The sequence below is a fragment of the Aquabacterium sp. genome, from assembly GCF_036273115.1.
Lineage (GTDB): Bacteria > Pseudomonadota > Gammaproteobacteria > Burkholderiales > Burkholderiaceae_C > Aquabacterium.
The window spans coordinates 57,672-115,342 of sequence record NZ_DASUIN010000022.1; the positions used below are offsets into that span (position 1 = coordinate 57,672).

At 61.4% G+C, this 57,671-nt stretch carries 50 protein-coding genes, 1 pseudogene and 1 riboswitch (2 of these 52 cut by a window edge); of the genes and pseudogenes, 23 read left to right on the forward strand and 28 right to left on the reverse strand.

Features of this window, described 5'->3' with window-relative positions; all coding sequences use genetic code 11:
- Positions 1-620, forward strand: partial view of a glutathione S-transferase N-terminal domain-containing protein gene (locus VFW72_RS08340; RefSeq protein ID WP_329673828.1) — the 3' portion only. 7 nt of this gene lie to the left of the window's left edge; only the last 620 of its 627 coding nucleotides appear in the window; the start codon falls outside the window, past its left edge; its stop codon occupies positions 618-620.
- Between the two features lie 12 nt (positions 621-632).
- On the opposite strand, the gene VFW72_RS08345 is transcribed toward VFW72_RS08340, so the two are convergent.
- Positions 633-2,276, reverse strand: a complete 1,644-nt coding sequence (locus VFW72_RS08345; RefSeq protein WP_329673829.1) for an FMN-binding glutamate synthase family protein — start codon at positions 2,274-2,276, stop codon at positions 633-635.
- A 181-nt stretch (positions 2,277-2,457) separates the two neighbouring features.
- Positions 2,458-2,534, forward strand: a riboswitch (SAM riboswitch).
- Between the two features lie 46 nt (positions 2,535-2,580).
- Between VFW72_RS08345 and metX the strand changes: the two genes are divergently transcribed.
- Entirely contained in the window at positions 2,581-3,747 is a 1,167-nt protein-coding gene (gene metX / locus VFW72_RS08350; RefSeq protein WP_329673830.1) for a homoserine O-succinyltransferase MetX, read from the forward strand.
- Entirely contained in the window at positions 3,744-4,328 is a 585-nt protein-coding gene (gene metW / locus VFW72_RS08355; protein ID WP_329673831.1) for a methionine biosynthesis protein MetW, read from the forward strand. The genes metX and metW overlap by 4 nt, the downstream gene beginning before the upstream one ends.
- 49 nt (positions 4,329-4,377) lie before the next feature.
- Here metW and VFW72_RS08360 read toward each other — a convergent pair whose 3' ends face one another.
- The 3 genes from VFW72_RS08360 to VFW72_RS08370 all read right to left on the reverse strand — a co-directional run bounded on the left by VFW72_RS08360 (position 4,378) and on the right by VFW72_RS08370 (position 8,596).
- Positions 4,378-5,409 (reverse strand): porin, encoded by a 1,032-nt coding sequence (locus VFW72_RS08360; protein WP_329673832.1) that lies wholly within the window; start codon positions 5,407-5,409, stop codon positions 4,378-4,380.
- 276 nt (positions 5,410-5,685) lie between these two features.
- Positions 5,686-7,554 (reverse strand): DNA helicase RecQ, encoded by a 1,869-nt coding sequence (gene recQ, locus VFW72_RS08365; protein ID WP_414638787.1) that lies wholly within the window; start codon positions 7,552-7,554, stop codon positions 5,686-5,688.
- A gap of 109 nt (positions 7,555-7,663) precedes the next feature.
- A complete protein-coding gene (locus VFW72_RS08370; protein ID WP_329673833.1) occupies positions 7,664-8,596 on the reverse strand; it encodes a porin in 933 nt (310 codons plus the stop codon).
- A gap of 260 nt (positions 8,597-8,856) precedes the next feature.
- On the opposite strand from VFW72_RS08370, the gene VFW72_RS08375 reads away from it, so the two are divergent.
- The 8 genes from VFW72_RS08375 (at position 8,857) to VFW72_RS08410 (ending at position 18,326) form a co-directional block, all read left to right on the forward strand.
- Complete coding sequence (locus VFW72_RS08375) at positions 8,857-9,627, forward strand: SDR family NAD(P)-dependent oxidoreductase (RefSeq protein ID WP_329673834.1); 771 nt, start codon at positions 8,857-8,859, stop codon at positions 9,625-9,627.
- Positions 9,628-9,683: 56 nt separating this feature from the next.
- Positions 9,684-10,877, forward strand: coding sequence for an acetyl-CoA C-acyltransferase (locus tag VFW72_RS08380; RefSeq protein WP_329673835.1), 1,194 nt, complete (start codon positions 9,684-9,686; stop codon positions 10,875-10,877).
- A 103-nt stretch (positions 10,878-10,980) separates the two neighbouring features.
- Positions 10,981-11,697 (forward strand): TetR/AcrR family transcriptional regulator, encoded by a 717-nt coding sequence (locus VFW72_RS08385; RefSeq protein ID WP_329673836.1) that lies wholly within the window; start codon positions 10,981-10,983, stop codon positions 11,695-11,697.
- Between the two features lie 23 nt (positions 11,698-11,720).
- Positions 11,721-13,328, forward strand: coding sequence for a carboxyl transferase domain-containing protein (locus VFW72_RS08390; protein ID WP_329673837.1), 1,608 nt, complete (start codon positions 11,721-11,723; stop codon positions 13,326-13,328).
- A gap of 11 nt (positions 13,329-13,339) precedes the next feature.
- The gene (locus VFW72_RS08395) at positions 13,340-14,143 is read left to right on the forward strand and encodes an enoyl-CoA hydratase/isomerase family protein (RefSeq protein ID WP_329673838.1); all 804 of its coding nucleotides are present in this window, start codon (positions 13,340-13,342) and stop codon (positions 14,141-14,143) included.
- 10 nt (positions 14,144-14,153) lie between these two features.
- On the forward strand, positions 14,154-16,178 hold the full coding sequence (locus VFW72_RS08400; protein WP_329673839.1) for an acetyl/propionyl/methylcrotonyl-CoA carboxylase subunit alpha: 2,025 nt from the start codon (positions 14,154-14,156) through the stop codon (positions 16,176-16,178).
- Positions 16,178-17,089, forward strand: coding sequence for a hydroxymethylglutaryl-CoA lyase (locus tag VFW72_RS08405; protein WP_329673840.1), 912 nt, complete (start codon positions 16,178-16,180; stop codon positions 17,087-17,089). Before VFW72_RS08400 ends, VFW72_RS08405 begins: the two co-directional genes overlap by 1 nt.
- 55 nt (positions 17,090-17,144) lie before the next feature.
- Positions 17,145-18,326, forward strand: coding sequence for an isovaleryl-CoA dehydrogenase (locus tag VFW72_RS08410; protein ID WP_329673841.1), 1,182 nt, complete (start codon positions 17,145-17,147; stop codon positions 18,324-18,326).
- A 42-nt stretch (positions 18,327-18,368) separates the two neighbouring features.
- Here the strand turns inward: VFW72_RS08410 and VFW72_RS08415 are convergent, their stop codons facing one another.
- The 9 genes from VFW72_RS08415 to VFW72_RS08455 form a co-directional block, all read right to left on the reverse strand.
- Entirely contained in the window at positions 18,369-19,124 is a 756-nt protein-coding gene (locus tag VFW72_RS08415) for a class II glutamine amidotransferase (RefSeq protein WP_329673842.1), read from the reverse strand.
- Between the two features lie 54 nt (positions 19,125-19,178).
- Positions 19,179-20,237 carry an AgmX/PglI C-terminal domain-containing protein gene (locus tag VFW72_RS08420; RefSeq protein ID WP_329673843.1) on the reverse strand — a complete coding sequence of 353 codons (1,059 nt, stop codon included), beginning with the start codon at positions 20,235-20,237 and terminating at the stop codon, positions 19,179-19,181.
- On the reverse strand, positions 20,234-20,728 hold the full coding sequence (locus VFW72_RS08425) for a biopolymer transporter ExbD (protein ID WP_329673844.1): 495 nt from the start codon (positions 20,726-20,728) through the stop codon (positions 20,234-20,236). The genes VFW72_RS08420 and VFW72_RS08425 overlap by 4 nt, the downstream gene beginning before the upstream one ends.
- Positions 20,729-20,741: 13 nt before the next feature.
- Complete coding sequence (locus VFW72_RS08430) at positions 20,742-21,242, reverse strand: biopolymer transporter ExbD (RefSeq protein WP_329673845.1); 501 nt, start codon at positions 21,240-21,242, stop codon at positions 20,742-20,744.
- A gap of 1 nt (position 21,243) precedes the next feature.
- Positions 21,244-21,900, reverse strand: coding sequence for a MotA/TolQ/ExbB proton channel family protein (locus VFW72_RS08435; RefSeq protein ID WP_329673846.1), 657 nt, complete (start codon positions 21,898-21,900; stop codon positions 21,244-21,246).
- Positions 21,901-21,979: 79 nt separating this feature from the next.
- A complete protein-coding gene (locus VFW72_RS08440; RefSeq protein ID WP_329673847.1) occupies positions 21,980-22,288 on the reverse strand; it encodes a hypothetical protein in 309 nt (102 codons plus the stop codon).
- Positions 22,285-25,455: a tetratricopeptide repeat protein gene (locus VFW72_RS08445; RefSeq protein WP_329673848.1), complete on the reverse strand. Its 3,171-nt coding sequence runs from the start codon at positions 25,453-25,455 to the stop codon at positions 22,285-22,287. Before VFW72_RS08445 ends, VFW72_RS08440 begins: the two co-directional genes overlap by 4 nt.
- Positions 25,439-27,310, reverse strand: coding sequence for a hypothetical protein (locus tag VFW72_RS08450; protein WP_329673849.1), 1,872 nt, complete (start codon positions 27,308-27,310; stop codon positions 25,439-25,441). Before VFW72_RS08450 ends, VFW72_RS08445 begins: the two co-directional genes overlap by 17 nt.
- Before the next feature lie 6 nt (positions 27,311-27,316).
- Complete coding sequence (locus VFW72_RS08455; RefSeq protein ID WP_329673850.1) at positions 27,317-27,889, reverse strand: AraC family transcriptional regulator; 573 nt, start codon at positions 27,887-27,889, stop codon at positions 27,317-27,319.
- A gap of 233 nt (positions 27,890-28,122) precedes the next feature.
- On the opposite strand from VFW72_RS08455, the gene ssb reads away from it, so the two are divergent.
- Together ssb and VFW72_RS08465 are read left to right on the forward strand one after the other, a co-directional pair.
- Positions 28,123-28,632 (forward strand): single-stranded DNA-binding protein, encoded by a 510-nt coding sequence (ssb, locus tag VFW72_RS08460; protein WP_329673851.1) that lies wholly within the window; start codon positions 28,123-28,125, stop codon positions 28,630-28,632.
- Positions 28,633-28,783: 151 nt separating this feature from the next.
- Positions 28,784-29,953, forward strand: coding sequence for a GGDEF domain-containing protein (locus tag VFW72_RS08465; protein WP_329673852.1), 1,170 nt, complete (start codon positions 28,784-28,786; stop codon positions 29,951-29,953).
- A gap of 49 nt (positions 29,954-30,002) precedes the next feature.
- Here VFW72_RS08465 and VFW72_RS08470 read toward each other — a convergent pair whose 3' ends face one another.
- The gene (locus VFW72_RS08470; protein ID WP_329673853.1) at positions 30,003-30,455 is read right to left on the reverse strand and encodes an HPP family protein; all 453 of its coding nucleotides are present in this window, start codon (positions 30,453-30,455) and stop codon (positions 30,003-30,005) included.
- A 125-nt stretch (positions 30,456-30,580) separates the two neighbouring features.
- On the opposite strand from VFW72_RS08470, the gene VFW72_RS08475 reads away from it, so the two are divergent.
- Positions 30,581-31,153: a helix-turn-helix domain-containing protein gene (locus tag VFW72_RS08475; RefSeq protein ID WP_329673854.1), complete on the forward strand. Its 573-nt coding sequence runs from the start codon at positions 30,581-30,583 to the stop codon at positions 31,151-31,153.
- A 13-nt stretch (positions 31,154-31,166) separates the two neighbouring features.
- Here the strand turns inward: VFW72_RS08475 and VFW72_RS08480 are convergent, their stop codons facing one another.
- A complete protein-coding gene (locus VFW72_RS08480; protein WP_329673855.1) occupies positions 31,167-32,093 on the reverse strand; it encodes a LysR family transcriptional regulator in 927 nt (308 codons plus the stop codon).
- A gap of 68 nt (positions 32,094-32,161) precedes the next feature.
- Here VFW72_RS08480 and VFW72_RS08485 point away from each other — a divergent pair, with 68 nt between their 5' ends.
- The 4 genes from VFW72_RS08485 to VFW72_RS08500 all read left to right on the forward strand — a co-directional run bounded on the left by VFW72_RS08485 (position 32,162) and on the right by VFW72_RS08500 (position 35,518).
- Positions 32,162-33,169, forward strand: a complete 1,008-nt coding sequence (locus VFW72_RS08485; protein WP_329673856.1) for a quinone oxidoreductase — start codon at positions 32,162-32,164, stop codon at positions 33,167-33,169.
- 21 nt (positions 33,170-33,190) lie between these two features.
- Positions 33,191-33,526 (forward strand): YciI family protein, encoded by a 336-nt coding sequence (locus VFW72_RS08490; RefSeq protein WP_329673857.1) that lies wholly within the window; start codon positions 33,191-33,193, stop codon positions 33,524-33,526.
- A gap of 2 nt (positions 33,527-33,528) precedes the next feature.
- Positions 33,529-34,272: an SDR family oxidoreductase gene (locus tag VFW72_RS08495; protein WP_329673858.1), complete on the forward strand. Its 744-nt coding sequence runs from the start codon at positions 33,529-33,531 to the stop codon at positions 34,270-34,272.
- 205 nt (positions 34,273-34,477) lie between these two features.
- On the forward strand, positions 34,478-35,518 hold the full coding sequence (locus VFW72_RS08500; protein WP_329673859.1) for an AraC family transcriptional regulator: 1,041 nt from the start codon (positions 34,478-34,480) through the stop codon (positions 35,516-35,518).
- Between the two features lies 1 nt (position 35,519).
- On the opposite strand, the gene VFW72_RS08505 is transcribed toward VFW72_RS08500, so the two are convergent.
- The 3 genes and pseudogenes from VFW72_RS08505 to VFW72_RS08515 form a co-directional block, all read right to left on the reverse strand.
- The gene (locus tag VFW72_RS08505) at positions 35,520-36,428 is read right to left on the reverse strand and encodes an alpha/beta hydrolase (protein ID WP_329673860.1); all 909 of its coding nucleotides are present in this window, start codon (positions 36,426-36,428) and stop codon (positions 35,520-35,522) included.
- A 358-nt stretch (positions 36,429-36,786) separates the two neighbouring features.
- A pseudogene (locus VFW72_RS08510) lies at positions 36,787-37,092 on the reverse strand (tyrosine-type recombinase/integrase); the annotation flags it as partial.
- A 69-nt stretch (positions 37,093-37,161) separates the two neighbouring features.
- Positions 37,162-41,736 (reverse strand): NACHT domain-containing protein, encoded by a 4,575-nt coding sequence (locus VFW72_RS08515; protein WP_329673861.1) that lies wholly within the window; start codon positions 41,734-41,736, stop codon positions 37,162-37,164.
- Between the two features lie 684 nt (positions 41,737-42,420).
- Here VFW72_RS08515 and VFW72_RS08520 point away from each other — a divergent pair.
- From VFW72_RS08520 to VFW72_RS08530, 3 genes are all read left to right on the forward strand, one after another.
- A complete protein-coding gene (locus tag VFW72_RS08520; protein ID WP_329673862.1) occupies positions 42,421-44,688 on the forward strand; it encodes a hypothetical protein in 2,268 nt (755 codons plus the stop codon).
- A gap of 15 nt (positions 44,689-44,703) precedes the next feature.
- Positions 44,704-45,186 carry a GreA/GreB family elongation factor gene (locus VFW72_RS08525; protein WP_329673863.1) on the forward strand — a complete coding sequence of 161 codons (483 nt, stop codon included), beginning with the start codon at positions 44,704-44,706 and terminating at the stop codon, positions 45,184-45,186.
- A gap of 69 nt (positions 45,187-45,255) precedes the next feature.
- Entirely contained in the window at positions 45,256-46,998 is a 1,743-nt protein-coding gene (locus VFW72_RS08530) for an ATP-binding protein (RefSeq protein WP_329673864.1), read from the forward strand.
- 28 nt (positions 46,999-47,026) lie between these two features.
- On the opposite strand, the gene VFW72_RS08535 is transcribed toward VFW72_RS08530, so the two are convergent.
- The 4 genes from VFW72_RS08535 to VFW72_RS08550 form a co-directional block, all read right to left on the reverse strand.
- On the reverse strand, positions 47,027-47,581 hold the full coding sequence (locus tag VFW72_RS08535) for a hypothetical protein (RefSeq protein ID WP_329673865.1): 555 nt from the start codon (positions 47,579-47,581) through the stop codon (positions 47,027-47,029).
- A complete protein-coding gene (locus VFW72_RS08540; protein WP_329673866.1) occupies positions 47,578-48,177 on the reverse strand; it encodes an MBL fold metallo-hydrolase in 600 nt (199 codons plus the stop codon). Before VFW72_RS08540 ends, VFW72_RS08535 begins: the two co-directional genes overlap by 4 nt.
- A 56-nt stretch (positions 48,178-48,233) precedes the next feature.
- Positions 48,234-49,436: a hypothetical protein gene (locus VFW72_RS08545; protein WP_329673867.1), complete on the reverse strand. Its 1,203-nt coding sequence runs from the start codon at positions 49,434-49,436 to the stop codon at positions 48,234-48,236.
- Between the two features lie 198 nt (positions 49,437-49,634).
- Complete coding sequence (locus tag VFW72_RS08550; RefSeq protein ID WP_329673944.1) at positions 49,635-50,384, reverse strand: Crp/Fnr family transcriptional regulator; 750 nt, start codon at positions 50,382-50,384, stop codon at positions 49,635-49,637.
- A gap of 138 nt (positions 50,385-50,522) precedes the next feature.
- Between VFW72_RS08550 and VFW72_RS08555 the strand changes: the two genes are divergently transcribed.
- The gene (locus tag VFW72_RS08555; RefSeq protein WP_329673868.1) at positions 50,523-51,191 is read left to right on the forward strand and encodes a cupin domain-containing protein; all 669 of its coding nucleotides are present in this window, start codon (positions 50,523-50,525) and stop codon (positions 51,189-51,191) included.
- The gene (locus VFW72_RS08560; RefSeq protein WP_329673869.1) at positions 51,188-52,306 is read left to right on the forward strand and encodes a flavin monoamine oxidase family protein; all 1,119 of its coding nucleotides are present in this window, start codon (positions 51,188-51,190) and stop codon (positions 52,304-52,306) included. The genes VFW72_RS08555 and VFW72_RS08560 overlap by 4 nt, the downstream gene beginning before the upstream one ends.
- On the opposite strand, the gene VFW72_RS08565 is transcribed toward VFW72_RS08560, so the two are convergent.
- The 6 genes from VFW72_RS08565 to VFW72_RS08590 form a co-directional block, all read right to left on the reverse strand.
- Positions 52,303-53,103: a class I SAM-dependent methyltransferase gene (locus tag VFW72_RS08565; RefSeq protein WP_329673870.1), complete on the reverse strand. Its 801-nt coding sequence runs from the start codon at positions 53,101-53,103 to the stop codon at positions 52,303-52,305. The genes VFW72_RS08560 and VFW72_RS08565 overlap by 4 nt on opposite strands.
- Before the next feature lie 19 nt (positions 53,104-53,122).
- Entirely contained in the window at positions 53,123-53,983 is an 861-nt protein-coding gene (locus VFW72_RS08570) for a TOBE domain-containing protein (RefSeq protein WP_329673871.1), read from the reverse strand.
- Between the two features lie 23 nt (positions 53,984-54,006).
- Positions 54,007-54,690 (reverse strand): ATP-binding cassette domain-containing protein, encoded by a 684-nt coding sequence (locus tag VFW72_RS08575; RefSeq protein WP_329673872.1) that lies wholly within the window; start codon positions 54,688-54,690, stop codon positions 54,007-54,009.
- Positions 54,687-55,370, reverse strand: coding sequence for a molybdate ABC transporter permease subunit (gene modB, locus VFW72_RS08580; RefSeq protein WP_329673945.1), 684 nt, complete (start codon positions 55,368-55,370; stop codon positions 54,687-54,689). Before modB ends, VFW72_RS08575 begins: the two co-directional genes overlap by 4 nt.
- Before the next feature lie 28 nt (positions 55,371-55,398).
- Positions 55,399-56,160 (reverse strand): molybdate ABC transporter substrate-binding protein, encoded by a 762-nt coding sequence (gene modA / locus VFW72_RS08585; RefSeq protein WP_329673873.1) that lies wholly within the window; start codon positions 56,158-56,160, stop codon positions 55,399-55,401.
- A gap of 88 nt (positions 56,161-56,248) precedes the next feature.
- Positions 56,249-57,671, reverse strand: partial view of a hypothetical protein gene (locus tag VFW72_RS08590; RefSeq protein ID WP_329673874.1) — the 3' portion only. The gene runs 146 nt beyond the window's last position; the window shows 1,423 of its 1,569 coding nt (coding positions 147-1,569); its start codon lies off the right edge, out of view — the gene reads right to left on this strand; the stop codon is at positions 56,249-56,251.

Consider the following 57,671-nt stretch of genomic DNA (forward strand, 5'->3'; position numbering starts at 1 on the left):
TCATCGGATCGCTGACCAGCCCCTTCGTTCGCAAAGTACGGGTGGTGCTGGCAGAAAAAAAACTGGACTACAAGTTCGAAGTGGAGGACGTCTGGGCCGCGGACACCCGGATCATGGATGCCAACCCCCTGGGGAAGGTGCCCTGTCTGGTCATGGAAGGCGGCGAGGCGATTTTTGACTCACGGGTCATCGTCGAATACGTCGACACCCTGTCGCCTGTGGGCAAGCTCATTCCTCTGGGTGGACGCGAGCGCGTGGAAATTCGCACCTGGGAAGCCCTGGCGGACGGCTTGCTCGATGCCGCCGTGCTGGCGCGCATGGAACAAACCTGGCCAGGCCGCACCGATGCCCAGCGCTGTCCGGCCTGGATCGACCGGCAACTGGAGAAGGTGCACGCCAGCCTGAAGGCCATGAGCCTGGGCTTGGGCGATCGTCCCTGGTGTGCCGCCGGCAACAACCACCACACTCTGGCGGACATCGCCGTCGGTTGCGCCCTGGGCTACCTCGACTTCCGCTTTCCGCAAATCGACTGGCGAGAAGACTATCCCAATCTGGGCAAGCTGTTTGAGAAGCTCTCGCAGCGCCAGAGCTTCATCGACACCGCGCCACCCAAGGCCTGAAGTCTTCCAGATCTAGAGCGAGAAGGAATCGGCTCGGGCCCGGTTCCAATATTGCTCAAACGCTGGCTGCAACCAGGGTCCCTGCCCCTGTTCAGCCAACAACAATTCGCCCGGCTTGGCGTACCGCATCAAGTTTGACAGCCGGCGGGTATCGCAGCCCGACACGCGCCTCAAGATGTGGTCGGCCGTGATTTCGTTGGGGTGATGCAGCCCTGCGGCCTGCACCAACTCCTTGAGCGCAAACATCGTGTTGTGGTGGTAGCGGTACACCCGCTCGGTCTTGTCAGGCACCACCAGGGCACGCATGCGCGCCGGGTCTTGCGTCGTCACCCCCGTTGGGCAGTGGCCCGTGTGGCAGCTTTGCGCCTGGATGCAACCCAGCGCAAACATGAACCCGCGCGCCGAGTTGCACCAGTCGGCCCCCAGGGCCATCATGCGCGCGATGTCGAACGCGCTGATCACCTTGCCCGCGCAACCCAGTTTGACGCGGTGACGCTCATTGAGACCCACCAAGGTGTTGTGCACCATCAGCAAACCTTCCTGCAGTGGGGCACCCACGTGGTCCGTGAACTCCAGCGGTGCCGCCCCGGTGCCGCCTTCAGCCCCATCGACCACGATGAAGTCAGGCCAGATGCCGGTTTCGCGCATGGCCTTGACCATGGCAAACCACTCCCACACATGGCCCATGCAGAACTTGAAGCCCACCGGCTTGCCGCCCGAGAGTTGTCGCAACTGCTCAATGAAGCGCATCATTTCCACGGGGGTGGAAAACGCACTGTGCGTGGCCGGCGACACGCAATCTTGCCCCACCGTCACGCCACGCGCTTCGGCAATTTCCGGCGTCACCTTGGGGCCTGGCAACACGCCGCCATGGCCTGGTTTGGCGCCCTGGCTCAACTTCAACTCGATCATCTTGACCTGAGGGTCTAGCGCATTGCGGCTGAACTGCTCGGGGTCAAACTGGCCTTGGGCGTTGCGGCAACCAAAATAGCCCGAGCCAATTTCCCAGATCAGGTCGCCCCCTTGCTGGCGGTGGTAACGACTGATCGAGCCCTCTCCCGTGTCATGGGCAAAGCCCCCCTTCTTGGCCCCGCCGTTGAGCGCCAGAATGGCATTCGCACTCAGGGCACCAAAGCTCATGGCCGACACATTGAACAGACTGGCGCTATACGGTTGGGTGCAGGAACTGCCCCCGGCCCCGATGAGGATACGGAAGTCCTGCGAGGCAATGTGCGTGGGCGCAATGGAATGGCTGATCCACTCGTATCCGGTGGCGTTAACGTCTTTCTGGGTCCCGAACGGACGCTTGTCTGGCTCGCCCTTGGCTCGCTGGTAGACCAGTGAACGCTGCTGCCGAGAAAAGGGGGCCGCCTCGCCGTCGCTTTCAATGAAGTACTGGCGCAACTCCGGGCGGACAAATTCCAGCAGATAGCGCAAGTGCCCGATAACCGGATAGTTGCGCAGAACCGCCCGGGACGATTGGGTCATGTCACTCACACCCAGGCCGACCAGTCCCGCCGTCAGGCCGACAACCCACCAGGCTTGATCGGTCAGCGCCGAGTAAGACAGCGCGGCAGCAAAGCCCACGACCGCAAAAAACCAGGCACCGTATCGAATCGGCACATGCTCATTGAGTCGAATCAACCAGCGTGGCATGGAACACTCCTTGCGGTTTACTCGCGAGACGCGTCACCCCTACTAGGCCAGCACCCGCGAGTGTCCATCCTAAGAGCACACCCCCTGATCCATTCACATCATGAAAGGGATCATTCACAGCTTGATCACCCTCATATTGGCACAAGGCTTTGGTGCGCATGCGGAACTTTGCCGCTACACTGTCGACCACAGCGCCGATTTGTCCGGCTTGCGGGCGCTTTAAAAAAATACCGCTAAAGAGGGCGCTGCTGACCGGCCCCTGCTTCCATGCGCGGCCGGTTTTTTGTTTTGAGTTTCAAGCGTCATGTCCTCTCTCGGAGTTGTCACGCCAGCGTCCATGCACTTTGGTACGCCGCTTTGCTTGCAAAGCGGTGCGGTACTGAACGACTACACGCTGGTCTATGAAACCTACGGTCGCCTCAATGCCGACCGCAGCAACGCCGTGCTCGTGTGCCACGCCCTGAACGCCTCGCACCACGTTGCCGGCTTGCATGCCGACGAAAACGGCCACCCCAAGCCCAAGAGCGAAGGCTGGTGGGACAACATGATCGGCCCCGGCAAGCCATTGGACACCGACAAGTTCTTCGTCATCGGCATCAACAACCCGGGCTCGTGCTTTGGCTCGACCGGCCCCATGCATACCAACCCGGACACCGGCAAACTCTACGGTGCAGACTTCCCCGTGGTCACGGTCGAAGACTGGGTGAACGCGCAGGCCCGGGTGCTCGATCGACTCGGTATCGACAAGCTGGCGGCCGTGCTCGGCGGCAGCCTCGGCGGCATGCAAGCCCTGAGCTGGACCTTGCAATACCCAGACCGCGTCGGCCATTGCGTGGCCGTGGCCACCGCCCCCAACCTCTCGGCGCAAAACATCGCATTCAACGAGGTGGCCCGCCGCGCCATCATCACCGACCCCGACTTCCACCAGGGCCATTTCTACGAACATGGCGTGGTGCCCCGCCGCGGGCTGCGCGTCGCGCGCATGATCGGCCACATCACCTACCTGTCTGACGACGTGATGGAAGAGAAGTTCGGCCGCGAGATGGTCGGGCGCGAACCCGGCCAGGAGCCTCGCTACAGCACGCAAGACATCGAATTCCAGGTGGAAAGCTACCTGCGCTACCAAGGCGACAAGTTCAGCGACTACTTCGATGCCAACACCTACCTGCTGATCACCCGCGCCCTCGACTACTTCGACCCCGCCCGCGCGCATGGCGGCAGCCTGTCGGCCGCCCTGGCACGTGCGCTGGCCAAGTTCCTGGTCATCAGCTTCACCACCGACTGGCGCTTCTCGCCTGCTCGTTCACGCGAAATCGTCAAGGCCCTGGTCGACAACCGCCATGACGTCAGCTACGCCGAAATCGATGCCCCCCATGGACACGATGCCTTCCTGCTCGACGACCCGCGTTACCACGCTGTGGTACGCGCCTACTTCGAACGCATCCACCAGGAACTGGGAGGGGCAGCATGAGTGACCGCTTCCTGCACAACGTGGTGGCGCAAATGGTGCCACCGGGCTCTCGCGTGCTTGACCTGGGTTGCGGCAATGGCGAGCTGCTGGCGCGCCTGCGCGACGAACGCCAATGCACCGGTTACGGCATCGAGCTGGATGACAGCAAGGTGCTGGAATGCGTCAAGCGCGGTGTGAACGTGATCCAGCGCAACCTGGAAGAAGGTCTGAGCCTGTTCGAGGACAACAGCTTCGACGTGGTGCTGCAACTCGACACCCTGCAACACCTGCGCAACACCGAAGCCATGCTGCGCGAGACCGCCCGAGTCGGCCGCACCGGCATCGTCAGCTTCCCCAATTTTGCGCACTGGCCGCACCGCCTGGCGGTGCTGCGTGGACACATGCCCGTCACCAAGTCACTGCCCTATCAGTGGTACGACACCCCGAACATCCGGGTGGCCACCTTCAGGGACTTCGAAGTGCTGGCGCGCAAGAATGGTTTGAACATCACCGACTCATTCGGCTTGCATGGCGCCAAAACGGTGCGACAGTGGCCCAACTTGATGGCCAGCTCAGCCGTATTCCTGTTCGAGCGGCAATGAAAAAAGCGCCCCGAGGGGCGCTTTGTGCTTCAGTCTGAGGAAACTCAGATCAGAAGTTGTGCTTGATACCGGCAGCGATGGTTTGACCGGAAGTCAGGCCAGTTTGCGTGTTGTTGACAAAAGCCACGTACACGTCGGTGCGCTTGGACAGCAGGTAGTCGGCACCCACAGAGAACACACGGTCGGTACCAGACTCGTCGGTATCGTTGTCGGTGGCCTTGTTGGAACCGAACGAAGCCATCACCGACAGCTTGTCATTCAGAGGCACGCTCACGCCGACCTGATAGATCACGTTCTTGACATCCACGTCGCCTGCGGCAACCTTGGAGGTCTTCAGGTTGGTGTACTGACCAAACAGCTTGGCCACGCCCAGGTCATAGCTGGCGCCCAGGTTCAGAACCTTCTGGTCAGCCAGGTAAGCCTTGCTGCCATCAACCAAGCCAGCCTTTTCATAGGTCAGCATGGCGCTGATCGGGCCATTGTTGTAGCCACCTGCGACGGTGTAGCTGTCGCTGCTACCGGTTGCCTTTTCCTTGGGGGCAAACTGCAGCACGGCATTGAAGCCTTGAACCACAGGCGACTCATAGGTGACCGAGTTCACCCAACCGGTGTCAAAGCCCAGCGAAGCGGTCTTGCTGTAGAAGTGGCGCATGGTGGGCGACACCAGCATGGAGCTACCGAAGGGGTTGTAGGTGTAGCCGGAGGTGAACAGTGGGTTGTCATATTGACCCAGAGCCACGCGACCGAAATTGCCGGACAGACCCACCCACGAGCCACGGCCCCAGAAGCCGCCAGCCATGTTTGTCAGGGTGGCCCCGGTGTCGGGAGCCATGAAGGTTTCCAGAGCAAATTCGGCCTTCAAACCGCTGCCCAGGTCTTCGCTGCCAGCAAAGCCCAGGTAGCTGGTCATCATGCCACCACTGGTCACCTGGGTGGTGCGAGTCTTGTCGTCCTTGGCATGGGCGTCTTCAACCGAGCCCATACCCACGTCCAGCGTGCCATACACCTTCACGTCAGCCTGGGCTGCGCCAGCGATCGCCAACAGGGCGGCCGCAGCCACCAGGTTCTTCTTTGCAAACATCGAGTTCTCCTAGCAATAAGTGAACAGATTCCGATCCATGTCAGGCACATGAAAACTGCCTTCCGTCTCGAAACCAATACGGGACGGTGTGTCCACGTTAACAGCTCAGCAAAAAGCGGGCCAACCCTTTTCCATGCCTGAGCAAACAGCTCGTCGTTACCTCACAACAGAGCACCAGATGCGTGCCAGACAGGCACCACAAGCGCTCCGCTTTCCGGCTCCAAGCACTCTTATTGCGCACAAACCGGCGGCGCCATGCACCAGTTTGGTTACCGTTCAGGCAGCCAGAACGGACAGGATTTGCGCACCATAAGCTTGCAATTTCTTGCTGCCCACACCGCTGATGGTGCCCAGCTCGGCCAGGCTCTGCGGCCCGAGTCGCGCCATGTCAGCCAAAGTGGCGTCGTGAAACACCACATAGGCCGGCAAGTTGTGCTCGCGCGCCACCTCGGCACGCCAGGCCTTCAGGGCCTGATATCGCTCAAGCGCCATGGGGTCGAGGTCCTGAGGCGCGGCCGCTTTTCCGCCAGCTCGCGTTGAACGCGTTCGCTTGACCGCATCAGGCGCCTCACGCAAGGTCAAGGTCACTTCGCCGCGCAACACGGCGCGTGCGGTATCGGCCAAGGTCAGCGTATTGAACTCGCCTTCGGCAAACACATAGCCCAAGGCAACCAACTGCCTGAGCACCGCTCGCCACTGGTTTTCCGACAGATCCGCCCCCACGCCAAAGGTCGACAGCGTCTGGTGGCCATACTGTCGAACCTTGTCGGTGTCTTTGCCCCGCAAGACATCAATGAGGTGCCCTGCACCAAAGCGCTGCTGACCATGTTGCCAGAAACGATAGATGCAGCTGAGCAGCTTGCGCGCGGCTTCGGTGCCATCCCAGGTCGCCGGGGGGTTAAGGCAATTGTCGCAATTGCCGCAGGGCTGGCTGCTTTCACCGAAATAAGCCAGCAAGCGCACCCGCCTGCAATCGCAGGCCTCAGCCAAGGCCAGCAGGGCATCAAGCTTGGCCCGTTGAATGCGCTTGAACTCTTCGTGGGCGGGGCTTTCGTCGATCATGCGCCGCTGGTTCACCACATCGGCCAGACCATAAGTCAACCAGGCGTCAGCCTCACGACCATCGCGACCGGCGCGCCCTGTCTCCTGGTAATAGCTTTCGATGTTCTTGGGCAAATCGAGGTGTGCCACGAAGCGCACGTCCGGCTTGTCGATGCCCATGCCAAAGGCAATGGTGGCCACCATCACCAAGCCCTCTTCGCGCAAGAAGCGATCTTGATGTCGCTGCCGCACCGACGCATCCAGACCCGCGTGGTAGGGCAAGGCCTCGATGCCCTGCTCTGATAGCCACTGCGCGGTGTCTTCCACTTTGCGGCGACTTTGGCAGTAGACGATGCCCGCATCGCCCTCATGCTCATCGCGAATGAAGCGCAGCAACTGAGCCCGGGGGTTGTCTTTTTCAACCAGGGTGTAGCGAATATTGGGACGATCGAAGCTGCTGATGAAGACACGCGCGTCTTGCAACTGCAGGCGCTCGATCATGTCCGCGCGGGTGTGGTCATCGGCCGTAGCCGTCAAAGCCAGGCGCGGCACGTCGGGGAAGCGTTCGTGCAGCATGTTGAGCTGCAGATACTCTTCACGGAAATCATGCCCCCACTGACTGACGCAGTGGGCTTCGTCAATCGCAAACAAGCTCAGCAAGCCACGCTCGTACAAGCTCAGCAACTGCGCCTGAAAACGCGGGTGGGTGATGCGCTCGGGCGCCGCGTAGAGCAACACCAGCTTGCCCGACATCATGTCGCGTTCGACCTGCTGTGCCTCTTCTGAAGACAGCGAGCTATTCAAATAGGCAGCGTGAACGCCGACCTCTTCCAGTGCCCCCACCTGGTCGTGCATCAAGGCGATCAGGGGTGACACCACAATCGTGACGCCCCGGCCGGCACGGTGTCGCGCAATGGCTGGCACCTGATAGCACAGGCTTTTTCCCCCGCCAGTGGGCATCAGCACCAAGGCATCGCCACCCTCGATGACGTGCTCCACGATGGCTTGCTGCTGACCGCGAAAGGCCGCATAGCCAAAAACGTCTTGCAGGATGGGGAGAGCAGAAACAGGCAGCACGGCGCAGATTGTGGCACTTGCCAGCACGGTGGCCAGCCCCTCCCACAGGGGAGCAACAAATAAAAAACCCGCAGGCTTGCGCCAGCGGGTTTTGGGGTTCAAGGCGGTCAGACCGCCTTGATAGATCGCGTCAGGATCAGAAAGCGTGACGCAGACCCACAGCAGCGCTCAGGCCGGACTTGCTGTCGCCGCCTTCAGGCTTGATTTGGGTGTACATCAGGCCAGCGTAAGCACCAGTGCGCTTGCTCAGAGCGTAGTCATAAGCCACGTTCAGCTGATCAGCCTTCCAGGTGTTTTCTTCGGTGGTGTGAGTCCACGAAGCCAGAGCGGTGCCATTGGCGCCCACAGGAGCCGACACGCCCAAGTGGAAGCTGTTCACGTCATCCTTGGTGGTGTAGTCGTTGGCTTGAGCGTACTGAGCGAACAGCTTGGCAGCGCCCAGGTCGAAGCTACCGCCGAATTGCCACAGCGACTGCTTTTCACCTTCGGTGTAGGTCACGCCAGCAGCCAGAGGGCCTTGAGCGTAGTTACCTTGCAGAGCGATGATCGAGTCTTGACCGCGGGTTTCCGAAGCGCCGTACTGAGCTGCACCCGAGAAGCCAGAGTAGCTCTTGGAGGTGTAGGTCACCGAGTTAGCTTGGAAGGGGTTGAAGTTCAGAGCGCCGCCCAGACCCATTTGACCCAGCACGCTGAAGGGGCTTTGAGTGTGGTTAGCCAGAGCCGACAGAGACAGCGAGTTACCGACGGTCACGGTGCCGAAGCTACCAACCAGACCGATTTCGCTGGTGCGCTGCCACAGCTTGGAATCGGTGGTGCCGGCGTCAACGCCAATGGCGCTTTCCAGCTTGAAGACAGCCTTCAGGCCGCCACCCAGGTCTTCCTGGCCCTTGAAGCCCAGGAAGGAACCGTCCAGAACACCGGACTCAACCTTGGTCACGCGGTTGGTCAGGTCGTCTTCGAAAGAACCGACGGCGACGTCCAGGTTGCCGTACACGGAAACGGATTGGGCTTGAGCAGCCACGGAAACCACGAGGGCAGCAGCAGCCACCAGAGCGTTCTTAGCAAACATGCATTTCTCCTTTTTGAGACTTGAGGCTTTGCCCGAGCCGGACAAACCCTTGGCGACCATTCTGGTGCGCAAAGCACCGAAACTGAACACTCCCCCCCCACAACTAACCCGCTAGAGGGACCAAATTGGGTCTTTTTTGTTGCCACAGCACAACAAAAACGGGGTTCAAGCTGCCGGAAATGGGGATCCGGGAGCGCGTGAAATCTTTCTAGACTGGCCATAACAAACGCGAAATCGCGCGTCTTTTTCAAGGAATGAAAATGGAACTGAGCAAACGGGTCTGGCTGATCACTGGCGGCGCGTCGGGACTGGGCGCAGCCGCCGCGCGCATGGCACTGGAAGCTGGGGGGCGCGTGGTGCTGGCCGACCTGGGCTCTCCCAGGGAAAACTGGGCCCAGGCGAGCTGGGCGGGGCGCTGGGTCCACGTCAAAACCGACGTGAGCGACGCTGCCAGCGGGCAAGCAGCGGTCCAAGCAGCGCTGGATCACTTCGGTCGTCTGGACGTGCTGGTGAACGCTGCCGGCATTGCCTCGGCAGAAAAAATCCTGACGCGCAATGGCCCCGCGTCGTTAGAGGGATTCACACGCACCATCTTGGTGAATTTGGTGGGCACTTTCAACATGATGCGTTTAGCGGTGCCAGCCTTTGTGAGCTCCGGCGCGCCGGAGGATGGCGCCTCCAAAGGGGTCGTCATCAACACAGCATCGGTTGCCGCTTTCGATGGGCAGATGGGGCAAGCCGCCTACGCCGCATCCAAAGGCGGAGTCGTTTCCATGACGTTGCCTGCAGCGAGAGATCTTGCACGCGAACATGTCAGGGTGATGACGATTGCCCCCGGCATTTTCGAAACCCCCATGTTGATGGGGCTGCCACAGGAAGTTCAGGACTCGCTGGCGGCCACGGTTCCGCACCCCGCCCGCTTGGGCAAACCGGCTGAATACGCCGCCCTCGTACGCCACATCGTTGAAAACGAATACCTGAACGGTGAGGTCATTCGCCTTGACGGCGCCCTGCGCATGGCCGCCAAATAAGCGCGCTGAGCGCATTCAACTCAACGCGGCGCACCGACCGCAACAGGAGGCCGAACATGTCCACATCTGACGCCATCGTGATTTTGTCGGCCCGCCGCACGCCGATCGGGGGGTTTTTAGGGGCCCTGTCCTCCCTACCCTCACCCAGCTTGGGTGCTGCGGCCATTCGCGCTGCAGTGCATGACAGCGGAGTCAAACCCGAGCAGATCAACGAGGTCTATATGGGTTGCTGCCTGATGGCTGGGCTGGGACAAGCTCCCGCACGCCAAGCCGCTCTCGGCGGCGGTCTACCCGAATCAGTCGGCGCCACCACGCTGACGAAAATGTGCGGTTCAGGCATGAAGACCGTCATGCTCGCGCACGATTTGCTGAAAGCGGGCGCCGCGGACTATCTCGTCGCTGGCGGTATGGAGTCGATGAGCAACGCCCCCTATCTGCTACCGGCAGAACGCAAGGGACAGCGTCTGGGGCATGGGCGAACCATCGACCACATGTTCTTCGATGGCCTACAAGACGCCTATGGGGGCGAATTGATGGGCCACTACGCCGAATTGATGGCACATGAAGCAGGCCTGACCCGGACCGAGCAAGACCACTACGCCCTGGAGTCGATTCGACGGGCGCAAACCGCGGTCGACTCGGGCTGGTTTGTTCACGAGATCACACCGGTCGAGGTTCACATCAAAGGGTTGACCACGGCGGTCGATGTCGATGAAACGCCCGGCTTGTGTCAGCCAGAAAAGGTGGCTCGCTTGAAGCCCGCTTTCGCCACGCCCGGACAGGAAGGCACGATCACCCCGGCCAGTTCGTCGTCGATCGCGGATGGCGCCGCCGCGCTGGTGCTGACCCGAGCCAGTGTGGCCAGCGAGGCTGGCTTGCGGCCGCTGGCTCATATCGTGGCCCAAAGCACCCACGCAGATACCCCCGCGAGATTTCCGTCGGCCCCCATCCAAGCGATTGAAACGGTCATGAGAAAGGCTGGATGGTCGGTGGCCGATGTGGACCTTTTTGAAATCAACGAGGCCTTTGCCATGGTGACCATGCTGGCGATGCGAGCCCTGCACTTGCCGCATGACAAGGTGAATGTGAACGGGGGAGCTTGCGCGTTGGGACACCCCATTGGCGCAACAGGGGCTCGCATTCTGGTGACGCTCATCCACGCACTGAAGCAGCGGGGCGGCAAACGTGGGGTGGCCAGCCTGTGCATTGGTGGGGGCGAAGCCACCGCGATGGCCATTGAACTGCTTTAAAAACTGAGCACCACTCACTTTCTCGGTAAAAACACTCAGAAAACGCTAACAGCAAAGGCGGTGATTTCGGAAAATAATTGAGTGCCACTCAATTATTGATGTCATGACGGCTTTGCAACGGGTTGCGCCACGGCGCGCCAAGTCTCAACTTCGCATCACCGAGCTGCTGCGCGCCGCTCGCGAAGTCTTTTCTGAGCACGGCTTTCAGCACGCCACCACGGCGCTGATTGCCGAGCGGGCGGGCGTGTCTGAAGCCACGGTGTTCACTTACTTCGCTGGCAAGCGCGAGTTGTGCATCCAGGTCATCAAAGACTGGTACGACGAGATCAGCACCGAGGTCGAGCGCGAAATGCCGCACCTGCAAGGCGTCTACGCCCGGCTGAGCTTCGTCATTCGCCACCACCTCATCACCTTGTTGGCCGACGGCTCGGGCATGTGCGCCCTCGTGCTGGGCGAAGGTCGCGCCACGGGCCCCGATCTGGCTGATGTCATCACCGAGTGCAAGCGCCGCTACACCGCGCCTTTGATGGACTGCCTCGCGCAAGGTCAAAAACAAGGCGAGATCCGCACCGATGTGCCCCTGCGCCTGATGCGCGAGCTGATCTACGGCTCGATGGAGCATGTGCTGTGGGACTCGATCACGAATCAAAAGCGCCCCGCCATCGACAAGACCGCCGAGCAACTCACCGCGCTGATCTGGAGCGCCATCACCCCCCCGAATGCCTCGCTGGAAGCCCTGACCCGCTTCCGCGATGAGGTGCGGCAAGCCCTGCAGCAAAGTCTGCAAGTGGCCCCGCCCTCTGGCAACGACACCCCTTGATTCAACCGAATCCGAAGACCGCCATGCCCGTCATCGAATCACAAATCAACCCACGCAGCGAAGCCTTCAAGGCCAGCGAGCAAGCCATGTTGGCCTTGGTGCAAGACCTGGAAGCCAAGCTGGCGCAGATCGCCCTGGGTGGCGGCGAAGGCCCACGCGCCAAGCACCTGGCCCGCGGCAAGTTGCTGCCGCGTGATCGTGTGGAAATGCTGCTGGACCCCGGCTCGCCGTTTCTGGAAATCGGCCCGCTGGCGGCCTTGAATGTGTACGACAACGCCGCGCCCTGTGCGGGTGTGGTGGCCGGCGTGGGCCGCGTATCGGGCGTGGAATGCATGATCGTGTGCAACGACGCCACCGTGAAGGGCGGCACTTACTACCCGCTCACAGTCAAGAAGCACCTGCGCGCGCAAGAGATCGCGATGCAGAACCGCCTGCCCTGCATCTATCTGGTGGACTCGGGTGGCGCGAACTTGCCCAATCAGGATGAGGTCTTCCCCGACCGTGATCACTTTGGCCGCATTTTCTACAACCAGGCCAATATGAGCGCGGCGGGCATTCCGCAAATCGCCGTGGTCATGGGCTCGTGCACGGCGGGTGGCGCCTATGTGCCCGCCATGAGCGACGAGACCATCATCGTCAAGAACCAAGGCACCATCTTCCTCGGAGGCCCGCCCTTGGTGAAAGCCGCCACGGGTGAAGTGGTCACCACCGAAGACCTGGGCGGCGGCGATGTGCACACCCGCTTTTCTGGCGTGGCCGACCATCTGGCCAATGACGACACCCATGCGCTGGCGCTGGCGCGGCGTTGTGTGGCGCAGTTGAACTGGCGCAAAGAGCCCGCCATCCAGATGATCGAGCCGCGTGCCCCCCGCTATGCCGCGTCTGAACTGAACGGCATCATCCCCACCGACACCCGCAAGCCCTTTGATGTGCGCGAGGTCATCGCCCGCATCGTGGACAACTCCGAGTTTGACGAGTTCAAGGCCCGCTACGGCAACACCCTGGTCACCGGCTTTGCGCATATCGAAGGCATGCCGGTGGGCATCATTGCCAACAACGGCATCTTGTTCTCGGAAAGCGCCAACAAGGGCGCGCACTTCATCGAGCTGTGCTGCCAGCGCAAGATCCCCTTGGTGTTCTTGCAGAACATCACCGGCTTCATGGTGGGCCGCAAATACGAAAACGAAGGCATTGCCCGCGCGGGCGCCAAGATGGTGACGGCCGTGTCGTGCGCCCAGGTGCCCAAGTTCACCGTGGTCATTGGGGGCTCGTTTGGGGCCGGCAACTACGGCATGTGCGGCCGCGCCTTCAACCCACGCTTCCTGTGGATGTGGCCCAACGCGCGCATCAGCGTGATGGGTGGCGAACAAGCCGCGAGTGTGCTGGCCACCGTCAAGCGCGATGGCATCGAAGCCAAAGGGGGCCAATGGTCGCCCCAGGAAGAAAAAGCCTTCAAGGCCCCAATTCGCCAGCAGTATGAAGACCAAGGCCACCCGTATTACGCCAGCGCCCGCTTGTGGGACGACGGCGTGATTCGCCCGGCCGACACCCGCCGCGTGCTGGCCCTGGCTTTGAGCGCCAGCCTGAACGCACCCATTCCGGACACACGCTTTGGCGTGTTCCGCATGTAAGAGGGGCCGCCATGAGCACCTTGGACATTCGCAAGCAAGCGCACCCCAACGGCACCGTGGGCCACATCTGGCTGAACCGCCCGGAACTGCGCAACGCTTTCAACGACACCACCATTCAGGAAATCACCCACGCCTTCCAATCCATGGGAAGCGACCCGACTATCAAAGCGATTGTGATGGGCGCCCATGGCAAGGCTTTCAGCGCTGGGGGCGACTTGAACTGGATGCGCGCCATGGCCGACTACAGCTGGGCTGAAAACCATGCCGACGCCACGGGCCTGGCTCAGATGCTGTGGGCCATTTACAGCTGCCCGGTACCCGTCATTGCCCGTGTGCAGGGCGACTGCTATGGCGGTGGCGTGGGTTTGGTGGCCGCCTGCGACATGGCGGTGGCGGCTGACACGGTTCACTTCAGCCTGTCGGAAGTGAAGCTGGGCCTGATCCCCGCCACCATCAGCCCCTATGTGATTCGCGCCATGGGCGAACGCGCGGCCCGCCGCTATTTCGTGACCGCCGAGCGCTTCAACGCCACCCAAGCGCATCACATCGGCTTGGTGCATGAAGCCGTTCATGTGGACGCCCTGGATGATACGGTGGACGGCTTGGTCAAAGCCATCCTCAGCAACGGCCCAGCCGCCGTGCGTGCCAGCAAGGAACTGATTGGCTACGTGGCCCAGCAGCCCATCACGCCCGAACTGCGCGACCGCACCGCCCGCCACATTGCCGACATCCGCGCCAGCGACGAAGGCCGCGCGGGCCTGCAGGCCTTTTTGAACAAAACCAACCCGCCCTGGCTGGCGGGTGACAAGCAGTGAAGGTCGACTGATGTTCACCAAGATCCTCATCGCCAACCGTGGCGAAATCGCCTGCCGAGTGGCAGCCACCGCGCGCCGCATGGGCATCCGCACCGTGGCCGTCTATTCCGATGCCGACGCTCACGCCGCCCACGTGCAGGCCTGCGACGAAGCCGTTCACATTGGTGGCCCTGCCCCACGCGACAGCTATCTGCAAGCCGACCGCATCCTGGCGGCAGCCCTGGCCACGGGCGCGCAAGCCGTGCACCCGGGCTATGGCTTCATGAGCGAAAACGAAGACTTCGCTCAGGCCTGCGCCAAAGCGGGCGTGGTCTTCATCGGCCCACCCGCCTCCGCCATTGCCGCCATGGGCAGCAAGTCGGCCGCCAAGGCCTTGATGGAAAAGGCCAACGTACCTTTGGTGCCGGGCTACCACGGCGACAAGCAAGACCCTGCCTTCCTGAAAGAGCAAGCTGACCGCATGGGCTACCCCGTGCTGATCAAGGCCAGCGCGGGCGGTGGCGGCAAGGGCATGCGGGCCGTGCAAGCTTCGGCCGACTTCGAAGCGGCGCTGGCGTCTTGCAAGCGCGAAGCCTTGGCCAGCTTTGGCGATGACCATGTGCTGGTGGAACGCTATGTGACCCGGCCGCGCCACATCGAAATCCAGGTGTTTGGTGACACCCATGGCAACTACGTCCATCTGTTCGAGCGCGACTGCTCGGTGCAGCGCCGCCACCAGAAGGTACTGGAAGAAGCCCCAGCCCCCGGCATGACCGCCGAGCGCCGCGCCGAGATGGGTGCCGCTGCCATTGCCGCCGCCCGCAGCGTGGGCTATGTGGGTGCGGGGACAGTGGAGTTCATTGCCGAGCAAGACGGCAAGTTTTACTTCATGGAAATGAACACCCGCCTGCAGGTCGAGCACCCCGTGACCGAAGCCATCACCGGCCTCGATCTGGTGGAATGGCAACTGCGCGTGGCGGCGGGCGAGCCGCTGCCCAAACAGCAGCACGAACTGGCCATTCGTGGCCACGCCATCGAGGCCCGCATTTGCGCTGAAAACCCAGCCAACCAGTTCCTGCCTGCAACCGGCAAGATGAATGTGTATCGCACGCCCACCAGCAACGCCTTCCACGTCGCCCCGGTGCGGGTGGACAGCGGTGTGCGCGAAGGCGATGAGATCACGCCCTATTACGACTCGATGATCGCCAAACTCATCGTATGGGGTCACAACCGCGAGCAAGCCCTGGCCCAGTTGGATGCCGCTTTGAGCGAGATGCACATCACCGGCCTGGCCAACAACGTGGCCTTCTTGCGCCGCATTGTGAGCAGTCAGGCTTTCTCGCAAGCCGATCTGGACACCGCTTTGATCGAGCGCGAACGCGAGCACCTCTTCGCTGCCCCCGATCAAGGCCCTGCCGCCACCAGTTGGACCGTGGCCGCCATCATGGCCCGCCAGATGGCCGACGAAGCCCAGCACACATCCGGTCAACAAGACCCATGGAACCAACATGACGGCTGGCGCGTGCACGGCATCGCACGTCGACATCTACAACTGGACATCGAAGGCCAACGCACCTCGGCTGTATTGAGCTACGGTGCGGCCGGGCAGTTCGAACTGCAAGTGGGGCAGACTGAATCGGCTCAACCCCTGCGCGTTCACCGCCTCAGCGCCGATCGATTCGACATCAACCTGGGCCAACACCGTCGCACTGTGTCGGTGTACCGCGATGGCGAGCAATTCCACGTATTTGCACCTCAAGGCCAGGTTCAAGCCCGCTTGATCGACCCCTTGGCCCATGCGGGTGACGACCACAGCGGCAGCGGGAAGCTGGCCGCGCTAATGCCAGGTCGGGTCGTCGCACTGTTGGTGCAAGCCGGTCAAGCAGTGAAGGCCGGCCAGCCCGTGGCCGTGACCGAAGCCATGAAAATGGAACACACGCTCAACGCCCCCGTCGATGGCATCGTGACCGAGGTCTTGTGCGCTGTGGGCGATCAGGTGCCGGAAGGTGCCGAGTTGCTCCGCATCGAAGCCCAGGCTACCCCAGGAGACGCATGATGTTGCCCACTCAAGTCAAACTCGTGGATGTGGGCCCGCGCGACGGCCTGCAAAACGAAGCGCAACCCATTGCCACCGAATACAAGATAGAGCTGATTCACCGATTGCAAGCGGCTGGCCTGCGCGAGATCGAAGCCACCAGCTTTGTCAGCCCCAAATGGGTGCCGCAAATGGGGGACAACAGTGACGTGATGGCGGGCATTCAGCGCCAAGCGGGCGTGCGTTATTCGGTACTCACGCCCAATATGAAGGGCTTTGAAGGCGCACTCGAATCCAAGGCAGACGAGGTCGTCATCTTCGCGGCCGCCAGCGAGGCTTTCAGCCAACGCAATATCAACTGCTCGATTGCCGAATCGATTGAACGCTTCCGGCCTGTCGTGGAAGCCGCACACGCGAACCAGATGAAAGTGCGCGCCGCCGTATCCTGCGCACTGGGCTGTCCGTATCAGGGCGAGGTCTCCGTGGATGCAGTCAGCGACGTCGTCCGCCGCTTGCTCGACATCGGCACCGATCACATCGGCATTGCCGACACCATTGGCGTGGGCACCGCGGGCCGAGTCAAACAAGTGATGGAAAGCGCCATGAAGCTGGTGCCGTTGGCCGAACTCAGCGGCCACTTCCACGACACCTATGGCCAAGCCCTGACCAACATCTACGCTTGCCTGGAGTTGGGCATTCACACCTTTGACGCCAGCGTGGCCGGCTTGGGTGGCTGCCCCTACGCCAAGGGTGCCACCGGCAACGTGGCCACCGAAGACGTGGTTTACCTGCTGCACGGCCTGGGCATTCAAACCGGCATTGATCTGGACAAGTTGGTCGATGCGGGCGCCTACATCTCGCAAGTGCTGGGCCACAAGCCCGCCTCGCGTGTGGCCAACGCCATCTTGTCCAAACGCCCAGCTACCCTGTAAGACATCACACCCAACAAACCATCCATAGCCTGTCAAGGATATCGAGGAGACAAACATGAGCAACATGCCCGGACTGAACTACCAACTCGGTGAAGACGTTGATGCCCTGCGCGAAGCCGTTCGCAGCTTTGTCGACAAGGAACTTGCCCCCCGCGCGGCAGACATCGACCGCGAAAACTTCTTCCCCGCCGACATGTGGAAGAAGCTGGGCGACCTGGGCGTGCATGGCCTGACCGTGTCGGAAGAATACGGTGGCACCAACATGGGCTACGTGGCCCACATGGTGGCCATGGAGGAAATCAGCCGTGGCAGCGCATCGGTGGGTTTGAGCTATGGCGCACACTCCAACCTGTGCGTGAACCAGATTCACCGCAACGGCACCGAAGCCCAAAAGAAGAAGTACCTGCCCAAACTCATCAGCGGCGAGCACATCGGCGCCCTGGCCATGAGCGAACCCAATGCGGGCTCCGATGTGGTCAGCATGAAGCTGCGCGCCGACAAGAAGGGCGACCGCTATGTGCTGAACGGCAGCAAGATGTGGATCACCAACGGTGGCGATGCCGATACCCTGGTGGTGTACGCCAAGACCGACCTCGAAGCCGGCCCTCGCGGCATGACCGCCTTCCTGATCGAAAAGGGCATGAAGGGCTTCAGCAAAGGCCAGCACCTGGACAAGCTGGGCATGCGTGGCTCGAACACCTACCCGCTGTTCTTTGAAGACTGCGAAGTGCCCGAAGAAAACATCCTGGGTGGCGTGGGCAACGGCGCCAAGGTGCTGATGAGCGGACTGGACTACGAGCGCGCGATTCTGTCTGGCGGCCCCTTGGGCATCATGCAAGCCGTGATGGACAACGTCATCCCCTACATCCACGACCGCAAGCAGTTTGGTCAGTCCATTGGCGAGTTCCAACTCATCCAAGGCAAGGTGGCTGACATGTACACCATGATGCAGGCGGTGCGCTCGTATGCCTACATGGTCGCCAAGAACCTGGATGCCCTGGGCAACCAGCATGCACGCCACGTGCGCAAAGACTGCGCTTCGCTGATCTTGATGGCCGCCGAAAAGGCCACCTGGATGGCTGGCGAAGGCATCCAGATCTTTGGTGGCAACGGCTACATCAACGACTACCCGTTGGGCCGCCTGTGGCGCGACGCCAAGCTGTATGAGATTGGCGCCGGCACGTCTGAGATCCGCCGCATGCTGATCGGCCGCGAGTTGTTTGCAGAAACGCTGTAAACCCGCATGTGGCGCCCGCCCCCATGCACCGCGAAAGGTGCATCAAGGGGCCGGTGTGCCGCCCACAAACGAGATGAGCTGCCCCGGCTGAAACGCCACCCAAGGCTCGTCCACGGTGAGAGGCTCGGTCGCGATCACGGCAACCCGATCATCCGGCTTGGCCAGTTCGGCAAAGTTCAGGGCCATGTCTTCGTCTTGCAGACGCGCCAGGCCAAACGGGTGCTGACGTACCAGGTAATGCAGCTTGGTCGAACAATGGGCCCACAAGGCATCGCCTTGGCTCAACACAAAGTTGAATGTGCCGTGTCTGGCGATCTGGGGGACCAACTCGCGCAGCGTCACGTTCAACTCTGACACGCTGGGCAAATTGGCATGGCTTTTTGCCAGCTCTTGCATCAACCAGCAAAAGGCCAGCTCGCTGTCGGTGTCACCCACCGGCTTGAAAGAAGCATGCAGCTTGGGTGCAAAGTCTTTCAGGTTGCCGTTGTGGGCAAAGACCCAGTAGCGCCCCCACAGTTCACGCACGAAGGGGTGGCAGTTTTCCAGCGCCACCCGGCCCTGCGTGGCCTTGCGGATGTGGGCAATGACATTGCGGCTTTGAATCGGGTAGCGCTTGATCAGCTCCGCCACGGGAGACTGGCTGGCAGCCTGGTGGTCCACAAAGAGCCGGACCCCTCGGTCTTCAAAGAAGGCAATGCCGAACCCATCGGCGTGCTCACGCGATCGGGTGGCAAAGCCTGTGAAGCTGAAAACAATGTCGGTGGGCGTGTTGCAGTTCATGCCCAACAGCTGGCACATGGCACATCTCCTTCTTGGGCTCAGTGTAGATCACCGAGCCCCCCACCAAAGACCTCAAGACGGCAGGAAATCAAGCGGATACTTTTCCGTCGTCACGTCGACATCCTTGGCGCCAAAGTCGATCATGCGGATGCGCGCCACCAATTTGGCCTCCAAGGCAGGCGAATGCAGATCGCTGAACACGACCTTGCACGACAACACCTCGCCCGTCGGGGCCACCTTGATTTCGAACACCACCTTGCCTTGCAGCGTGGGGTCTTCGCGCAGGGCGCGGTTGTAGATCGCGTCCAAAGCGCCCTTGTTGCGGGCCAGCACCATGCGGATGTCTTCCGGCGAACGCGGTGCCTTCGCCGCAGCCGATGCAGCCGCACGCTTGGCGGCACCTGCTGCCGCACGGGCGGCGGTGTCATCCACCACCACGGTGGTGGCGCGCCCAGCCAAGCCCCCACTGCTCACTGAGCGACTGGCTGGTCCGGTATTGAGGCTGCCGCTGCCACCTGATGCGTTCGAGGTGATCATGGCGCGAGCCAAGGCCGAACCATCAGAGGGCCCCGCCACCGGCGCACCCGCTACCCCTTGCCCACTGCCCTGCCGGATGTCGGTCTTGATTTGCACGCCGGCAGAGCCACCCCGCACCTGGGCAATGTCATCGCTGGCAGCCAGCAAACCCATGCCAGCCACACGCTTGCGCGCAGCCTCGACCACAGCCGCCTGGTTGCTTTCAGCCACCGGGGCGCCTGTGGAGACCACGGCAGGCCGCGTCGCATCAGGAGCGGGTGCCGCTTTGCGTGGGGCTTGAGCCTGTGCCGGCTTGGGCTGCGCGGTCGTTTCTGGCTGCGCCTTCGCTGGGGCCTCAGGCACCTCGGGCGCCTTGGGCTTTTCCACAGGCGGCGGTGGCGTGTGCTCCAACAGCAGCTTGGCCATGGGTGCAGGCAAAGGCTGGTTGGCGACCGTTTCGGCCTTGCGTACGGGCGACAGCAGCAGGCTCAAACACAGCCCGGTCGTCACCAGCAGCACCGCGCCGGTCACCCGCCTGAACAACCGTTGATCGTCAGGCGAGTCGGTCCACGCCAGATCGGAGGAACGGAAAGACACCAAAGTCGCCGCACTCACGATGCGCTCCTTTGGCGAACGGCAAATGACACATCAGCGTAGTTGGCGCTGGCACCGGTGGCCATGATCTTGCGCAGCAGGCTGTAAGGAATGTCCTTGTCGCCCATGATGGTCAGGCGCCGAGCCTGCGATGCCTTTTCCTGGCGAACCACCTGGCGCGCGGCCACCTGCTCCAACTCAGCCTTCAGTGACGCAATGACCGGCGCGTCAGCCCGCATCACATCGCTGACAGAGGCCACCAGCCGACCATCGACCAGGATGTCCGTGGCACTGACTGTGACCACCACCGACTCACGCGGCACGGTCTGCGATTCCGATGCAGGCAGCTTCACCGATTTCGGGCTGATCAAGGTCTCCACCCCGCCAGCACTCGACAGCAGGAAGAAGATCAGGATCGTGAACACGTCGATCAGCGAAACCAGATTCATGTCAACGGCGTTCTCGTGGCGCGAACGCCGCTCGGCTCGTCGTTGGCGGGGAGTGAGTTCCATCTCTCTCTACCCTTCAGCGAGAAACAACCGGTGCATCACCGATCGAAATATTGGGAAAGAGCTCGCCACGCACCAGCTTGCCGTTGTGAACCTGGTGCCCTTCACGCAGGGCATCCATGACCTGCACCATCGTGTCGTAGGCCGTGTCAGGCTGAGCCAGCAAGGTGACTGCCGACTGGTTGGGGAAACGGCTCTTGATCTGTTGAATCAAGCGCGACAGCGTAGCCACATCGGGCCGCCCTTTCTGGTTGGGCACACGCTCGATCAAACCACCGACGCGGTCGCCCACCTCGACGGCGTCAGGCCGAATGGTGACCTCCAACTGCAGGTCATCGACCTTGAGTTGGGCCACGCCAGAGCTTTGGGCCGGCAGCGTCAAGTCGATGACCGCCAGGCGCGAGAACACCGCGGTGGACAACAGGAATGGCACCAGCACCACGATCAAATTGATGAACGCGGTGATTTCCAGGTGCGCTGCGTGCTTCTTTCGCAGCCTTCGGTTGCGAACGGCCATGTCAGCGAACCGAGGCTTGTTGGTCAGGGCGCAGACGCGTCACCAGGTTCAGGAAGCTCATCTTCGACGCTTCGAGCCCGTCAATGATTTCGCTGGTCTTGGACTGCAGGAAGGCGTGGATCAGCAGGAAGGGAATGGCCACCATCAGCGCGAACGCGGTGTTGTTCATGGCAATCGAAATACTGGCCGACAGCATTTCAGACTTTTCGGCTGGGTTGACCTGAGCCACGGCCGTGAAGCCCTTGATCAGACCAATGATGGTGCCCAGCAGACCGACCAGCGTGATCACGTTGGCGAAGGTGGCGATGTAGTGGGTGCGCTTTTCCAGACGCGGCACGATTTCCATCATGCCCTCTTCCATGGCCGCGTCGAAGTCTTCACGGCGGCCAGGGCTTTGCATGCGCTCCAGGCCGTAGCTGATGATCTTGCCCACTGCGGCGTCAGACTTCTCGGCCAAGGCGTGCGCCTCTTTCAACTGCCCTTGCTTGAGCAGGGGGTGCAGTTGCGACCAGGCCTTGCTGTTGTCCTTGCGGGCGCGCGACAGGTACACGAAGCGCTCAATGGCAATGGCCAGGCCCAAGGCCATGATCAGAATGCTGGGGTAAATGAACAGGCCGCAATCCTGAAAGAACTTCACGGCAGTTTGAAAGGCATTCATGGGGGAACTCTCCGATGACTGATGCTGATAAGACTGAAAAGGCAAAAACGACTGGAACCGGCTCCTGACCCGTCGCGACTCAGCGAGGGGCGGGCTCGGTTGAAGCCCCGGGCCGTGGCGTTGTTGCCTGTGAGGATGAATATTGAATCTGACGGCGCAGCGCCTCTCGGGTGAGCGGTGCGGGTTCGTCGTTGAGCACGCTGACCAAGGGCCGCCCGGCGATCACCTCGCCCTGAGTGGCTTTCTTCCAGGGCACGATGTAGAGCACCTTGGGCAGCTCCTGGTTGCCGGGCTCGGGCTTGGTGCGCTCTTGCGCTTGCACGGTCGAAGCGACACCCAAGCAGCTCAGGCACACAAGCCCCGAGGACACGAGACGAGATGGCTTCATGTGGCCTCCTTGCCTGCAGGTTTGGCGGCCGCTGGCTTGCGGCGCTTGATGTCGGTGACCCACTTGGCCACCGCCGCATCGCCTTGCGGGGTCAAGGCCAGATAGCGCTCGTACAAGGGCAAGGCAGTCGCCGCATCACCACGATACAGGTCGGCCAAGATACCCAGATTCAGCGCAGCAGGCGCGTAGCTGGCATCGGCCGCCATGGCTTTTTCATAGGCCGCACGGGCCTTGTCAAATTGGCCCAGCTGTCGATAGACCACCCCCAACTGGTTCCACTGAACAGCCTGACGCGGCGCCTGCTTCACGGCGGCTTCGAGCGAGGCGACTTGCTCTTTCAGGCGTTCCGGTGTGGCGGCCAGATCAAGGCCCTCACCCTTTTCGCGCTTGCCATAGCGCACGGGCAGCATTTCGGCCAGGGCATCGAAACTGCGCTGCACCCAGGCGTCATACACCCCAGATGCGGCACGACGGGCATTGACCTCGTGCATGTCGCTGGCCTTTTCCTCGAAGGGCAAGGCTTGCTCTTCCAGCAGCACGTTGTATTGCTCCAGCTCGACCTCGGACAGCTTCTTCGGCCGCTGCGAGCCCAGAATCGCCTTGCCAAAGTCGCGGTACAGCGAGGCCACGTGATAGGTGACGGCGGTGCTGACATCGGCCACGCCTGGCTCAGAAGCCAAGGCATAAGCCTGCAGCGCTTCTTCCAGCCGCGCCTTCTTGACCTTGAGCTGCTTTTGCAGCGGCTCAACCAGGGCCACGCTGCGATAAGCCTTGACCGCCGGCTCGGCCAATTGCAGGGCCGCATGGGCGCCCAGGTACCGGGTGCGATCGGTGCGCGCAGCGCCGCCCTTCAGGTCGGCGTCATAGATCTCTTTGAGCAGCGCCATTTCGCGCTTCGTGTTGCCCTCTTCGCGCGCCAGGGTCACGAGCTTGTCTCGCACCTCGAGGGTTTGCGCCAAAGGCACGGGGCGCATGGCTTGAAGCTGCGCCAGGTAGCGTTCATAGGCACGTGCGGCAGCGGCTTTCTCGCCCGCCTTTTCGCGGTAAGTGGCCACCTGCCAGATCAGGTCGCGTGTCAGGTTCGCATCCTTGGTGCCCGCGGCCAGCATGCGCTCCATTTCATTGGCGGCCAAAGACCATTTGCCTTGCTCGCCATAGGCCAGCGCCAACTTGGGCGCCACATCGGCTTGGAGGGCATGCTTGGGGTAGCGCTGGCGGAAATCTTCCAGCAAAGGCTGGGCGTTGCCCCAGTCTTTGACATCGATGTAAGCCGCCGCCGCATCGAATTGGGCATTGGCTCGCACCGAAGGCTGAGCCGCGGTTTCAGACACCCGCTTGAAGTGAACGGCCGCGTCCTTCAAATTGCCGGCTGCACGCTCCTGCTCTGCCAGCTTGTACAGCGCAGACAGTTGGTTGTCGGCCAGATCTTTGTAGGCCGGGTCTTGCGGCGAACTGAGTTCCATCAGGCGCGTGTAGGCCTGCTCCGCAAGCAAGTAGGCTTTGCGCTCGTAAGCGGTATGAGCCAGGATGGTCCAGGCCACCCGACGCTGCGCCTCAGTGGCAGGCGGCTGCAGATCGATGATCTTCATGGCCACACGGCCCGCTTGGTCTCCATCTTTCAAGGCATACAACTGCTCGGCCGCATCGGTGAGGATCTGCGGCGTGTGCTCGTTGCCTGGGAACGCTTTGGTAAAGCGCAAAGCACTGCTGACCGAGGCGCGCTGCAGGCGCGACAAGGTCAAGGGGTCGGCGCCCTGGCGCAAACGGGCATGGCTGAGCAAAGCCGCATAACCGGCCTCGGCGGCCTTGTCATGCCAAGGGTAGTCATAGGCCACGCGCTCGTATTCAGTGGCCGCCTCACCGTACACCCCCGACTCGAACAAGGCTTCGGCCAACAGGAAGTTGGTGCGAACGACTTGGCTGTCTTTGGGGAAGGTGTTGAGCAACTCGCGATACCAGTTCACCGCCTCGCGATAGTCTTGCTGGCTCTTGCTGCTTTGCGCCTGGGCGTGATAGTGGCGCGCCAGGTCGTTCAAGCAGGTTTGCACGCGTGGCTGGGCCTGACGCCAGGTTTTGGCATTGCCCATGCGCAAGCCGCTTTCACGGCCAAACAGGTTCACAAACTGCTTCTTGGCTTCCAGTGCCAAGGCGGGTTGGTCGGCCCGCTCATAGGCATCGATGGCCAAGCCCTGAATGCGAGGCGCCTGAGTATCCAGCGGGTTCAGTTTGACAAACAGGCTGTAGGTATCGGCCGCTTCCTTGTGGCGATCTTGCTTGGCGTAGAACTCACCCAGCTGCTCGTACACAAACAAGGCATAAGCCTGGCGCAAGGGCTTGGACGCCGGCGTGTAAGCCGCAATGCTTTCGGCCCCTCGCAGGTTCGACAGACTCAGGCTGACGCCGCGGAAGGTGTCAGACAAGAGCTCGCGGTCGGCTCGATTGAAGCGGTCAGGCGTGGTCAGCTTTTGCGAGCCCGGTGCCGCAGCCAGCTTGGTGTCGAGCACGGTGAAGAAGGTTTGCAAGGCGCTGTCGAACTGGCCCTGCTTGAAGCGAGACCAACCCAGCATGTACAGCGCACGATCCCGGAAGGCGTTGGGATGATCCGGGCCCACCAGCGATTGATAGGCCTGGTCAGCCACAGCGTACTGCCCCAGGCTGAACGACAGCTCACCCCGGCGGAACTCGACTTCATCGCGGTTGCTGGTTTGCGGGTACTGGCGCGCCAGATCGGTCAGCGTTTGCAATGCACCTTCCAGATCGCCCGCCTGTTCTTGGGCGCGTGCCAGCTGGTACATGACCTGATCACGATTGGGCGCATTCGGATGGGTGGCCAATTGCTCTTGATAGCGGGCAATGACCAGACGATAACCGGCCGCCGCATCCTGCCCCGCATCGGCATTGACCTTGTCTGCGCGATCGAGCTCCATGTCGGCCATGCGGCGCAGAGCTTCGGCGCGCAAGGTGGCATCTGGCGCGCCCCCTTCCAGCAGCTGGCTATAGGCCTTCATGGCCTGCGCTTCGCCAATGGTTTCGACATCGTCGGGCTGAACCGCCACTTGGGCTTTCGCCAGGGTTTGCAGGGTGGCGGGTTGCTTGCCTCCCATGAAACCACAGGCACTGAGCATGCTGGCTGCCGCCAGCAAGGTAAGGCTATGGCTTGGGCGCATGGGCCGCCTCCTTGTTATCGCCGCCTTGATCGGCGCCACCTGCGCGTCGCACGGCCACCGCCTCGTCGTACAACCTCGCCACGGCAAATCGAGCCTGCGCCAGATGAGAGGTCAAGGTGTCTTTCTGCCGGTTCAGTTCAGCCGTGGCCAGGGTTTGAAGGGCCGCCTCCTGATCGAGGCGCCACGCCTTCAGCGTGCGACGCTGGGCCTCCAGGCGCTGAGCCATGGCCTGCACGCGGGTGGCCACTTGGTCGAGGCGACTTGTTCCGTCACGCAGCAGTCGGGCAAGCGCTGCCTCGTGCGCCTGCGCCTGGGCCAGCTCGTCTTGCGCCGACGTCACGGTTTGCTTGGCCGCAGCCAAACGTGCAGGCGCGTCTTGCGCCACCTGCCAGCTCAAGACCCCGGCGGCCAGGCGCGCGCGATCGCGCAAGCGTGCCCACTCGGGGCCTGCTGGCGGCTTTTGAACCACAGAAAGCAAACGGTTGGCCCGGCCCAGCAGATCGCGCTGCTTGGCATCGGCAAAAGCCACCCCATCGAGGCGCGTTTCAGCCAGCCCAACTTCTTGCGCCAGAGCGGCAATGCGTTGGCGCGAATCGGCCAGCTTGCGGGCGCTGTTGAGGGCCTGGAGTCGATCTTGAACCCCCGCCAGGCGCTGCTGGCGGAAGGACAGGGCCACGCGCAGGTCATCGAGCCGCTTCTGGTCTTCGTTCAGGCTGGCATCCAAACCACGCAGATCGCTCAGGTTGCGAACGCCCTGCTGGAAAGCCTCCTGGGCCACGGCGGCAGACAAATAGGCCCAATGCGGTTCGTTTGTGGGCAGCACGAGATCAGCCTCAGCTGCCAGGCCCGCATTGGCGCCCAGCAGCCCATCGATCAGGCGACCGCTTTTGACAAAGGCCAGCGCGGCATCGAGGCTGTTGCGCTCGCGCTCGAAGGTTTCGACGGCATCGAGGTAAGTTTGCAGCGCCTTGCCCTTGGCGCCCAGTTGTTCGTAGGCGTAGGGCACGGCCAGGCGTGCCTCAAGGGCGGCGGGGTCTTTCGCGTCACGCTGGCTGAGGGTGAGCCAGGGCACCAGCGCCGACTGCGGGTTTTGCTGATCCATGGCGGCCCAGCCGTAGCCCAGCAAGGCCTTGTTGCTGGCGCTGCCCTGCAAGGGCACACGCTCCAGATAGGTTCGGGCCTGCGCAGGCTGCCCAGCCTTCAAGGCGGCAAAGCCCAAAGCCACATTGGCGCGGTCGCGCAGCGCTTTGTGCTCATCGGTACGCGCGGGCTCTTGCCCCAGGACGTTGAGCGTGGCGGCGCCCTCGGCCACATCGCCTGCGCGCTGTTGCGCCACACCCAGGTTGTAGCGAACCAGGGGCGAGCCCGACGCGGCCGCCCAACGCAGCACCTGCGCGGCACCACGGTAATCGGCTCGCGCCATGAGCAATTGCGCCTTCAACAAGGTCTGAGCCTCTTGCTGTGCCTCGGGCAACACACCGCGAACTTGCGACAAGGCGGCCTCGGCCTGAGCGCTTTGCCCTTGCCGCTGCAGCTTCTGCGCCAGTTTGAGCCAAGCCTGATCGCGCGCGTCACCGGCCCCAGCTTGGTTGCCGGCAGCCGACAGCACATCAGCGGCTTCGCGGTCCAGCCCGAAGCGGATCAACAGGTCCACCTGTTCAAGAGGCGCCAGGGCCGACGGGGCGGATGGCGAGGCCCGGTTGATCATCCATTGGGTGACGGCAGCCAGGTCCTGGTCTTGCCAGTAGTGAAAGGCCACTTGCCCGGCCCGCACCGCGGCGTCGGGCTGGGCATGTGCCCCGGCCACCATCCCACACGACAGCAGGACCAAGCCCCGCAGCAAACAGGCTCGCATGACCACTTACTGCCAGACCTTGACGTTGAAACCGGGCTGCATCTTGGCGCCTGCGTCTTCAATGCGCAGCTGGATGAACTTGGCATCGGCCGCCTTGTCAAAACGCTGCGTGACAGTGCGCTTGTAGCTGGCATCAGAAGGGCTGGTGCCGGTCAGGGTGGCCACCAGTTCGTGCTCGCCCGCCGTCAGGTTGCCCAGGTACAGGCGCTGAACACCGCCGCGCTGCAGGGCAGCCAATTCGGAAGCCGAGTACAGGTAGTTGGCCACGACCTTGTCGTCCAGCTTGACCTGCACCGAATCGAGCTTGAAAGCCTTGCCCACATCAAGCGACACGAACACCGCCACCTGACTGCTGGCTGGGTAGAGCAGGTCTTCTTCCAGGAGCTGCAGGTCGCGTTTGAACTGCACCAGGTCGCGCTTGGCCTCTTGCAGCCGCTCGTTGAGCGGCGCCGCACCAGCAGCGCCCGACGTAGAGGATGCGGCGGCCCGCGCGGGTTGTTCGGCCGCAAAGCCAACTTGAACCATCGCCAACGAGGCTGCCAGCGCCCCAAAAACAAAGACGCCGCAGCGGGACTTCATTTTCAGCTCCCAAAGATCCGTATTCTTGAAGCGAATGAGGGTATCTCATCCGACAAGCCGGAGCCATTGGGGATTCAATCGAGTGTGTAACAACCCGCACCAGAGGGAAAGCCACTGTCTACAGGCCCCTCGCAAGGGGGAGGCACTGTGAATCCATCCAGCACCAACCCCGGTCATAATGTCGACGCTAACTAACGGCACCTCTTTTAACTAACCATCTCTAGGAGCGCTCCATGGCGTCCATCAACAAAGTCATCCTCATCGGCAATCTGGGTCGCGATCCCGAAGTTCGCTACACACCCAGCGGCGCAGCTGTTTGCAATGTGTCCGTGGCCACCACTCGCAACTGGAAAGACAAGAACAGTGGCGACAAGGTTGAGGAAACCGAATGGCACCGTGTGGTGTTTTATGACCGCCTGGCTGAAATCGCTGGCGAGTACCTGAAAAAGGGTCGCCCCGTGTACGTGGAAGGCCGCCTGAAGACCCGCAAGTGGCAAGACAAGGACGGCAAGGACAACTACACCACCGAAATCGTGGCCGAGCAAATGCAATTGCTGGGCGGCCGTGAAGGCGGCGGCGGTGGTGGTTACGGCGGCGGCCAAGGCGGCCCCGAAGACTACAGTCAGGAAGCCCCCTCGGCACCCAGCCGCCCCGCTGCGCGCCCAGCCCCCGCTCCGGCACCGCGCCCCGCACCGAAGTCGTCTACCGGCTTCGACGACATGGACGACGACATTCCGTTCTGAACGCGCTGCGTTCAAATTCGAAAGACCCAACCCAGCTTGGGCACCCCCAAAGCCCCGAGTGCATGCCGCTTGGGGCTTTTTACTTGGGGACGCTTACTGAGGTCGGCGACAATCGTGCATCTGATCTCACCGCTTCCCTGCCCCCTCGGACATGATGCTTGACCTTGCGACCTTGCTGGCGGCCAGTGCCACGGCCACCCTTTCGCTCGCAATCCCTGTCTTGTTCGTGGCCTGGCGTGTTCGGGTGCACCACGGTCTGGCCCTGTGGGGATTGGGCCTGGTGCTGATCACCCTCTCATACCCCGCCTTTGGTCTGCGCGCCCTGGGTTGGACCAGTGGCTCCATTCTGGTCACCAATCTGCTGACCGGCTTGACGCTGGTGGTGCACACCTTGGCCGTCAGAGCGTTTCAGCATGAGCGAATCTGGCGTTTTCCGAATTGGGTCGTGTGGCTGCCGCTGGTGCTGAACATGGCTGCGGTGATCGTGTTTCTGCGTGATGACCATTGGCGCAACATTCTGGTGGCCGCCACCCAGGCCACCATGGGTTTCATGTTGCTGCACGAAGCCTGGGCACCCGGCTTGACCGAGCGGCGCCTGACGGGGCGCTGGGTGTTGATCGGTGGGGCCAGCATCTTGTGCGTGACCCTGGTGTGTCGCACCGTGTTCATGGCTCTGGCATCAGACTGGGACGCACGCTACAACGTGCCCACCCATGTGCAGGCCAGCACCTACTTCGTGGCTATGGCGGTGGTGCTGATCAACAGCATGGGCTTTGTGCTGATGCAGATGGAGCGCTCCATTGACCAGCAACGCTCCCTGGCCACCCACGACGCGCTGACCGGCTTGTACAACCGCAGCGCCCTGCAAGACCTGCTGCCCCTGTGCGCGGCACAAGCGCGACGCCACCAAGCTCCCTTGGCCTGCCTGATGCTCGACATCGATCACTTCAAGCACGTGAACGATGCCCATGGCCACCTGGCTGGCGACACGGTGCTGCAAGAGGTGGCCAGGCGTGTGCGCGCGCGCATGCGGCAGTCAGACATCCTGGCGCGCTTTGGCGGCGAGGAGTTCCTGGCCATCTTGCCCGCCACCGACCAAGCCGGGGCAATGCACCTGGCCGAAGACGTTCGCCAAGCCATCGCCACCCAGCCGATCGGGCTTTCTGATAACGGGGAATGCATCACCGTGACCATCAGCATTGGGGTCCACGTTGGCATTCCTGATGAAGACCAGAACGCCGTGGAACGAATGATTGATCTGAGCGACCAGGCTTTGTACGAAGCCAAGGAAGCAGGCCGTGATCGTGTGATGTACCGGTGACTGCGGCTGGAGAGTCAATTCAACGAGCCAGATGGGGGCAGCCCTCTCATCACAGCCAATAGCGGGGATAGCCGTTCTTGCGACCGCGATTGTTCACGCACCACGCCACCAAGACAACAATCAGAGAGCCAGCCAGAACCGGCGACAGCAAATAGCTGATCGGGGCGTGCGAAGTCATCACGATGAGCGGATCAGCTCCAGCTGGTGCATGGACGGTCCGCGTGAGTTGCATCGCTGCCAGCGCAAGTCCGACGGCAACTGCACAAGCGATCCAGTCGCTTCCAAAGCATGCGCCAATGATCAGCCCCACTGCAGTGGAGATCAGGTGTCCACCAATGATGGATCGGGGCTGAGCCAAGGGCGATTCGGGCACACCGAATGCCAATACACAGCTCGCGCCGAAGGGTGCCATCAACCACGGGATACCAGAGTGCGAACTGAGCCAACCAGTCAGACCAATGGCCACGATTGCGCCCAAGGCTGACCAGAGAACGAATTTCATGGGTGGCGCGGGTGGCGCACCTGAACTAGGCAAATAGCGTTCGAGCATGTCGTACCGTCTTTCGTTGAAATGCGCAAAGTATACCGATCTGTATACCCCAGTCAACTGATCGGTATACTTGCTGCATGACGACTGCCGCCCACATCACGCGCACAGCGCTGAATCTGTTTTACCGCCACGGCTTCCACGCCTCAGGCGTGGATCTGTTGAGCCAAGAGGCCGGCGTCACCAAGCGAACGCTCTATCGCCACTTCCCGACGAAGGATGCTTTGATTGCAGCTGCGCTGGATCTGCGTCACGAGCAGTTCATGAGCGGCATGCAAGCGTTCGTGGAATCGGCCCCGGCGCAGCAGCGCCCGTTGGCTTACATCGAATTCATCGCGCGATGGGCTGCGAGCCATGACTTCCATGGCTGTGCCTTTATCAATGCAGCAGCAGAGTTCTCGCAAGCCACAGCGGCACCACATATGCAGGCGGCTCGGCACAAAAGCGAGGTGCAAGGCTATTTGATGACGCTCTGCGAAACAGCTGCCGTCCAGAACCCCGAGTTGATTTCAATGCAGCTCTTTCTGATTGGTGAAGGCGTCATCGTTTCAAGCCAAGTCAATGGATTCAACTCCGCTGTAGGCGAGGCTGCTCTTGAAACTGCGAAGACCTTGCTCAAGGTGCGTCCACGGCGCGCGCCAAGCGGCGCGTGAATCTTGATCCGGTTCACTGCAACCCCTCTGACAACAAGACCTTGGCCTCTGCAACCACCTCCACCAACAGGTCGGCCATCAACCGCACTCGCGGTGAGCGTTTGACATCGGCATGCATGACCAGCCAGATCGGTCGCACCGTGGGGCAGATTGGGTCGGAAATGAGCGACAAAGCGTCGTCACCTGCGGCCAGAAAATGAGGCAACACGGCAATACCCAGGCCGACGCGAGCGGCGTTGAACAAGGCGGTGAGGTCATTGCTTCGAAACACAAAGCGACGGTGCGCGGCCACCTGGTTCAGCCACCGTTGCTGCGGCACCTGGACCAGACTGTCGTCATAGCCTAGAAACTCCCAGCGATCGCTGGGGCGCTGCGTATAGCCATGTGCTGCGTAGAGGCCATAGCCCATATCGCCAATGCTGCGGGCGGTCAGGCCTGGTGCGGTGGGCCGTGACATTCTGATGGCCAGATCAGCCTCGCCACGTGCAAGATTGGCTTCGCGCGACTCGCCAATCATCTCCAACTGAATGTTCTGCCAGCGATCATGAATGGCTGCCAGACGCGGCACCAGAAAATGCCCCGCCATCACGGGGGGCGCTGACACCCGCACCGTGCCCTGCAAGGAAGACACGCCTAACGCCGCGCGCGAGAACGCCTGAGCCTCGTCATCAATGCGGCCAGCCTGGGCAACCAGGGTTTCACCCTCGGCCGTCAGTGACCAGGCCTTGGGCAGTCGATCAAACAACTTCAACCCCAGCGATTGCTCGAGTGACTCTACGCGCCGCGCCACGGTCGAATGCTCAACCTGCAGTCGACGAGCCGCACCAGAAAGACTGCCTGTTCGCGCCAGTTCCAGAAAGTAGCGGATGTCATCCCATTGAGGGGCTCGCCTATCGGGGGGCGGGTTATCTGATCTTTTTTGCACAGATGATGTCGACATTTTGAGAATTGTGGTGCGATTTTGAACAACGTAAGCTGAGCCTGCAAGTTCAATTTCAGGAGAACACCATGGGCCAGCGTGACCCCTTCATCGCGGCAACTGCCACCTCTCAAATGAGCATTCGCCAGCACGGCGATGCGTCTGTGCTGGTCGCCACCGAGGCGGTGCTGCCACCGCCAGCGGCTGGCGAAATCCGGGTGCGTCACACAGCCATTGGCGTGAACTATGTCGACGTCTATCACCGCACGGGGTTGTACGCGCTGCCGTCATTACCCGCCGTGCTGGGCGTGGAAGCCGCCGGAGTGGTGGAGGCACTGGGCCCCGACATCACCACCCTTCAGGTGGGCCAGCGCATTGCCTATGCAGGCCCACCGGCAGGCAGCTATGCCAGCGCACGCAACCTGCCTGCTGCCAGGGCCATTGCCCTGCCCGACGATGTCGCTGACGATGCTGTGGCCAGCTTACTGCTGCGCGGGATCACCACCCACATGCTGCTGACCTATGTCTACCGCCTCCAGGCGGGCGATACCGTGCTGGTGCAGGCTGCAGCGGGTGGCCTGGGGCTGGTGATCGTGCAGTGGGCCAAGGCGATGGGCGCTCGGGTCATTGGCACCGTGAGCACCCCCGCCAAAGCCGAGTTGGCCCAGGCCCACGGGCTGGACCACGCCATCCTCTACCGTGACGAGGACGTCGTTGCCGCCGTCATGCGGCTGACCGATGGCAAGGGGGTGGACTACGCAATTGACGGCATTGGCGGCAAGACCTTGCTGGACACCCTGGGCTGTGTGCGCCCTTACGGCATGGTCGCCAGCGTGGGTCAGGTGGCGGGTGAATCGGGCCCGCTGGACTTGTCTCTGCTGGGGCCGGCGCGCTCGGTGGCGCTGTCTCGGCCAGGCGTCTTCCGTTTCATGACTGACCTGAGTCGGTATCAGGAAGGGGCCGCCGCCACGCTGAGGCAGTTGCAAGCAGGGCTGCAACCCACCATTGGTGCCGTTCTGCCGCTGGCGCAGGCTGCCGAAGCGCATCGCCTGCTGGAATCAGGGGCCACCGTGGGCTCGGTTCTCTTGCGCCCTTGATGGGGGCGATGCGAGGCATTCATGCTGTTTCTCATCTTGCTTGACTACTTGCGCCCACTGCCCGAGGTAGATACCCACCTCGAAGCACATCGCGCCTTCTTGAGCCGTCATTACGCGCAAGGTCACTTCTTGCTGTCGGGCCGCAAGTCGCCTCGAACCGGAGGCGTGATCCTGGCCAAAGCCGATGCGTTGCACGAAGTGACGCAATGGATTGCAGAAGACCCGTTCTGCCAAGCGCGGGTCGCGAGCTATCAGGTCGTGGCGTGGGAGCCAACGATGGTGGCAGCAGACCTGACCCCCGACGTCATCGCGGCTCAAGCGCAGCGCAAGGCCGTGCCATCTCTTATGGACGAATGAACATGACCCACAGACAAAAGCCGGTTGCCATCGTCACAGGCGGCGCCACCGGCATCGGCCGGGCCACCAGTGAACTGCTGGCATCCATGGGGTGCTCGGTGGCCGTGGTCTACTCCCGCAGTGAAGGCGAGGCCGCCGATACGGTGGCGAGCATTCGCGCTCGCGGGCAAGATGCCATGGCCGTTCGTGCGGATGTTGTCCAAGCCGACCAAGTAGCCCGCATGGTGGAAGAGGTGGTCAAGCGCCATGGTGGCATTGACTATGTGGTCAACAACGCAGGGGCCACACGTCAACTACCGTTCGCTGACCTCGAACAGGTCACCGACGACATCTGGGATGAACTGTTTGCAGTGAATGTCAAGGGTGCATTCAACTGCAGTCGGGCTGCGGCGCCCTACCTTCGCCTTCGCCCTGGCAGTGCCATCGTCAATGTTGGCAGCATTGCAGGCGAAACTGGCTATGGCTCGTCACTGCCCTATGCCGTGTCCAAGGCGGCATTGCACGGGCTGACCCGGTCACTGGCCCGCGCGCTGGCCCCCAGCATCCGTGTCAACTGCATTGCCCCGGGGGCGGTGGAAACACGCTGGTGGAACGGCTATGAAAACAAGATGCGGCAACTGGCGGGCGAGCTGGCTCTTCAGCGAATCTCGACCGCTGAAGACATCGCCGAAAGCATCTGGTGGTTGCTGACAGCCCGCTCGATAACAGGACAAGTCGTGAAGGCTGAGAATGGACAGACGCTTTGACGTCCAGGGCCCATGAAGGGCACCGTTGGGGAAACTTCAATGAATGGCATCGACAGTGGAAGAAGCCATAGGGCTTGAACAGCACGGCGCTGATGCAATCATTGCCCAAGGTCTTGAGGCTGGCTGCGAGAAACCCATCCCAGCGTCAACGGGTTCGGCAATGCTAGGATGAAACGCCCAACATCACCCCGCACACCGCCGCACGATGCCGACCCACACCCAAGTCCCGCAGGTATCTGCCCGCATTGGTGCTTTGGTTGTGCAGGTGGCAGCGGCTCGCGGTGTTGAGGCGCAGCGCCTGATGACCGATTCGGGCTTCGCGCCTGACTGGCTGAGCGACGCCGAGGCACGCATGCCATTGGCCGTTGAGGAACGGCTGTGGAACCGCGCAGCCGAATTGACAGCAGACCCTCTGTTCGGATTGCATGCGGCGCTGGCGATCCGCCCGGGAGCCTTTGACGTGCTGGACTATGCCGTTCGCACCGCGGCCAATCTGCGTACTGCACTGCATCGGTTGGCGCGCTACAACCGCCTGGTACATGATCTGGCCACGTTCGAGATCGTGGCGCAAGATGACATCGTCCGCATCGAGCATCGTTTCGATGGCGCTGGTACACGGCCCTGCCGCCAGGCTGCCGAGTTCACGCTGGCCTCTTTGGTGGTGGTGGCCTCGCAAATGGCGGAGCAACCGGTTCACCCGCTCGCTGTTGAGTTTGCTCATGCGCCTGCGGATGACAGCGCCGCTACCCAAGATGCTTACCGCGCGGTCTTCGGGATCGCCCCGCGCTTTGGTGCGCCGATCTCTTGCGTGGTTTTTTCAGCCGAGATGCTGGAGCGCCCCGTTCCGGCTGCAGACCCAACGCTGTCGCGCATCGTGACGGCCCATGCCGAGCAATTGCTCGCCGCCCACGCGCCAGCACAAGAAGGCATCGCCGAACAAGTGCGGCGCCTGCTGGCCGAGGGCATGTCGAACGGCCCCATGTCGCTTGCGCAAACTGCCCAGCGACTGCACATGAGCGAGCGCAGCCTGCAACGCAGGCTGGACGATGAAGGCACCCGCTTTGCCGACCTCATGGATGAAGTACGACGCGAATTGGCCTTGCGTTACATCTCGGATGCGCGCCTGTCTTTGGGCGAGGTGGCTTTCCTGCTGGGCTTTGCCGAGCCCAGCCCCTTTCATCGCGCGTTCAAGCGATGGACTGGCATGACCCCGAGCGCCGCCCGCCGCGCCCGCCAAACCGGGTAGTTCAGCGCGGCTCGCTTCGCTGCTGTTCAACCTCGCTTGCAAGAAAGTGCAGCAACGCCGCTTCGACACGTTCCGGCATTTCCAGGTGTGGATAGTGGCCCGCATCATCGACCAAGACAGGCTGTGTGCCGAGAGCCTGCCCCAGCCAACGTGCCTCGGCAGCCGCATCCGGAAAGTCCGGGTCTCGTGTGCCCATCACGACCAGCGCCGGCACACGGCTTAGCGGAACGATGGCTTCCGTGTCGGCCTTAGACAAACCCACCATGGTTCGCAGCGCATCCATGCGACCAGGTTCGCTCAGGTTGGCTGCCAAGGCGGCCCGGGCTGCTTCGTGGTCAGCCGGCTTTTGCGTGGGAAACAGGCTATTCCAATAAGCCATCCAAAACGCCAAACGCCAAGGGCCGCCAAAGCCCACAGCGACCGCCGTCTTTGCGATCCAAGATGGGGAGCCATCTCGCACGATGGGCCCGAGCAGCACCACAGCCCGCACCTGCTTGGGCGAATCGTGTGCGGCCCACAGGGCAGAGCCTGCGGCAAATGAATTGCCGAGGATGACAGCCGGCCCCGCATTCAAGTGCTTGATCAGTGCCAACGCGTCACGGCCCACCGCATGCGCTGAATAGTCACGCCAAAGGGCGGAAGTTTCACCGTGGCCGCGCACATCCATGGTCACCACCCGATAGCCTGCCCTGGTGAGCAGTGGACGCAAGGCTCGGTACTCCGATCGCAAGTCGCCCATGCCCGGAATGGCCAACACCAGCGGGCCAGCCCCACCTGTGTCGTCGTATGCAATGCGCCCCTCGTCCACCTGCAGTAGGTGCGTGGCAGTTTCAGGCCGGCTCACATCTGGCGCCGCTTGTGCGAATGATGCGCTGGCAACGAGCGATGCGGCGACAAGAAGCTGCGTCATGGTCTTCATCTGTTCACTTTGCGACTGCGAAAGGTTGATGAAGTGACTTTGACGCATCAATGGCATCAAAGCCATGACATCTGGCGCCGATGTATTGACCGCAGGCGTCAGGGTGCAGAACGCCAGCGTAGATGTACTCGCTGGGGGGTGTCATTAGAAAATTCTGTTTTGGTTGACGCGGGTTGGTAGCTGAGCCAAATGGACTGACTTGGGCAGTAGCGTGGCAACTGAGTGACTGAATGTGGTTAGCTCTGATGGATCAATGGGAAGGTCCGCTTCAGGCTGACAGCTGTCTTTCGGCAAGCTGTCCTAGAGGGGCTGCTCTCGGCCAGGAGCAGTCATAGTCGAATGGTTGCTATCAAGCCGCTTGATTCGATAGGGCATCGAGCGGGGTTCGCACAGCTCCGCCGCCAAGCTTTAGCACATGGGTGTAGACCATCGTTGTGACCACACCGGCATGCCCGAGAAGTTCCTGAACCGTGCGTATGTTGCTGCCGCTTTGGAGCAAGTGAGTGGCGAAACAGTGCCGAAGCATGTGAGGCGATGCCGGGTTGGCAATGCCGGCCTGAGCCAGGGCCCGCTTGCAAGCCCGCCGGAAGGTCTGGTCGAGCAGATGGTGGCGGTGAACTACGCCACTGCGCGGATCGGTGGACAAGGACGACTGCTTGCAGCGCGACCACCTGGCGGCATGGCTTTCGGCCGTTCGGCAGATTCAGATCCCTGTGATCGGCGCCTACGGGCGCTCTGCAGCCTGAAGCCAGTCATTGACGCCGTTTACACCCAAAGCTAGCAAAGCATCCTGAATAGCAACCACGCGCCGGAGCATTTCTCCGGCGTCTGTCGCTTCTTGCTCTTCGGCTTGCGCGAAAAGTCGAGTCAGCAACTGCGTAAAGTTGTTTTCGTGGTCATACAAGGGAACCTTTGTCCGCTGAGCAAACTCAACGTAGAGCTCGGTTGCATCCAGTGCGAAGCTTGGATCCCGGTTCGAAAATGCGTTCAGCCAACTATCGAAGCCATACACGTCATGGCGCTTTGGCTGCGCATCGCTTTCAAGCAAAGCAAACCAGCGTTGGACGAGAGCTATCGGCACTGAAACTAGCGGCGTCGTGTCTCTGAAGACTTGAGAGACTCTTTGGGTCAATGAGGAGGCATGCGGGTTCTTTGCACTCAGCGCCTCGGCAAGGCCGCTAAGGCATTCCTCACGGTGCTGCTGCATGTTGCCGGTGTTTGCCCAAACGCTCGTCGCGCCTTCCCACGCTTCAGCGCTGTTCTTCGATTTCAGTTCGGCGAGAAGTGTAGAGAACTCTATACGTCGCGATAGTGAAGCGAGGGCAGAGATCCGCCCCCACACTTCCAAGTCCTTGCCGGTTCCGTCGCGACCCAGCCGTAGCAGCCGTGGCGCGACGGTTTCAAAATGTCGGTGATAGGCGTAGTAGAGGCAGGGCTCTGCCATGAGCCAGAGCCCCTCTGACTCCGGTTGGATTGCAAGATCAAACAATGCCCAACCAAACTCAAAATGACGGCTTTGCAAATAGGGAAGGCGTCGTAGCATCAACGCGCGAATGGCAGGATGCTCGTCTGCAGCAAATCGGCGCAACGCTGATGCGAGCAGCGGGTTCACTGACGCGTTGACCTCAACAAGCTTGTTGGCGGCGATCATCAGCGCTTCTGCAGCATGGCCTCTTGCCATGTTGATCCCTGTGGTGAGTAGATCAACGGAGTCGCCCGAAATAGAGCTCTGTTCCCGCAATGATGAAAAACCGATTGCCAAGAGAACCAGGCGTTCGGTCTCTTCTGCATCGCACACCACATGCGCACAGGATTGCAGTGCATTCGATGCCGAACGATTGTGGTGCCAGTGGCTGGGATGCCGCTCCAGCTCGTCTAGGACCAGCTTTGCCAAAAAATGGGCATTCGGCTCTTCAACGGGTACCCAAGGACCATTCTGCTGGAGGTTGCCGTACCGATGCGCGAGGTAGGTAGCGACGCCGTCCATGATGTCATTGCAAAAGCGATCACTGATGTGCGCCCAATGCCCCGGCAAGAACTTCAAGAAACGCGTTGGATGCCGTGAAGCGGCCTCTTTCAGCTGCCAACCAACCTCTCGCTCGCCCCCGACCAGAAATTCATCAAAAGAATTCCGCGTGTGCCCGTTGTAATGAGCTAGGAGACGTAGTACGGCGCTGTCGCTTGCGGCAAGAAATACTTCGAAGGAAAACGGTGCTCCAACGGTGCCGCCTCGCGTATGGATGGTAGGTTGACGTTCCAGCGGCCAAGTTGACTGGCTGCATTTATCCAGCACCCCAAGCGAGGCAGGCGAACGCAGGTGGCAAGGGATGGCGAGAATCAGCTGCGACTGCGCGATGAGCACCCAGTGCCGGTGCTTTGCATCAACCTCGATTTCCTGATGCAGGTTCAGTATTGAAGTTTGAATCGCGTCTTGCGTGGCGGGGCTAAGCCCTGCGAATGCCACTTGCATCAAGGCGCCCAATTCATGCGACAGGTTGGATGCCAGCAGCGCGCTGTCGATCAGCATGCGGCCGATGAGATCTAGATTGGCTTCCGGCACCGCTGTGCAAGCCAATACGGCGAAATAGCGCAGCGCGCCTTCGCCGCTGAAGCAAATGTGCTCGCGGTTCTCTTGCCACCAGGCTGACTCAGACCTCGCGTGATGCACTATTGCTGCCTCGACGGCATCGAGCAAGATCCGTTCGTTACTTATGTGCCGATGATCGCTCTGACTGTGCGCATCGCTATGTGATGTGTCGCTTAAGAAGCCATCCCAGAGGTCTGTGGAGGTCACGCCGTAACGGACCCTTTTAACTTGGCTCCATCGTTCAATCGAAGAGATTGCCAAGTCCAACAGCGCGACGGATTGCCGCATTCGATCGCCCAAGAATGAACTGTTGCTGCTGCCAAATTCATGCGGCGCGCAGCGCAACTTCTTGTCAAAGTTGTAGGCGAGTAGATCTTCTTCGCGGATGTCGCCCGCGATGAAATTCCATAGCGCTGCATCATCGATACCGTCGGCTGCAACGCAGCGTGCGAGGACATGACCAAGGAAGCTGTGATCTTGTCGCGGGAGTTGGAGCAAAGTATCAAGCAAGGGCGCTATCAGCGCCGAATGCTCTTGGTCGATGTCCAAGAGTGCGTGCGATAGCGGCCACGCGGATTGCTCCTTGTCCAGCCAATCCAACGCAAGCGCCTCTCTCCAGAAAGCAATCACGCCGGGCGCATCCTCGTTTTTCCAGCAAGAGACCCGATGTATGTGCGCCTTCACGCCTTCTGCATCGCGCTCGTCTTTCAGCACAGGGACCAAATGCCTAGACCAGAAATGATGCCAACCTCGGTGCGTCGCTTGCGTGTAGATCACTTGGAACACTTCACGATGCTGGTTCCGCAAGTCGCGAAGCAAAGGCCAATCCTCGTCCAGAGGAATTTGCTCCGCCAAGCATTCCGCCACCAAGCGGCGAACGTGGAAGGCATGGGCTCCCATCAGAACCTTGCGCAGTTGTTTCCGAAACTCTCGACGATCTCCAGTCGCCAGCTGACTGACGAAACTGCGGATGCTTGGCCGCACAAAGGGCACTGGGGGCAAGTTCTGAATGAACGCTTCCAAAGCCAAGCGCTGACGCATCGCACCATGAATCACCAAGACGTCTAATAGCGTCTGGTGTCCAAATGCCAGTCGCCCGTCTGCAGTCTCGTGCAGGACGTTTTGGCTAAGCAGCATTCGCCGGATGTCGGCTGATACCGCAAACGCCTGACTCGGTACCGACAAGCTCCTTTGTAGCAACATCTCGGTAGCTATGGACTCAATTGCTTGCATCGCGCTGTCGCCCAATGCGCTGTCGTCTTGAACGATGGTAGTTAGGTATCGTTGCGCTAGCGCCTGACTGGTCACTACGTTGAAGCTGCCACCGCGTTGTGCCAGCTCGGCGAAGAGTGACAATTCGCGCGGGTTGCGAATCAATGTGCGGGTAGTGGAATCAATGGTGGTCGCATCTATGCCAAGTCTTGCTAGAAGTGGAGCGATGTCAGCCTCCCAGTTCAACGGCTGGCAAGCAAATTCCTTGGCCCAAGTTCGCTGCGCAATGCGTCGGTCGTAATGCCGATCAAAGTCACGGCAAGCAGTGACAACGGTTACGTTCGAGATCAGTAGCAGCCGATCAATCTGCGCAAGAAAGTACGTGAGTACGACATGTTCACGCGCGATGGAAAGCACATCCAGCGAGTCAATGATCACTACGACGTGTGAATCTTCGGCCATGCGCGCAACGCTTTCCACCCACAGCTCGGACAGCCCTTGCGTCTGACGGTCTTGCGCTGTGGTCATATCAGCGAACTCACGCGCCTGAATGAACAGCGGCAAAAGGTCAGAGCTGGCTTGAGCCCGTCGCTCCAGCTCCTCCTGCACGGCGAGCATTACACAGGTCTTTCCCGATCCTGGCAGGCCTGAGAGCAATATGGATTGCTCTTTGGCCTCGATAGCAGCTAGCAGGTCCTTGACTACGGGGCTCGAAATACGCTCGTTTCCAACGTCCCTGCGCCATGTTCGCCCAATGGCGGAAGTACTCTTGAACGAAGTACGGACTTCCACAGCATTCATGGGCGGCGTCAGCATTGCGCCCGCTTGAGCTAGAAGGCCTTTGAGATCCGCGTTATCAAGCCGATGCCGCACGGCGGTGCTTAGACCCTGGGTACTAGTGCGCATCCCAAGGTGGTCCAGTCGCGTCCATAAGGCGTCGAATGCGGCTTTTGGTTTGCTTGCCAAGATGCGCAAACGCTCATGAAGCAATGCAATCATTTGGTCCAGCTCTGGACTGACTTCAAACGTCGTGCGGCACAGAAATTCGTATGTTGAGAGGGGTTCACGCGTTTGCTCAATCAGTCGCTTTAACGCGACGTCGCTGCTCTTGTGCCTGATTCCGAGATTCAGTTGATATGCGGCCTCGTCGGCGTAGTTGACGCTGAGTTCTTTTAGTGCGGACAGATCGCCAAAAGCGCTACGCGAATAGAAGCGAACTTCAGCAGTACTGTCTTTTGCAAGCAATGCGATTGCCTTTGCCAGCTCGTCAGCAAGGTCGGCTATCGACCAGGCTTTGTGATCGGCCTGGTTCTTCTTGCATTGGCAGCAAATCTTGCTGCCATCCGCCCGTCCGATCACTACATCGTCCACTGACCACTTCACTGAATCAACTTCGATCCATTGATAGTCGGGGTCAGAAAGAACGGATAGGGCCCAACCAAAGGCCACCAAAGTCTGGTAGCCATCGCCTCGGTTTGACTGGATGCCTGCCTTGCTCACCGCTCCTCCATGCAAATATCTGACCTTGGCTATGCCCGGTCATGGGCTTGAACCAGATTGGGCATTGCGCAGTTTGATTGGGCTGGATAGTCTATGCTGATTAAATCGCTAGGATCAGCAATTGCCGGCGCGGATCGGCAATGTCACTGGGTGCAAGCGGTTAGCGGCGGTGCATTTGTCGGCATGATCTTGCCAAGTTTTGGAACGGACGCGATCCAGCAGGTCTAGCTGCTGGGCGTATGGCAGCGCAGCACATTCCGTAACGAGTGCGGCATATTGATGCTTGGAGTCAGCTCAGATCTGTACGGCGCGCTCGCTGTCTTGGGGGAAAGGTGATGTTCAACCTTTCGTTCCAGCGTCCGGCTTCGTCGCTTGCTGAGCTTGTACGTTGAAGGACCGCATTCCGGCGCTCCAGTTCCTGTAGACGACAGACCGCTATGGGTCGGTAGCTGCCAGTCACTGAGCACAAGCCGACCGACCGTACCCGCTGCTAACCCGACGTTCATTTGGACTAAACCAAAGTCCAACGCAAACCTCAATCGATCTGTCTGAAGAGACGTGACTCGGCCACGAGTCGACGCTAAGGTGGTACGTTAAGCTGCACACCGGTCGCTTGTCGGCCCAGCGTGAACAACACCTCACCGTAGATACAGCGCTCTGCGGGGATTGAGTTTGAAAGCCGTCATGTCACGATATTTCTTGCAACTTTTGGGCTGGGCTCTTGTATTCATTCTGGCCGCCGCACCCAGTCACGCTACCCCTGTCACCGATCTCAAGAAAATCGTCATTGGCAAGCACCATGGCTGTGGCATGACCCAGGCTGGCGCCTTGCGCTGCTTTGGCAACAACGGGCACGGACAAATTGGCACCGACCAGCGTCTGCCCTATTCCTTCGCCAGGCGCGCCTTGACCGTGCTGCCTTCCGGCGTCACAGACGTGGCCGTCAGCGATGAACATACTTGCGCGGTGGTTGATGGCGCGCTGTTTTGTTGGGGCAGCAATGAGCATGGGCAGCTGGGCCTGGGCAAGGCCGGCAGCGACGTCAAGACGCCAACCAAAGCAAGCGCCGTGTCCGGGGTGGTGACCTCGGTGGCCACTGGGTGGGGCACGACTTGCGTCATCCTGGCCCCGAACGGCACCTTGCAATGTTGGGGGCGCAACGACATGGGCCAGGTTGGCATCGGCTCTGCGGAACAGATGGTTCCGCAGCCAAGCACGGTGATTCGGTCGGGCGTGACCGCGGTGGCCGTGGGGGGCCAGCACACGTGCGCGGTCGTGAACGGCGGCCTGCAATGCTGGGGCTTTCTTTTGTTCAAGGATGAGGCATTCCAGACCCTGCGCAGCCCCCTGCCCATCATCCCTGCAGGACAGGGTGTGACCGCCGTCGCGGCCGCTCTGCACACCTGCGCCATCGTCAAGTCATCCTTGCAATGTTGGGGGCGCAACTTCCACAACCAGGTGGGTGTGCCTGAAGGCGCGCGGGTGGCGCCCAAGGTGCCCACCACCATCATCGCTTCCGACGTTGTGGCAATGGCGCTGAGCGATGAAAACACCTGTGCCGTGTCAAAGAGCGGTTTGATGTGCTGGGGCTGGAACAACCAAGCGCAAATGGGCACCCCCACTTCATCTGGCAGCACTACGCCCATGTCATTGTCGGTACCTGGCGTGCCGCCCGCGCGCATTCACGGGGTGGCGATTGGGATGCATCAGACCTGCGTGCTGGCCGGCACAGCGTCGCAGCCCGATGCCAGCCTTTTGCAATGCACCAACCGCGCCCCCCTGCCGGAAGAAGTGGATGACAACGAACCCGCTCCGCCCAACAACCCATGGGTGCCTTTCGGGACCGAGGGGGTCAGCCTGTCGGAGCCCCCGCCCGTTCTGCCGCGCATGGCACGCTATGGGCTGTGGCAAGGGGCCATCGGCACCCAGAACGTGATGGTGTTGCTGGCCCCGACGGGTTGCGACGCACGCTACTACTACCGCAAGCACCTCTGGCCTATTCTCCTGGAAGAGAAAGATCGCCGCCAAGGCAAGGTGTGGCATGAGCCGCAGGGCGAGGCCGGAGAGGCCAGCTGGACGTTCACCGCACTCTCGCCCGATGCCCGGGTTCTGACGGGCGAATGGCGCAGCCATGATGGCCAGCGCCATGTGCCGATTCGCCTCAATCTGTTGGCGCCCATGCCATCCACCGATGGGGAAGACGGCCAGCCGCGTTACGACTGCAGCGCCCACAACAAGGCGTTCGATGCGCCACGCGTTGCCCGCGCACGGCAAGAGCGCACTGTGGCCGCGAATGACACGCTGTTCAAGGGTGCTGAGGCCGCCTACCGCTATCGACGCGTGTCGGTGTTGGGCGAGCACATTCAGGGCTTTGCGCTGCCAGACATGAGCCCCGTGCCGCGCCTGCGGCGCGCGCTGGACGATTGGGAGAATGACGGTGTCTCGCAGTTCTACGACTGCGCTTTCGGCATGAGCGGGCGTTCGGACATGCCCGACACGGACTTCTACCTCGAACTGACCCCGCAGTTCTGGAACAACAAGCTGCTGGTGTTGCGCGAAACCTATTCGAACTATTGCGGTGGGGCGCACCCAAGCGGCGGCATATCGGGCCACCTGTTGTGGGACTTGGCCGCCGACCGGCCGGTGGATGTGTGGAAGTGGATGAAGGGCTCGGACCAGCCCAAGCACATTGTCTCGAAGAGGCTGCTTGATGTGCTGGCGTCCCACTACGGTCGGCGCAATGAAACAGGGGAAAGCAGTTGCGCCGACGCGTTAGAGGGCACAACCTTCTTTGACATGTACCCCAGTACCGGCGGGATGGTGTTTTCTCCCAGCCTGCCGCATGTCATTCAAGCGTGCGCAGAAGACATTGAAATTCCCTGGGGAAAAATGCGCCCCTTCCTGACGCCCGCCGGGCAAAAGGCGGTGACGGATCTACTGGGGGTTCGCTGATGGAGACCTGTCGCCATGGATAAATTCTTGCTGCAACAACAGGTGCTGGAACGGCTCGCCGACGACCTGCTGCAAGTCGAACAGGCAGCACGTGTGGCCCATGAAACGGCAACGCACGAAGAAAACATCGCCGAAAACAAGTACGACACCTTGGGCCTCGAAGCCGCCTACCTGGCCACCGGCCAGGCTCGCCGGGCTGAAGCCATTCGCCAGGCCATGGCCCATTGGCGCCAGTTCCGCCCGCGGCCCTACGACGCCACCCTTGGCATACAACTCGGTGCACTGGTCTGCCTGGTCGATTCCGATGGCGAAGAGCAATTGCTTTTTCTGGGCCCGGCTGGCGGGAGCATGAAGTTGATCCGTGGCGACCAGCACGTTCAAGTCATCAGCAGCGAATCGCCTTTGGGCAGGGCCATGCTGGGCAAATGCGAGGGCGATGAAGTGTCCATACAGGGCTCGCCAATCCGACAGCCGTTTGAGGTGCTGCGAGTTCTTTAGGCGACAACAGGCTCGCCCCGCTCGTCAGGTCTGAGGCCGAGTAGACTTTCTCGAAAAACCAGCCTCAATATGGACCTGCTCAAAGACATTGACAGCGGCGCATATAGCGAGTTGCTCCGCATTGCCTCTCGCAATGCCAAGCGCAGCGTGTCAGGCATGTGCATTGCTGCCACCTACATTGCTTATTTGGGGTGGGCGCACGGCAATCGGCTAGAAGCAACGGCTGTTTTTTTGATTGGCTGGGTAGTCGCTGTCTGGCGCTACATCGTGGCGGTGCAGCACGAGCGGCGAACTCACCCCACGGTCGAGCAACTTGATCTGGTCGCGCGTCGGCTGGAAGCCAATACCGTTGTTTCTGGGCTGATGTGGGTGTGTGCCACCCTGTCGATCTTTCCGGATCTGGTTGGCGATGAACGGACGATCTACTTGTGCCTGATTTGCGGCTCGGTGGCCATTGGGGCCTTCTTCATGGGGCTGGTCAGGCGGGCCTTTGGCATCTTGTGCTTGATGCACGTTGTATCGGTGGCGGCGGTTTCACTGTGGCGCCCTGAAGTCAGTTCGCCGTCTGTTTCCTTGTTGATGGCGTTTTACTGTTGGGTCGCGTATCGCTCTTCGAGTGACTTTGCCAATGCCACGCGTGAAGCGGTCGTGCAGCGCATCCGCGCCGATGCTGCCGATCGCGCCAAGTCGCGCTTCTTGGCGGTCATCAGCCACGAGTTGAGGACACCCATGCACGCTGTCATGGGTTCACTGGAGCTGCTGAAGGGCCATGCCCTGCCAACTGAGAGCCGACAGTTGATCGAAACCGCAGCATCGTCTGGCACGCTGCTGGTTTCCTTGTTGAATGACGTGTTGGACGTCACCAAAGCGCAAGAGGCCAAAATTCAGTTGGCGCATACGCCCGTGTCGTTGGCGGCATCCATTGACTCGGTGGTGAGCTTACTGAGGCCCGGCGCGGGTCAGCGTGGACTTGATCTGCGCGTGATGGTTGACGCGGAGCTGCCTCGCGGGGTGCTGTCAGACCGTCGGCGCCTTGAGCAGGTTTTGTTCAACCTGCTGGGCAATTCGATCAAGTTCACAGACGTTGGATATGTCCAATTGGTGGTCCGTGTGACACGCCTATCGGCGGATCAGGCTCAGGTTTATTTTGAAATCAGCGACACAGGCATTGGCATGAGTCAAGACGTGTTGGATCGCCTGTTCTCGCCCTTTTTTCAGTCCACCGACGTATTGCCCCGAAAGGTGGAAGGCACGGGTTTGGGTCTGTTCATCAGCCGCAGCATTGTGGAGGCCATGGGCGCTACCTTGAAGGTAGAAAGCCATGAGGGGCAAGGTTCTTGTTTCAGTTTCGAAGTGACCTTCGATGTCACCACCGAAGAGCCTGTCACGCAACAAGCCACCCCGCTTGTCACGCCAGAGGCGAAAGATGTGACGGTCTTGGTCGTGGATGACTTGCCGGTCAATCGACTGTTGGCTTCGGAAATGCTGAAACGATTAGGCGCCAAGGTGATTGAAGCGGAGAGCGGCCTTGCAGCCTTGGAGACTTTGGCGCACACCACAGTTGATCTTGTGCTGATGGACGGCCAAATGCCAGTTTTGGACGGGTATCAAACCACTCTCCAAATCAGGCAACGGGAAGCTGATCGTGGCCTGAAGCGCACGCCAGTGATTGCGCTGAGTGCCAGCGCGTATGCCGACGATGTTCAGCGCTCATTGGATGCTGGCATGGATGGCCATTTGTCCAAGCCATACCGACTTGAAGAGCTGGAACAGATACTCAAGAAATGGACACAGCCCCCAATCGGCGGCTGAATCTGAACGCAAGGGGGCTCATTGGCTTTCACTCCCCGAACGAAAGCTGCCCCGACAGCTGCGCCATGACCTGCTGAAGGCGGAGCGCGTGTTGCGGATCGTCGCTAGGGGCCCCCTGCAACAACATCAACTTGGCCAAGGCCGCGCTGGTCTGGCCGATCTTGCCGGCAGCCTCTCTGGCCTCGACCTTCACCATCAACGCACTGGCGTCGGCCCAGCGTTGCGCCAAAGAGGTTTCTTCTCGGTGGTCGTACCACCGCTGCAGTTCGGCGCGCAGGGCCACGTTCTCGGGCTTTTGCCAGTCTTCCATTCCGGTGTCGAGCGCAGAGCTGGTGTGCTCAGCGCCCTCAATGTGAACGCCCCCCTGCCCCGCCGCTTCGCTTGATCGGATGGCGGCTGCCGTGGCTCCCGTGCTGGCCTCGCCATGAATGAGTTGCCCAAACCCGTCTTGGCGATTAGCGGCTGGTACTGCGGGGCCACGCTCGGATTCGTAGAACAGATGCCCGATGAACACAACCACCAGACCAGCAGCCATGACATAAAGCCACCGATGAACCAAAGGAGTGGGATGAATCTTGATCATGGCGTACCTTGTGGAATCAACAATTTCTGCCCGCCCGATTCGATCAGGTAGCCCACACAGCCCGGTGTCGACCCAGACAGGGGCAGAACCTTCAAGCCGGGCACGAGCGCAATACCCTCATCTACCGCCTGCAACTTGCCAGCTTGCACATAGGGCATCACGCTGGTGATGGTGGTGGCAAACGCCACCTTCTGGTCATCAGGGGCCTGCACATAGCTGTAGTCAGCCAACCAATATTGCATGGCCGCAGCCGATGCAAACAGCTGTGCATTCTTGTACTGGCGTTGTGCGTTGGGTGCCAGCAGCCCGCCCACCAGGTCGGCGTGCATGCTGGTCAGAAACACCGCAGACACCTCGTCTGGCGCAATGCCGACAGACTTCAGGTTTTCAGCGACCAGGCCCAGGTCATGCCCTTGCCTGGCGCCCCGCCCCGCATTGATCAACACCACAGTGCGGCCTTTGCGAATGGCGTAGGCCACCCCACTTTGCTGAGTGGGGTCAGGTTGGGGCAAGCGCGTGTCAGGCAAGGCAAATACTTCGAATTCACCCACCTGCCACTGCGCCTTGGATTCAAGCGCCCAACCAGACCCCGCCAAGGCAAGGGTCGCACCGACAGCGAGAAGCGCATGCCTGCAGTACACCCACATCGCGATCAGTTCTTCAAGTTGTCGATGACGGCAGCTGGCACGGTGGCCAGGCGGCTGCGCTGTGGGTACTTGCCCACCGGCACGCGCGCCACTTCGGTGGCCGATTCGAAGTCGATCACCGACAGATCGTTGCTTTCGCTGTTGGACACGTAGCAGCGCTTGCCATCGGAACTGGTGCTGACCCAGTAGGGCTTGGAGCCAGAAGGCAGGATGCGGTCGGTTGTCATCGCAGGCACGGAGGCAATGACGATGTAGTTGTCAATGGTGCCGGCCATGCACAGCTTGGTCTCGGCGCCGTTGATGGCCATGCCGTGGAAGGCCGAGTTCAGCGGATAGTCGTCCTTGGTCTTGAAGTGTTCCTTGGCGTAGTCGCTCATGGGAATCTCGACCTGCTTGAGCACCTTGCCTGTGGCCATGTCGACCTTGGCATAGCCGTTCAGATACGACATCTGCACGTAGGTTGTCTTGCCATCGCGGGTGACCACGTTGGGGCGAATGCCATAGGGCAAGGTCCACTTGTTGACGACTTCAAAGGTCTTGGCGTCGACCACGGTCATCTGCTTTTTACCCTTGATGCCATTCAAGGCATAAGGCAGGGGAATGACGCCAATGCTGGTGTTGTAGATGTACTTGCCGTCGGGCGAGTAATCGTTCTGGTGCGGGAAGCTGCCTGTGGGCACCTTGGTGACTTGCTTGCCGGTGGCGGTGTCGATCACGAAGAAATGGCCATCGCTGGTGGCCGACACGGCAATGTGCTTGCCATCAGGGCTGAAGCCCATGTGATCGGCATTGATGCCTGGAATGGGAAAGCGCCAGAGGATGCGGTGATCGGGCGAGCTCAGGTCAATGGCCACCACATCAGACAGGTTCGAGCGGGAGATGTAAACGGTCTTGCCGTCGAGCGACACGGCGATGTCATCCACAAAGCGGTCGCCGCCCTTGGTGGACTTGGCAACCTCGTACGTGGCACGACGGATGATGTCCATTTCGGCCAGACGTTCTTTCAGGTCGGGAATGGCGTTCACGTACCCCAACTTGGTCAGCGAGGCTTCGTCGACAAAGCTCAAGGTGCCCCCTGCGGAGTCACCCACAACCAGAACCTTCTTGCTCGCTTGAGCCCATGCAGAACTCGATGCGGCGCCCACGAACAATGCGGCACAGGCCAGGGCGATGCGGCCCGCTGCGACAAACTGGTTTGCGTGTTTCATTGCTTGTTTCCTCGTTCAAATGGTTGCGAAGAGCCCCGGCACCAGGCGCGAGATGCGCCATGGCTTGCGGCCGAAGCGCATGGTCGCCACACGAGGAAAACAAGATCGTTAAGTGATTAACAATGACCGGGTTACCGATAGGACATTACGCGCGACACCCCTCATTCAAGGGGATCGCCATAGGGGCCTTGATCCCCATCAGGTCTGCAGCCTGTCGTTGTCGGCATGCAGCGAGTTGGGCGGATACTCGCCATCAATCTTGGCGGCGTCGCACAAGCGAGCCCAGTCGGTCACTCTGACCCGGCGGTATTCCAGTCGCAAGATCCCTTGGTCTTGCAAGGCCTTCAGGCCCGCAGCAACCGTCTGGCGGGTCATGGCCAACATCTCAGCCAGCGACCCCTGATTCAGCGGCACGCTGCTGTTGGCGGGGTCAGGCACCGAGGCCCAACCCTGGGTCAGGGTCATGACGATGGCGCGAGCGAGCTTGGCTTGCCTGTCAAGGCGTGAACTGGCTTCCAGGGCAAAAAACAGCAAACGGGTTTTTTGCGCCATCAACACCGCCAGCCGAAACGCCCACTGGGGATCGTCGTTGACCAAACCCGTCAGCCGCGTTGGCGACACATGCAGCAGCAACGTCGACCCGACCGCTTGCGCATCGTGTGTGCGAGGCAGGCCATCGAAGAAGGCAATTTCGCCAAACCAGGTGGGCGGTGAGATCACACTGAAGAGGTTTTCTTGCCCGTCGAGCGCAATGCCAGTGAGACGGATGCCCCCTTCCAGCACGCAGTAAATCCCATCAAAGCTGTCCCCACGCAAGAAGAGTTGCTGCCCTCCACGCAGAGGCAGAAAAGTGGCATCGCTCAACAAACGCTGCGCAGCAGCAGGCGGCAAGCTGTTGAACCACAGGCTTTTCTGTAATACCGGCAGGTAATGCTTAGGGTCTGACACGGTCAAGACAGGCACCTCTTGTATGGGGCGACAGAGACTCGGCAGCCGCTGCGCTGCCGACGAAAAGACCCGACTATGACAGGTCCATATTCAATGTGCAAAACTGCTTCCTACGCCAGGGAATGTCTGCCGCCCACCATGCACCTTCACGCCGATTTCTCCAAACGAGCCATCGTTGCCGCGCACCAGTACCAGTGGGTTGCATCGCCCCAGGCGGGGGTAGAGCGGGTCATGCTTGACCGCATCGGCGAGGAAAAGGCCCGCGCGACCAGCATCGTTCGCTACGCCGAGGGCTCGTTCTTCCCCGCCCATTCGCACCCTGGCGGCGAGGAGATTCTGGTGCTGTCGGGCACGTTTTCGGAAGACGACCGCCACTACCCGGCAGGCTGGTATTTGCGCAACCCGCCGGGCAGCGCCCATCAACCCGCCAGCGAGGAAGGTGCGGTCATTTTCGTGAAGCTACGGCAAATGCCGGAGAGCGAACAAGCCCCTGTTCGCATTGACACGCGCAGCCCCGCCAACTGGGTTCAGCAAGGCACGATCCAGGTCTGCCCCTTGTTTACGTCGGAAGCCGAGCACGTGCGTTTGCTGCGCTTGCCGGCGCAAGAACCATTGGCATGGCCACCAACAGGTGGCGCGGAGTTGCTGGTGATCGAGGGAACGCTGGTGGCCGACGGGCAGAACTATGCCGGCGGCAGCTGGCTGCGCTTCCCTTCTGAAGACTCGCCTCAAGTCCATGCCGGACCGGAGGGCGTGACGGTCTATGTGAAGACGGGGCACCTGCCTCCAGACGGCCCCGGCGCATGACAACGCACAAGACCCGCATTGCCATCGTCGGCGCAGGGTTGAGTGGGCTGTACGCAGCGCATCGCCTCGCTGGCCTGGGCATGACCGACTTCGTGGTGCTGGAAGCGCGAGCCCGAATAGGCGGCCGCATTGAGCCGTTCCAGCCCCAAGGCATGAACCCAGCACAGGCCCCTGATCCACTCACCTCGCTCGACCTGGGGCCGACCTGGTTCTGGCCCGACCATCAAGCGCAGTTGGATCAGCTGGTCGCCAGCTTGGGCTTGCAGCGCTTTGCCCAGCACGAAGCCGGTGACATGGTGATCGAACGCGGGCCACACACCCCGCTGTGGCGAGGACCGGGCTACGCCAGCGCCCCCACGTCGATGCGCTTGGTGGGGGGCATGAATGCCCTGGTTCAAGCCTTGCGCGCATCCGTACCCCACGAGCGCGTGATCACGGGCATGTCCGTTCAGAGGCTGCAGGCAGACGAGTCTGGCGTAAAGCTGCACTGCGAGGCTGAAAGCGGCCATGTGGTCACCTGGCGCGTCGAGCAGGTTCTGCTGGCCGTGCCGCCACGCCTGGCCATCGAGCGCATCGATTTCAGCCCGGCCCTGCCGGCCGCTTTGGCTCGGCAGTGGCAAGCCACCGCCACCTGGATGGCCCCGCATGCCAAATACCTCGCGGTGTACGACACCCCGTTCTGGCGAGAACAGGGCTTGTCAGGCGAGGCGCGCAGCACACATGGCCCCATGGGCGAAATCCACGATGCGTCGATACCCGGCGGTCATGCCGCCCTGTTCGGCTTCCTGGGCGTGCCTGCCCAGGCCAGACGCAGTGTGGGCGACGCCGCCCTGCGCGCCGCATGCCGAGCCCAACTGGTACGCCTGTTCGGCCCCCAGGCGGCTCACCCGATGAACGAGATGATCAAGGACTGGGCACAAGACCCACACACGGCCACCGAATCTGACCTTGACGCCATCGGCCACCACCCTCCCACGCCTGTCAACCGCGTGGGCTCTGGCCCATGGGCGGATCGCCTGACGGGAATTGCCAGCGAATGGTCGCCTCAGTTTCCGGGTTACGTGGCCGGCGCAATCGAAGCGGCAGAGCTGGGATTGGCGGGTTTCCGGGGTTAGTTCGCAGACACCGACCAACTGATCAAAGCCCAGCGATGCGACAAGGCCGCATTGACACGGCTGATCGAACCCCTCTGCTGCACCCATGCATGCAAGCGGCCAAGCTCTTCGGAACTCAGGGGCCCCAAGCCCGATTCAACCGCCGCCACAAACGCATCCAGGCTGGTCGCCCCGCTGTAGGGGCTGGCGCAATCGATGTAGCTGAGCTCGGGCTGGCACCCCATTTGCGCCAGGATGTTGATGATGTAGGGGTAGTCAGGCCAGGGTGCTTTACGCCCTCGCCCCAGAATGCCTTGCAGCCTGGATTCAGCAAATTCACCCCCCACCAGACTGGTGAGGTAGACACGCTGGCGCGCGTGGTCGTGGAGCTTCTTCAAGGCTGCGGCCATGTCCCTCACGGCGGTGGAGCGTGACGCCAGCACCACGTCGCACACGGGCACGTCGTGCCAGTCGTCGTCCCACGATTTGAGCAAGGCCTGGACATGGGTTTGCCCGCTGGCCTGGGCCTGGCGCTGCAAACACGCCAACATGCCAGGGCTGAAGTCCATGCCATATACCTGGGGCACATGGCGGGCCAGTTCCAGCGTGATGGGCCCGGCCCCACACCCCACATCAAGTACCGACTGGCAGCCTGCCAAATCGAGCCGGCGCATCAGTTCTTGCCCATAGTCACCCAGGCGGGTGTCGGCCCCCAGCTTTGCGGCGCGCGCGTCCCACATCTCGGGCGTTTTCGGGCGACCGACTGCCGCCATGTGCTGGCGATACAAGGCAGCGAAGTCAATGTCGTTCAGCCACATGGGCTCACTCTCCAATCTTTCAGGCCGGCACGCCCAGAATGACGCTGGAAGCCTTGAACAAGGCCGTGGCGGGTTGGCCTTCGGCCAGGGCCAATTGATCGGCACTGTCATTGGTGACCACGGCGGCCACGCTCAAGCCGTGCCCCAGATCAATCACCACCTCGGTGTTGACTGCGCCTGCCTGCACCCGTGCGATGGTGCCGCTGAGTGCGTTGCGTGCCGAAACCTTGGCGCCGTTCAGATCGGTGGCAACCATGATCGACGAGGACTTGACCAAGGCAAACGCCTGGACTCCCACCGCCAGCCCGAGGCTGTGCGTGCTTTCGTGGGTCACGATGGCCACCAGCTTGCTGCCTGAACCCAAGGTGAGTTCAACTTCGTCGTTGACGGCACCGGACTGGATCGCGGTCACAGTGCCCAGGTACTGGTTGCGCGCGCTGGTCTTCATGCCCATGCTCCGGATCAAACGGTAGTCTTCGCTGAGGTCGCCACCCAGTGCGCCACCGAGTTCACCACCCAGTGCGCCCCCTGCGTCGCTCAAGTGCTGACTGAGTCGTGCCATGAATTGCTGGTGTGCTTGCTCAATGACACGGTAGTGGTGGACCAATTGCCGGCCGCGCTCGGTCAAGCGCGTACCGCCGCCGCCCTTGCCACCGGCCATGCGCTCCACCAAAGGTTCACCCGCGAGATTGTTCATGGTGTCGATGGCGTCCCACGCGCCCTTGTAGCTCATGCCCACGGCCTTGGCCGCCTGGGTAATCGAGCCACTTTCGGCGATCTGGGCCAGCAGATTCATGCGTGTCGGGCCCCCGAGGTTTTCGCCGCCTACCGCCCACCAGACCGAGCCTTGCAGGTCAATGGTCTTGTCTTGTTGATGCATGGGGTGCCCTGTTCAAGCCGCACTCAAGCCGAAGCCAGGCGACCATCTTTCATGTGGAAGACCTCATCACCAAAGGCCCGGATGTCATCGGGGTCGTGGGTGATGAGGACCAAGGGAAGATTCAGTTGGCGCAGCAGGCGGTCAAGCTCCTGGCGCAACTGCGCACGCAGCGCCAGATCGAGTGCGGCAAAGGGTTCATCGAGCAGGAGCAAGCGCGGCTGAGTGATCAAGGTTCGGGCCAAGGCCGTGCGCTGGCGTTGTCCGCCCGACAGCATGGCCGGCAGTTGCTGCTCCAAGCCGCCCAGGCCCAGGGCTTCGATCCAGTAATCGACCTGCTGGTTGGGGAAGGACCGGCTGGGGTTGAACCAGCTTCGGGTCAAGCCGAAGGCGATGTTCTGCCGCACGGTCAGGTGCGGGAACAGAGCGTAGTCTTGAAACAGATAGCCCACATGCCGGTCTTGGGGGCGCAGACAGGTGTTTTGGTCGGCATGAAACCAAGGCTGCCCACCCACCACAATGGAACCCGAGTCGGGTCGATCGAGCCCGGCGATGAGCTTGAGCGTGGCGCTCTTGCCCGCACCCGACGGGCCATGAATGACCACCCGGCGTGCGTCTGACTGAAGTTGAATGCTCAGCGAAAACTCGCGCTGATCAGAGCGAAGCGTTTTCCGGATCTGCACATCCAGCAGCGGGGAAGTGGTGTTCATGCCTGCCCCCGTCGATGCACCTGGTGGCCTGGGGCCAGTCGATTGGCCAGCAACAAGACCGCCACACACACAGCCGAGATGACCAGCACCAAGGTGTTGGCCAGCCCGTCGTCGCCCGCCTGCACGGCTTCGTACACCGCCACCGACAAGGTCTGGGTGCGACCGGGAATGCTGCCGGCCACCATCAGCGTGGCCCCGAACTCGCCCAAGGAACGCGCGAACCCCAGCAAGATGCCGGCAAGGATGCCGCGCCAGGCCAGCGGCAAGGTCACCCGAAAGAACACGGCCATGGCGGGCAAGCCCAGCACGCGCGCCGCGTCTTCCAGTTGCGCATCGACCGCCTCGAAAGCCGCCCGCGCCGGCTTGACGATCAACGGCAAGGCCACCACCGAGGCGGCCACCACGGCGCCTTGCCAGGTGAAGATCAGGTTCACACCCCAGGTGTCGGCCAGCCATTGCCCGACCACGCCCTTGCGCCCCAACAAAACCAGCAGGTAGTAACCCACCACCGTGGGCGGCAGCACCATGGGCAGGGTGAGCAAGGTGTCGAGCAAGTCACGCCCCACGAAGCGGCCCCGTGCCAGGGCATAGCCCAAGCCCACCCCCAGCAGGCCGGTGATGGCCGTGGCCCAGCAGGCCACTTTCAAGGACAAGGCCAGCGCGGGCCAGGCAGACTCCATCAGAACCAGCATCGCGTGCATCCCGCCTTCAGGGCTTCAGAAAGCCGTGGCGAGCCAAGGTGGCCTGCCCTTCGGCAGACAACACATAGGCCACAAAGCGGCGGGCTTCGGCCGAATGGGCCGAGTTCGTCAACGGGGCAATGGGGTACTGAATGGCTTGTTTCAGGGGCACGGAAAAAGCCACCTTGACCTTGTCTTTCATCACACTGGCGTCGGTGGCGTAAACAAAGCCGGCATCGACCTCCCCCCGGGCGACATAGTCCAGCGACTGGCGCACGTTCTGCGTTTGAACCGCTTTGGCTTGCACCACAGGCCACAGTCTGGCGGCCTCCAGCGCACGCTGGGTATAACGCCCCACGGGCACGCTGGCGGGGTTGCCAATGGCCACGCGCTGCACGCGGGCCTGCCCCAGGTCCTTCAAGCCCTGGAATGCCTGGGGGGCATCGACAGGCTGAATCAGCACCAGGGTGTTGCTGACGAAGTTGCGCCGCCCGCTGCTGAGGACGAGACCCAACTGCTCGGCTTGATCCATGGTGTCCTGATCGGCCGAGGCCAACACATCGACCGGCGCGCCTTTGGCAATTTGCTGCAGCAAGGCGCCCGATGCGCCGAAATTCAGCAGCACCTTGGTGCCCGGGTTCTGCTTCTCGAAACCCTGAGCCACGTCCTTGAACGCGTTGGTCAGGCTGGAGGCCGCGGACACGGTCAACTCACCCGCAGCGGCCAAACCACAGGCCCCCAAACAGATCACACCGATCAAGGTGCGGAAATGGCTCGGCAAGCATCGCATGGTGCAGTTTTCCGTCGTGAAACCATGCGAAATATACTTGACTACATAGCGCTAGACCATCCTTCTGATGGTCTAGTCCTCAAGGGCTTCAAGCCGCGCCAAGCCAGTCGACGGAGGGCTGGGTGTCGGCCTCCGCCCCGCGGGCCACATCGGCCTGAGCCCGCTGCTGTGCCTGCGCCGCAAAGTGCAAGGTCAACCACAAGTTGCGCTCTTCGATCTGATCGCACCGGGCATCGGTCAACAGGGCGGCGCGATCGGCTCGCGAGGTCCAGACATCCAGATGCGCCGACTCCACCAGCAGTTCGGTCACTTCGTCGCTCTGAACCAAGGGCGCAAAGGGGTGATACGAGGCCCCCTGGGTTTGATCTGGCAGGCGGTTGTAGGTGAACTCGGCCAGGGGTGCCCACAGCCGCTCGGTCGAGTCGGCATGGAAACGATTGCCCTGCTTGAATGGGCGGCCCATGGCCGCGGTGGCACGCATCCACGGTGCGTCCAGAAAGGGTGAACGGGGTGAGCCGTGCGCCGCGTAGCAAGCCAGGCCGCCGCCAATGAAGTGGCGCACGCGTTGCTCGGCATAGAAGGCATCGAGCGCAGGCAGGAAGCGGCGCGCGCCCCACTTGCGTCCGGCGCCGGCCTGCGCCGCCAACTCCGCCACGGGCCAGGGGTTGCGCCCCACGATGGGGTTGGCCTGCGAGAACTTCATCTGGCGGCGCACACAGCGAGCAAACCAATACGCGTTCATGCCCAGGGCAGGCGCATGCCTGGCCACCGGGTCGAACCGCGGTTGGTCGAAAAAGAAGCTGCGAGCGAATTCGCCGTTGCTACCGACCAGGTGCACGCCACGAGAAAAATCTTTGCCCAAGTGGTAGAGGTAGGTGTGCCAGTTCACTGCGGTTTTCACACCCGAGGTGGCTGCCGCAATGGCGGCACCATGCCGCAGGTAGTCGGCCGGGTCCAGCGTGATGACCTGCAAGCGCAAACCCACGCGCTGGCAAATGGCACGAGCCATGATGACATCGGTGCTGTTGTCGTAGCCCATGACCGACACCCGTGGTTTGATGCCGCGGTCCAGACACAAGGCCAACAGCAAGCGGCTGTCATAGCCGGCAGACAAGGACAGATGGACTTCGCCCACCCCACCGGAGGCATCAGCCAGACAGCCCTCAAAACTGCGCTTGAGCAAGCCGAAAGCGCGCTCTTGCGATGGGTCTTCATCCCACAGGAAGCGACGCACCGGCAAAGCCTCAATCTGCAGTTGCCCGTTCTTCACCGACACGCGCGAAGCCGAAGGCATCCTGTAGACACCTTCACACAAGGTGTCGTCGTTGATGGCGTGCCCGTACAGCGCCAGGCTGCGGATGGTGCGCTCGTTCCAGCGCCAGCTCAGGCCCGCGCGGGCGGCCACTTCAAAAGCACTGGCCCCGGTCACCAGGTACCCTTGGGTAGACAGCGCGTAGTAGTAGGGCTGGGCCGACAAGAACGACGAGATCGCAAACCCATCCACCGGCGAG

Bases quoted from the DNA above. Each gene is read 5' to 3' on its own strand.
- VFW72_RS08345 (WP_329673829.1), bottom strand. From the start codon at position 2,276: ATGCCACGCTGGTTGATTCGACTCAATGAGCATGTGCCGATTCGATAC.
- metX (WP_329673830.1), top strand. From the start codon at position 2,581: ATGTCCTCTCTCGGAGTTGTCACGCCAGCGTCCATGCACTTTGGTACG.
- metW (WP_329673831.1), top strand. From the start codon at position 3,744: ATGAGTGACCGCTTCCTGCACAACGTGGTGGCGCAAATGGTGCCACCG.
- VFW72_RS08360 (WP_329673832.1), bottom strand. From the start codon at position 5,409: ATGTTTGCAAAGAAGAACCTGGTGGCTGCGGCCGCCCTGTTGGCGATC.
- VFW72_RS08370 (WP_329673833.1), bottom strand. From the start codon at position 8,596: ATGTTTGCTAAGAACGCTCTGGTGGCTGCTGCTGCCCTCGTGGTTTCC.
- VFW72_RS08375 (WP_329673834.1), top strand. From the start codon at position 8,857: ATGGAACTGAGCAAACGGGTCTGGCTGATCACTGGCGGCGCGTCGGGA.
- VFW72_RS08380 (WP_329673835.1), top strand. From the start codon at position 9,684: ATGTCCACATCTGACGCCATCGTGATTTTGTCGGCCCGCCGCACGCCG.
- VFW72_RS08385 (WP_329673836.1), top strand. From the start codon at position 10,981: ATGACGGCTTTGCAACGGGTTGCGCCACGGCGCGCCAAGTCTCAACTT.
- VFW72_RS08390 (WP_329673837.1), top strand. From the start codon at position 11,721: ATGCCCGTCATCGAATCACAAATCAACCCACGCAGCGAAGCCTTCAAG.
- VFW72_RS08395 (WP_329673838.1), top strand. From the start codon at position 13,340: ATGAGCACCTTGGACATTCGCAAGCAAGCGCACCCCAACGGCACCGTG.
- VFW72_RS08400 (WP_329673839.1), top strand. From the start codon at position 14,154: ATGTTCACCAAGATCCTCATCGCCAACCGTGGCGAAATCGCCTGCCGA.
- VFW72_RS08405 (WP_329673840.1), top strand. From the start codon at position 16,178: ATGTTGCCCACTCAAGTCAAACTCGTGGATGTGGGCCCGCGCGACGGC.
- VFW72_RS08410 (WP_329673841.1), top strand. From the start codon at position 17,145: ATGAGCAACATGCCCGGACTGAACTACCAACTCGGTGAAGACGTTGAT.
- VFW72_RS08415 (WP_329673842.1), bottom strand. From the start codon at position 19,124: ATGTGCCAGCTGTTGGGCATGAACTGCAACACGCCCACCGACATTGTT.
- VFW72_RS08425 (WP_329673844.1), bottom strand. From the start codon at position 20,728: ATGGAACTCACTCCCCGCCAACGACGAGCCGAGCGGCGTTCGCGCCAC.
- VFW72_RS08430 (WP_329673845.1), bottom strand. From the start codon at position 21,242: ATGGCCGTTCGCAACCGAAGGCTGCGAAAGAAGCACGCAGCGCACCTG.
- VFW72_RS08435 (WP_329673846.1), bottom strand. From the start codon at position 21,900: ATGAATGCCTTTCAAACTGCCGTGAAGTTCTTTCAGGATTGCGGCCTG.
- VFW72_RS08440 (WP_329673847.1), bottom strand. From the start codon at position 22,288: ATGAAGCCATCTCGTCTCGTGTCCTCGGGGCTTGTGTGCCTGAGCTGC.
- VFW72_RS08445 (WP_329673848.1), bottom strand. From the start codon at position 25,455: ATGCGCCCAAGCCATAGCCTTACCTTGCTGGCGGCAGCCAGCATGCTC.
- VFW72_RS08450 (WP_329673849.1), bottom strand. From the start codon at position 27,310: ATGCGAGCCTGTTTGCTGCGGGGCTTGGTCCTGCTGTCGTGTGGGATG.
- VFW72_RS08455 (WP_329673850.1), bottom strand. From the start codon at position 27,889: ATGAAGTCCCGCTGCGGCGTCTTTGTTTTTGGGGCGCTGGCAGCCTCG.
- ssb (WP_329673851.1), top strand. From the start codon at position 28,123: ATGGCGTCCATCAACAAAGTCATCCTCATCGGCAATCTGGGTCGCGAT.
- VFW72_RS08465 (WP_329673852.1), top strand. From the start codon at position 28,784: ATGATGCTTGACCTTGCGACCTTGCTGGCGGCCAGTGCCACGGCCACC.
- VFW72_RS08470 (WP_329673853.1), bottom strand. From the start codon at position 30,455: ATGAAATTCGTTCTCTGGTCAGCCTTGGGCGCAATCGTGGCCATTGGT.
- VFW72_RS08475 (WP_329673854.1), top strand. From the start codon at position 30,581: ATGACGACTGCCGCCCACATCACGCGCACAGCGCTGAATCTGTTTTAC.
- VFW72_RS08480 (WP_329673855.1), bottom strand. From the start codon at position 32,093: ATGTCGACATCATCTGTGCAAAAAAGATCAGATAACCCGCCCCCCGAT.
- VFW72_RS08485 (WP_329673856.1), top strand. From the start codon at position 32,162: ATGGGCCAGCGTGACCCCTTCATCGCGGCAACTGCCACCTCTCAAATG.
- VFW72_RS08490 (WP_329673857.1), top strand. From the start codon at position 33,191: ATGCTGTTTCTCATCTTGCTTGACTACTTGCGCCCACTGCCCGAGGTA.
- VFW72_RS08495 (WP_329673858.1), top strand. From the start codon at position 33,529: ATGACCCACAGACAAAAGCCGGTTGCCATCGTCACAGGCGGCGCCACC.
- VFW72_RS08500 (WP_329673859.1), top strand. From the start codon at position 34,478: ATGCCGACCCACACCCAAGTCCCGCAGGTATCTGCCCGCATTGGTGCT.
- VFW72_RS08505 (WP_329673860.1), bottom strand. From the start codon at position 36,428: ATGACGCAGCTTCTTGTCGCCGCATCGCTCGTTGCCAGCGCATCATTC.
- VFW72_RS08520 (WP_329673862.1), top strand. From the start codon at position 42,421: ATGTCACGATATTTCTTGCAACTTTTGGGCTGGGCTCTTGTATTCATT.
- VFW72_RS08525 (WP_329673863.1), top strand. From the start codon at position 44,704: ATGGATAAATTCTTGCTGCAACAACAGGTGCTGGAACGGCTCGCCGAC.
- VFW72_RS08530 (WP_329673864.1), top strand. From the start codon at position 45,256: ATGGACCTGCTCAAAGACATTGACAGCGGCGCATATAGCGAGTTGCTC.
- VFW72_RS08535 (WP_329673865.1), bottom strand. From the start codon at position 47,581: ATGATCAAGATTCATCCCACTCCTTTGGTTCATCGGTGGCTTTATGTC.
- VFW72_RS08545 (WP_329673867.1), bottom strand. From the start codon at position 49,436: ATGAAACACGCAAACCAGTTTGTCGCAGCGGGCCGCATCGCCCTGGCC.
- VFW72_RS08555 (WP_329673868.1), top strand. From the start codon at position 50,523: ATGCACCTTCACGCCGATTTCTCCAAACGAGCCATCGTTGCCGCGCAC.
- VFW72_RS08560 (WP_329673869.1), top strand. From the start codon at position 51,188: ATGACAACGCACAAGACCCGCATTGCCATCGTCGGCGCAGGGTTGAGT.
- VFW72_RS08565 (WP_329673870.1), bottom strand. From the start codon at position 53,103: ATGTGGCTGAACGACATTGACTTCGCTGCCTTGTATCGCCAGCACATG.
- VFW72_RS08570 (WP_329673871.1), bottom strand. From the start codon at position 53,983: ATGCATCAACAAGACAAGACCATTGACCTGCAAGGCTCGGTCTGGTGG.
- VFW72_RS08575 (WP_329673872.1), bottom strand. From the start codon at position 54,690: ATGAACACCACTTCCCCGCTGCTGGATGTGCAGATCCGGAAAACGCTT.
- modB (WP_329673945.1), bottom strand. From the start codon at position 55,370: ATGGAGTCTGCCTGGCCCGCGCTGGCCTTGTCCTTGAAAGTGGCCTGC.
- modA (WP_329673873.1), bottom strand. From the start codon at position 56,160: ATGCGATGCTTGCCGAGCCATTTCCGCACCTTGATCGGTGTGATCTGT.